50 protein-coding genes are annotated in these 57671 nt (G+C 43.2%); 33 read left to right on the forward strand and 17 right to left on the reverse strand.

Going from position 1 to position 57671, the window contains the following annotated elements:
* The 6 genes from FD12_RS14200 to FD12_RS06250 form a co-directional block, all read left to right on the forward strand.
* The coding region (locus FD12_RS14200; RefSeq protein WP_476737551.1) for an amino acid kinase family protein at positions 1 to 416 on the forward strand (416 nt) is incomplete at its 5' end.
* A gap of 90 nt (positions 417 to 506) precedes the next feature.
* The gene (gene arcD / locus FD12_RS06230) at positions 507 to 1949 is read left to right on the forward strand and encodes an arginine-ornithine antiporter (RefSeq protein ID WP_056982226.1); all 1443 of its coding nucleotides are present in this window, start codon (positions 507 to 509) and stop codon (positions 1947 to 1949) included.
* Between the two features lie 18 nt (positions 1950 to 1967).
* Positions 1968 to 3086, forward strand: coding sequence for an aminotransferase (locus tag FD12_RS06235; RefSeq protein ID WP_056982228.1), 1119 nt, complete (start codon positions 1968 to 1970; stop codon positions 3084 to 3086).
* 171 nt (positions 3087 to 3257) lie between these two features.
* On the forward strand, positions 3258 to 3953 hold the full coding sequence (locus FD12_RS06240) for a Crp/Fnr family transcriptional regulator (RefSeq protein ID WP_225427259.1): 696 nt from the start codon (positions 3258 to 3260) through the stop codon (positions 3951 to 3953).
* A gap of 15 nt (positions 3954 to 3968) precedes the next feature.
* Positions 3969 to 5396 carry an arginine-ornithine antiporter gene (arcD, locus tag FD12_RS06245; RefSeq protein WP_054748961.1) on the forward strand — a complete coding sequence of 476 codons (1428 nt, stop codon included), beginning with the start codon at positions 3969 to 3971 and terminating at the stop codon, positions 5394 to 5396.
* A gap of 549 nt (positions 5397 to 5945) precedes the next feature.
* Positions 5946 to 6602, forward strand: a complete 657-nt coding sequence (locus tag FD12_RS06250; protein WP_056982230.1) for an HAD hydrolase-like protein — start codon at positions 5946 to 5948, stop codon at positions 6600 to 6602.
* Here FD12_RS06250 and FD12_RS06255 read toward each other — a convergent pair.
* Positions 6599 to 6937, reverse strand: a complete 339-nt coding sequence (locus FD12_RS06255) for a DsrE family protein (RefSeq protein WP_056982232.1) — start codon at positions 6935 to 6937, stop codon at positions 6599 to 6601. The two genes, FD12_RS06250 and FD12_RS06255, sit on opposite strands and share 4 nt — an antisense overlap.
* Entirely contained in the window at positions 6930 to 8369 is a 1440-nt protein-coding gene (locus tag FD12_RS06260; protein ID WP_146985889.1) for a DUF2252 domain-containing protein, read from the reverse strand. Before FD12_RS06260 ends, FD12_RS06255 begins: the two co-directional genes overlap by 8 nt.
* A gap of 105 nt (positions 8370 to 8474) precedes the next feature.
* Here FD12_RS06260 and FD12_RS06265 point away from each other — a divergent pair, with 105 nt between their 5' ends.
* Positions 8475 to 9053 (forward strand): methylated-DNA--[protein]-cysteine S-methyltransferase, encoded by a 579-nt coding sequence (locus tag FD12_RS06265; RefSeq protein ID WP_056982233.1) that lies wholly within the window; start codon positions 8475 to 8477, stop codon positions 9051 to 9053.
* Here the strand turns inward: FD12_RS06265 and FD12_RS06270 are convergent.
* Complete coding sequence (locus tag FD12_RS06270; RefSeq protein WP_056982234.1) at positions 9025 to 9879, reverse strand: hypothetical protein; 855 nt, start codon at positions 9877 to 9879, stop codon at positions 9025 to 9027. The two genes, FD12_RS06265 and FD12_RS06270, sit on opposite strands and share 29 nt — an antisense overlap.
* 279 nt (positions 9880 to 10158) lie before the next feature.
* On the reverse strand, positions 10159 to 10578 hold the full coding sequence (locus FD12_RS06275; protein ID WP_054747363.1) for a helix-turn-helix domain-containing protein: 420 nt from the start codon (positions 10576 to 10578) through the stop codon (positions 10159 to 10161).
* A gap of 123 nt (positions 10579 to 10701) precedes the next feature.
* On the opposite strand from FD12_RS06275, the gene FD12_RS06280 reads away from it, so the two are divergent.
* The 5 genes from FD12_RS06280 (at position 10702) to FD12_RS06300 (ending at position 16093) form a co-directional block, all read left to right on the forward strand.
* Entirely contained in the window at positions 10702 to 11646 is a 945-nt protein-coding gene (locus tag FD12_RS06280; RefSeq protein ID WP_056982236.1) for an alpha/beta hydrolase, read from the forward strand.
* A 96-nt stretch (positions 11647 to 11742) separates the two neighbouring features.
* A complete protein-coding gene (rny, locus tag FD12_RS06285; protein ID WP_056982237.1) occupies positions 11743 to 13341 on the forward strand; it encodes a ribonuclease Y in 1599 nt (532 codons plus the stop codon).
* Between the two features lie 200 nt (positions 13342 to 13541).
* The gene (locus tag FD12_RS06290; RefSeq protein WP_186825940.1) at positions 13542 to 13880 is read left to right on the forward strand and encodes a cupredoxin domain-containing protein; all 339 of its coding nucleotides are present in this window, start codon (positions 13542 to 13544) and stop codon (positions 13878 to 13880) included.
* A gap of 15 nt (positions 13881 to 13895) precedes the next feature.
* Positions 13896 to 14168, forward strand: coding sequence for a cupredoxin domain-containing protein (locus FD12_RS06295; protein ID WP_054747295.1), 273 nt, complete (start codon positions 13896 to 13898; stop codon positions 14166 to 14168).
* Positions 14168 to 16093 (forward strand): copper-translocating P-type ATPase, encoded by a 1926-nt coding sequence (locus FD12_RS06300; RefSeq protein WP_056982240.1) that lies wholly within the window; start codon positions 14168 to 14170, stop codon positions 16091 to 16093. The genes FD12_RS06295 and FD12_RS06300 overlap by 1 nt, the downstream gene beginning before the upstream one ends.
* A gap of 171 nt (positions 16094 to 16264) precedes the next feature.
* Here FD12_RS06300 and FD12_RS06305 read toward each other — a convergent pair whose 3' ends face one another.
* Both FD12_RS06305 and FD12_RS06310 read right to left on the reverse strand, forming a co-directional pair.
* Positions 16265 to 17818: a bifunctional metallophosphatase/5'-nucleotidase gene (locus FD12_RS06305; protein WP_056982241.1), complete on the reverse strand. Its 1554-nt coding sequence runs from the start codon at positions 17816 to 17818 to the stop codon at positions 16265 to 16267.
* Positions 17819 to 17964: 146 nt separating this feature from the next.
* Positions 17965 to 19977, reverse strand: a complete 2013-nt coding sequence (locus FD12_RS06310) for a cation:proton antiporter (protein ID WP_056982242.1) — start codon at positions 19975 to 19977, stop codon at positions 17965 to 17967.
* A 197-nt stretch (positions 19978 to 20174) separates the two neighbouring features.
* Here FD12_RS06310 and spx point away from each other — a divergent pair, with 197 nt between their 5' ends.
* From spx to FD12_RS06335, 5 genes are all read left to right on the forward strand, one after another.
* Positions 20175 to 20570: a transcriptional regulator Spx gene (gene spx / locus FD12_RS06315; RefSeq protein ID WP_054747297.1), complete on the forward strand. Its 396-nt coding sequence runs from the start codon at positions 20175 to 20177 to the stop codon at positions 20568 to 20570.
* Between the two features lie 285 nt (positions 20571 to 20855).
* Entirely contained in the window at positions 20856 to 21665 is an 810-nt protein-coding gene (locus FD12_RS06320; protein WP_054747365.1) for a Cof-type HAD-IIB family hydrolase, read from the forward strand.
* Between the two features lie 169 nt (positions 21666 to 21834).
* Positions 21835 to 22674 (forward strand): hypothetical protein, encoded by an 840-nt coding sequence (locus tag FD12_RS06325; RefSeq protein WP_054747299.1) that lies wholly within the window; start codon positions 21835 to 21837, stop codon positions 22672 to 22674.
* 76 nt (positions 22675 to 22750) lie between these two features.
* Complete coding sequence (locus FD12_RS06330) at positions 22751 to 23584, forward strand: hypothetical protein (protein ID WP_054747301.1); 834 nt, start codon at positions 22751 to 22753, stop codon at positions 23582 to 23584.
* Between the two features lie 42 nt (positions 23585 to 23626).
* On the forward strand, positions 23627 to 24451 hold the full coding sequence (locus FD12_RS06335; protein WP_054747303.1) for a hypothetical protein: 825 nt from the start codon (positions 23627 to 23629) through the stop codon (positions 24449 to 24451).
* 311 nt (positions 24452 to 24762) lie between these two features.
* Here the strand turns inward: FD12_RS06335 and FD12_RS06340 are convergent, their stop codons facing one another.
* A complete protein-coding gene (locus tag FD12_RS06340) occupies positions 24763 to 25719 on the reverse strand; it encodes a nucleoside hydrolase (RefSeq protein WP_056982243.1) in 957 nt (318 codons plus the stop codon).
* A gap of 150 nt (positions 25720 to 25869) precedes the next feature.
* Between FD12_RS06340 and FD12_RS06345 the strand changes: the two genes are divergently transcribed.
* The 3 genes from FD12_RS06345 to FD12_RS06355 all read left to right on the forward strand — a co-directional run bounded on the left by FD12_RS06345 (position 25870) and on the right by FD12_RS06355 (position 30337).
* Entirely contained in the window at positions 25870 to 26940 is a 1071-nt protein-coding gene (locus FD12_RS06345) for a PrsW family intramembrane metalloprotease (RefSeq protein WP_056982244.1), read from the forward strand.
* Between the two features lie 10 nt (positions 26941 to 26950).
* Positions 26951 to 27961 carry an NAD(P)/FAD-dependent oxidoreductase gene (locus FD12_RS06350; RefSeq protein WP_054747305.1) on the forward strand — a complete coding sequence of 337 codons (1011 nt, stop codon included), beginning with the start codon at positions 26951 to 26953 and terminating at the stop codon, positions 27959 to 27961.
* A gap of 117 nt (positions 27962 to 28078) precedes the next feature.
* Positions 28079 to 30337: an ATP-binding cassette domain-containing protein gene (locus FD12_RS06355; protein WP_056982245.1), complete on the forward strand. Its 2259-nt coding sequence runs from the start codon at positions 28079 to 28081 to the stop codon at positions 30335 to 30337.
* Between the two features lie 192 nt (positions 30338 to 30529).
* Here FD12_RS06355 and FD12_RS06360 read toward each other — a convergent pair whose 3' ends face one another.
* Together FD12_RS06360 and FD12_RS06365 are read right to left on the reverse strand one after the other, a co-directional pair.
* Entirely contained in the window at positions 30530 to 31312 is a 783-nt protein-coding gene (locus tag FD12_RS06360; RefSeq protein ID WP_054747308.1) for a potassium channel family protein, read from the reverse strand.
* Positions 31313 to 31405: 93 nt separating this feature from the next.
* Entirely contained in the window at positions 31406 to 33550 is a 2145-nt protein-coding gene (locus tag FD12_RS06365) for an LTA synthase family protein (RefSeq protein WP_056982246.1), read from the reverse strand.
* Positions 33551 to 33709: 159 nt separating this feature from the next.
* Between FD12_RS06365 and FD12_RS06370 the strand changes: the two genes are divergently transcribed.
* A complete protein-coding gene (locus FD12_RS06370) occupies positions 33710 to 34366 on the forward strand; it encodes a histidine phosphatase family protein (protein WP_056982248.1) in 657 nt (218 codons plus the stop codon).
* Between the two features lie 173 nt (positions 34367 to 34539).
* A complete protein-coding gene (locus FD12_RS06375) occupies positions 34540 to 34992 on the forward strand; it encodes a GNAT family N-acetyltransferase (RefSeq protein WP_054747309.1) in 453 nt (150 codons plus the stop codon).
* Between the two features lie 33 nt (positions 34993 to 35025).
* Here FD12_RS06375 and FD12_RS06380 read toward each other — a convergent pair whose 3' ends face one another.
* From FD12_RS06380 to FD12_RS06390, 3 genes are all read right to left on the reverse strand, one after another.
* A complete protein-coding gene (locus FD12_RS06380) occupies positions 35026 to 36135 on the reverse strand; it encodes an acyltransferase family protein (RefSeq protein WP_056982249.1) in 1110 nt (369 codons plus the stop codon).
* 125 nt (positions 36136 to 36260) lie between these two features.
* Positions 36261 to 36728, reverse strand: a complete 468-nt coding sequence (locus FD12_RS06385) for a C40 family peptidase (protein ID WP_054747311.1) — start codon at positions 36726 to 36728, stop codon at positions 36261 to 36263.
* Between the two features lie 461 nt (positions 36729 to 37189).
* The gene (locus FD12_RS06390) at positions 37190 to 39901 is read right to left on the reverse strand and encodes an MMPL family transporter (protein WP_056982250.1); all 2712 of its coding nucleotides are present in this window, start codon (positions 39899 to 39901) and stop codon (positions 37190 to 37192) included.
* A 158-nt stretch (positions 39902 to 40059) separates the two neighbouring features.
* Here FD12_RS06390 and FD12_RS06395 point away from each other — a divergent pair, with 158 nt between their 5' ends.
* From FD12_RS06395 to trxA, 4 genes are all read left to right on the forward strand, one after another.
* Complete coding sequence (locus FD12_RS06395; RefSeq protein WP_056982251.1) at positions 40060 to 41037, forward strand: linear amide C-N hydrolase; 978 nt, start codon at positions 40060 to 40062, stop codon at positions 41035 to 41037.
* A gap of 40 nt (positions 41038 to 41077) precedes the next feature.
* Complete coding sequence (locus FD12_RS06400) at positions 41078 to 41695, forward strand: glycoside hydrolase family 73 protein (protein ID WP_054747314.1); 618 nt, start codon at positions 41078 to 41080, stop codon at positions 41693 to 41695.
* Between the two features lie 81 nt (positions 41696 to 41776).
* Positions 41777 to 42535 (forward strand): TerC family protein, encoded by a 759-nt coding sequence (locus FD12_RS06405; RefSeq protein WP_056982276.1) that lies wholly within the window; start codon positions 41777 to 41779, stop codon positions 42533 to 42535.
* Positions 42513 to 42842, forward strand: a complete 330-nt coding sequence (trxA, locus tag FD12_RS06410; protein WP_056982253.1) for a thioredoxin — start codon at positions 42513 to 42515, stop codon at positions 42840 to 42842. Before FD12_RS06405 ends, trxA begins: the two co-directional genes overlap by 23 nt.
* On the opposite strand, the gene FD12_RS06415 is transcribed toward trxA, so the two are convergent.
* Positions 42835 to 43224, reverse strand: a complete 390-nt coding sequence (locus FD12_RS06415; RefSeq protein ID WP_056982254.1) for a hypothetical protein — start codon at positions 43222 to 43224, stop codon at positions 42835 to 42837. The two genes, trxA and FD12_RS06415, sit on opposite strands and share 8 nt — an antisense overlap.
* A gap of 89 nt (positions 43225 to 43313) precedes the next feature.
* On the opposite strand from FD12_RS06415, the gene FD12_RS06420 reads away from it, so the two are divergent.
* From FD12_RS06420 to FD12_RS06435, 4 genes are all read left to right on the forward strand, one after another.
* Positions 43314 to 43868, forward strand: a complete 555-nt coding sequence (locus FD12_RS06420; protein WP_056982256.1) for a GNAT family N-acetyltransferase — start codon at positions 43314 to 43316, stop codon at positions 43866 to 43868.
* Positions 43869 to 44125: 257 nt separating this feature from the next.
* The gene (gene nhaC / locus FD12_RS06425; RefSeq protein WP_056982257.1) at positions 44126 to 45526 is read left to right on the forward strand and encodes a Na+/H+ antiporter NhaC; all 1401 of its coding nucleotides are present in this window, start codon (positions 44126 to 44128) and stop codon (positions 45524 to 45526) included.
* Positions 45527 to 45759: 233 nt separating this feature from the next.
* Positions 45760 to 46353: an aggregation-promoting factor gene (gene apf / locus FD12_RS06430; protein ID WP_054747319.1), complete on the forward strand. Its 594-nt coding sequence runs from the start codon at positions 45760 to 45762 to the stop codon at positions 46351 to 46353.
* Positions 46354 to 46760: 407 nt separating this feature from the next.
* The gene (locus FD12_RS06435) at positions 46761 to 49205 is read left to right on the forward strand and encodes a DUF5776 domain-containing protein (RefSeq protein WP_054747321.1); all 2445 of its coding nucleotides are present in this window, start codon (positions 46761 to 46763) and stop codon (positions 49203 to 49205) included.
* A gap of 62 nt (positions 49206 to 49267) precedes the next feature.
* Here FD12_RS06435 and FD12_RS06440 read toward each other — a convergent pair whose 3' ends face one another.
* Positions 49268 to 50239, reverse strand: coding sequence for a GMP reductase (locus FD12_RS06440; RefSeq protein WP_054747323.1), 972 nt, complete (start codon positions 50237 to 50239; stop codon positions 49268 to 49270).
* 189 nt (positions 50240 to 50428) lie between these two features.
* Positions 50429 to 51709, reverse strand: coding sequence for an adenylosuccinate synthase (locus FD12_RS06445; RefSeq protein WP_056982258.1), 1281 nt, complete (start codon positions 51707 to 51709; stop codon positions 50429 to 50431).
* Positions 51710 to 51937: 228 nt separating this feature from the next.
* Between FD12_RS06445 and purB the strand changes: the two genes are divergently transcribed.
* The gene (gene purB, locus FD12_RS06450) at positions 51938 to 53233 is read left to right on the forward strand and encodes an adenylosuccinate lyase (protein WP_054747325.1); all 1296 of its coding nucleotides are present in this window, start codon (positions 51938 to 51940) and stop codon (positions 53231 to 53233) included.
* Between the two features lie 409 nt (positions 53234 to 53642).
* On the opposite strand, the gene FD12_RS06455 is transcribed toward purB, so the two are convergent.
* On the reverse strand, positions 53643 to 53909 hold the full coding sequence (locus FD12_RS06455) for a type II toxin-antitoxin system RelE/ParE family toxin (RefSeq protein WP_054747328.1): 267 nt from the start codon (positions 53907 to 53909) through the stop codon (positions 53643 to 53645).
* A 1403-nt stretch (positions 53910 to 55312) separates the two neighbouring features.
* On the opposite strand from FD12_RS06455, the gene FD12_RS06460 reads away from it, so the two are divergent.
* Positions 55313 to 56167: an alpha/beta hydrolase gene (locus FD12_RS06460; protein WP_056982259.1), complete on the forward strand. Its 855-nt coding sequence runs from the start codon at positions 55313 to 55315 to the stop codon at positions 56165 to 56167.
* On the opposite strand, the gene FD12_RS06465 is transcribed toward FD12_RS06460, so the two are convergent.
* Entirely contained in the window at positions 56145 to 56801 is a 657-nt protein-coding gene (locus tag FD12_RS06465) for a DUF6198 family protein (protein ID WP_054747332.1), read from the reverse strand. The two genes, FD12_RS06460 and FD12_RS06465, sit on opposite strands and share 23 nt — an antisense overlap.
* 134 nt (positions 56802 to 56935) lie before the next feature.
* Between FD12_RS06465 and FD12_RS06470 the strand changes: the two genes are divergently transcribed.
* Positions 56936 to 57562, forward strand: coding sequence for a hypothetical protein (locus FD12_RS06470; protein ID WP_056982261.1), 627 nt, complete (start codon positions 56936 to 56938; stop codon positions 57560 to 57562).
* Positions 57563 to 57671: the final 109 nt, after the last annotated feature.

The raw sequence follows: 57671 nt of genomic DNA on the forward strand, positions 1-57671 counted from the left end.
TGGATGCTGGCATCGTGCCAATTTCAGTTGGTGGTGGTGGCATCCCGGTTGTAACTGACGGTAACCAGTTGATCGGAAAAGAAGCAGTAATCGATAAAGACTTTGCGAGCGAAAAATTGGCTGAGTTGGTGGGCGCTGACGCCTTGATCATTTTGACCGCCGTTAACAATATTTTTGTTAACTTTAACAAGCCAAATCAGAAAAAGCTTGAGGAAGTGACGGTTCCTGAACTTGAAAAGTTTATCGATGAAAAGCAATTTGCCCCAGGTAGCATGCTGCCAAAAGTCCAAGCTGCAATGGACTTTGTCAACGCAACCGGTAACGAAGCGGTTGTAACGGCGTTAGATAACATTGAGGGCTTCATCGATAATGGCAGTGGCACGATTATTAAGCCGGCAGCTTCAAATGTTCGATGATTTGCAGATGTAAGAAACCAACAAGAATTTCCGACGTACCCTGATTGAAATAACAATTTAATAACAAGTTTATTTGAGAGGTATACTATCATGGAAAAAGATACTAATTTGGCAAAGAATTCCAATGGTATTGGACTATCTGCCCTCACAGCAACCGTTGTTACGTCGTCGATTGGATCCGGAATTTTTGCTTTAACCTCTGACCTTGCCCACGCTGCTTCTCCCGGACCGGCGCTGATTGCATGGGTAATTGTTGGAATTGGAATCTTGATGTTGTCACTGTCCCTAAATAACCTGGTAATGAAGCGGCCGGATCTTGAAGGGGTTTTTGCTTATGCGGAAGCCGGATTTGGGCGGTACGCTGGTTTTATTAGTGGTTGGGGATATTGGTTGTCCTCCTGGCTTGGTAACGTGGCGTTTGCAACTGTCATGATGAGCTCGATTGGCTACTTTTTCCCGATATTCAAGTCGGGCCAAAATCTGGCATCCATTCTTGTCGCCAGTATTGTTTCATGGATATTAACGTATATTGTTAACCGTGGAGTGGAAAGTGCTGCGATCTTAAACGCTATCGTTACAATTTGTAAGTTAATTCCGTTATTTACGTTTATTGTATTTGCCATCATCCTTTTCAAGGGGAACTTATTTACCGCGATGTTCTGGAATAACGTTAGCGGACACTTTGATGGCGGACAAGGAATTGCGATGCAGATTAAAAATTGTATGATGGTTATGATGTGGGTTTTTGTTGGTATCGAAGGCGCCGCAATGATGTCCTCACGGGCCAAGAAAAAATCTGATGCTGGCCGGGCAACAATCCTGGGACTATTCTGCTTACTGTTGATTTATATTTTGGCATCTGTTTTGCCTTACGGTTACCTGACTCGTGGTCAGTTGGCTAACATTAATCAGCCAGCGATGGTGTACATCTTTAACGATATGGTTGGGAATTGGGGAGGCACTTTTATCAGTATTGGGTTGATTATTTCAATCCTGGGCTCTTGGCTGTCATGGACTATGTTACCAGCCGAAACCATGAGATTGATGACCAATCGAAAATTATTGCCGCCAATTTTTGGCCGGGAGAACAAGAAGAAAGCGCCGACCTTTTCTCTGGTATTAACAGGATTTCTGATCCAACTATTCCTATTTACCTTGCTATTCACGGAAAAGGCATATAATTTTGCTTATTCATTATGTACCGCAGCGATTGTGATTTCCTATATATTTGTTGCTGCCTATCAAATCAAGCTTTCTTGGACGCATATCCATGAAGAAGGGAATACAAAGCAGCTCATTATTGGAATTATTGCCATTGCTTTCCAAATTGTTGGAATCACTCTGGCTGGGCTTCAATATGTCCTGCTTTGCTTCATTGCTTATATCCCAGGGATATTTTTTTATGCCAAGGCGCGAAAAGATAATGGGGCTGCGCATGCACTCAGCAAATCAGAATGGCTGATTACTGTTATTATCACCGCCGGGGCTATTGTAGGAATCTTATTATTAGTCTTTGGAATGATCACGGTTTAATTTAGTGGAGGAAATAAAATGGAGATTGCAGGTTTTGGAGTTGAAGAATGGCTTAATGTTTGGGAAAAAAAGGCGACTTACGATATTGCCCAGAGTACGATTTCATCAATGACAATGCAGGAGATCTTGGACCTCGATGGCAAGAATGGCCAGACCTTTTATGAGTTACTAAATAAACAAAAAATGAATTATGGCTGGATTGAAGGGTCCCCAGAGTTTAAGCAGGAAGTAGCTAAGCTGTATGATCATATTGACCCGGAGAATGTCTTACAAACTAATGGAGCGACTGGTGCAAATCATTTGGCACTCTATGCTTTGGTTGAACCAGGCGACCATATAATCTCTGAGTATCCGTCATATCAGCAACTTTATGACATTCCAAAGTCTTTGGGAGCCGAGGTTGATTATTGGCATATTCATGAGGAAGATGATTGGTATCCAGACATTGCTGAGTTAAAAAAGTTGGTTCGTCCAGATACTAAATTGATTTGTCTAAATAACGCCAATAACCCAACTGGGACTATCTTAGATCGTAAGTTCTTGGAACAAGTTGTGGAAATTGCCAAGTCTGTGGATGCCTATGTTCTGGTCGATGAAGTGTATCTACCATTGGATGATCCTTCTAAATTTGTATCAATTGTAGATTTATATGATAAAGGCATTGCCACTAATTCCTTATCGAAGACTTACTCGGTTCCAGGAATTCGAGTTGGCTGGACGGCCACCAACAGCAAGCTGGCTGACCTATTCAGAAAATATCGAGATTATACAATGATTTGTTGCGGCGTCTTTAACGATATGCTCGCAACCTACATTTTACGGAATCGGGACAAGGTTCTTGATAGAAACAGGAAGTTAGTTCTCAACAATTTGGAAATATATCGAAAATGGATTGATTCTGAGCCACGGGCAAGCGTTGTGATGCCTCAAGCTGTTTCAACCTCGTTTCCAAAATTAGACGTGCCAGTGGATATTGAAGAATTTTGTATTAAACTGCTAAAGGAGCAGGGGGTCTTACTGGTTCCAGGAAACCGCTTTGATATGCCCGGGCATGTCCGCTTGGGCTACTGTGCCTCCGAAGCAACCTTGCGAGAAGGATTGAAACGACTTTCCCTTTTCATGAGACAATATGATTAATCTGCGATTCTATTAAAAGTAAGAGCCCCAGTATACGCCCAGCCTCATGGCGTTTACTGGGGCTCTTATTTAATCAGAGATTTATTTAATGTATTCAGCCGCTCGAATGCGTTACACTTTTACTGAGGAGACAACTATGTAATCGTTTTAATGAGGAGATTAATCATGATCATGAAAGATAAAAGTGCTTATCAGCGCTATGCGGATAATTTGCGAACCCATCCCGAGTTTGGCCCGCTGGATGATGCCGATATCCAAAAGGTGATTTCGGCGATGAAAATTAAAACATATCACCGCGGTCAAATCCTGTTTGATCAGGGTGATTCACGGGATAATTTCTACTATTTGATTGACGGTGTTGTTAAATCGTTTCACTGGGACGAAGATGGCGAGGAGCAACTGTATTTATACGTTCGCCAGAACAAAGCATTCCCGTATATCGGCTTATTTGACGATGCTGATTACGCTTACACAGTTGAGAGCATGACAGAAGTGAAATTGGCCGAGATCCCAATGAACTTGTACGAGGAAGTTTTACGCAACACGCCTGAGTTAATGGTGAACGCGATTCGCGAAATGAGCCGGATTATCAATATGGCCGAAACCCAGTTGCAGAAGATGGTCACGACGAGTGCCAAGTGCCGAGTTTGGAACGCAATCTGGTTTTTAGGTCAGCAGATAGGAGATGATCAAGAAGATGGTTCGATCTTGATCCCTTACCCAATGACATTGGTGGAATTATCCAAGGTGAGCGGAACGACCCGCGAAACCACCAGTGCGATGGTCCAACAGTTGGTTAAGGAAAACAAGGTTCGATACAATCGAAAATATTTCAAGATTTTAGTTAGAGACGAAACATCTACCTAAAAGGAGTGAATCAATATGAAAGAGAAAGACGGTAAGTTAGGCTTAATGGAACTCATTGGCCTCGTTGTCGGATCAATCATCGGTGGTGGTGTATTCAACTTAATGCACGATATGGCCGTCGGTGCTGGTCCTGGTGCGATCATTATCGGCTGGATCATTACCGCGATTGGAATGGTCATGTTGGCGATGACCTTCCAGAACTTGATCATGAAGCGGCCGGATTTGGATGCCGGGATTTATAGTTACGCGGAAGCCGGTTTTGGTAAGTACATGGGCTTTAACTCTGCCTGGGGTTATTGGCTGTCCGCATGGCTTGGCAACGTTGGTTACGCGACCCTACTGATGAGTGCGGTCGCTTACTTCCTACCAGTCTTTGGTGATGGACAAAACATTTGGTCGATCATTGCAGCGTCCTTTATCTTGTGGGCCTGTCACTTTATGATTCTTCGTGGGGTTGAGTCCGCATCATTTGTCAACGTTGTGATTACTGTTGCTAAATTGATTCCAATTTTCTTATTTATCATTATTGTTTTATTCGCATTCAAGCTGAACATGTTTACAGGCAATTTCTGGTTCACCCCATCTGGTAAATTCCAGTTTGCGGATGTCATGGCGCAAGCAAAGAGCACCATGCTGGTAACCGTATGGGTATTTATCGGAATTGAAGGCGCGGTTGTCTTTTCTGGCCGGGCTCGTAAACGTTCAGATGTTGGTAAAGCAACCGTTCTTGGAATTATTACTGTTATTCTGATTTATATGTTAATTACGTTGCTGTCATTTGGTGTTATGAGCCGAGCAGGCTTGTCACACTTGACTCAACCAGCAATGGCCGACTTGTTGGAAAGCATCGTTGGTAAATGGGGCTCAGCAGTTGTTAACCTGGGGTTGATTATCTCAGTTGTCGGTGCTTGGCTCTCATGGACCATGTTCGCTGGTCAATTGCCATATGAAGCCGCCAAAGAGGGATCCTTCCCGAAGATGTTCGCCAAGGAAAACAAGAATGGCGCACCAATTACCTCATTGACTGTCACAAATGTGTTGGTTGAATTGTTCATGTTTACGTATTTGATTACGGCGCAGGCTTATAACTTCTTCTATTCAATCGCCAGTGCCGCAATTCTGATTCCGTACGCATTCTCAGCATTCTATCAACTGAAGTACTCGGTCCAAAGTGATCATGGCAAGGGCCGAACCGGTAACATTATTATTGGAATTATCTCAAGTATTTACGCCTGCTGGTTGCTGTTCGCTGCAGGAGCCAATTTCTTATTGCTGATGTCATTATTGTTCGCTGCAGGGATTCCAGTATTTTGGATCTTACAGAAACGAGACAATCATGCTAAGAAAGTATTTGGCCCAATCGAAATGACGCTTGCAATCGTGATTGTGATCGCTGCCATCTATACAATTTATGGTTTGGTAGTGGGAAAGATTACATTTTAAGTGAGCGACGAGCAACGGTTTGACGTGGTTATATAAGGGACCTCGGGCTAAAATCCTGGTTTTGGATTTTGGCCCGAGATCCCTTATATATTGAGCGTCAGTTGCGTCGGAGCGGTCCTAAAAGAGTGAGTGGAGCAAAGCGGTTAATAACCGAAACATAAGTCGCCCTATTCAGAAATCCCGGGGTTTGGATTTTTGAATAGGGTGCTTATGTGCAGGTTATTGCTTTGCGGAGCGGTCCTCCGCTGAATGTAGAATCGAAGATTCCACAAAAGTAAATTGGAAGTCCTCAATCCAGGGTTTAGATTTTTGAATAAGGTGCTTATGTGCAGGTTGCGGAGCGGTCCTACTTCTATGTAGATTAGGACAGCTCCGCAAAGCATAAGCTTGCACCTAAGCCTCCACCACCAAAAATCCAAACCCAGGATTTCTGGTGGTGGAAACTTAGGCTCCAGCTTATAACCGCTTTGCGTCGCTCACTTGATTTTCTCCCCCAAACCAGTAATAATGAACCAATATTAATCATTTGAGAAAGTGGGAATCATATTCATGACAGATCTATTTTTTGATTTCGATGGGACGATTGCGGATTCTGAAATTGGCATTGTGAAATCAATCAAGTATTCCGTCAGCAAAATGGGCTTGCCTGAACTTTCAGCTGACCAATACCGCAAGTTCATCGGGCCTGCATTGATCACGAGCATCAAAAAATACTATCCACAATTATCAGCTGAGGATGTGACCCGGGCGCTGCAGTATTATCAAGAGTACTATCATAGTGAGGGTATCTTCCAGCTGACAATTTATCCCGGGATTTTGGCCGAATTGACAGCTCTCAATGATGCGGGCTATACGCTCCACATTGCTTCTGCTAAGCCGGAGCCAATGATCAACGAAATTTCCAAACATTTTGAGCTTGGCCAATATTTTGCGGGTGAATTCGGGGCTACTTCAGATGAACGCACCCGGGTGACTAAAACAGCTGTCTTAAAATACGCATTAGAAAAAGCGAACGCCAATCCACAACAAAGTGTCATGATTGGCGATCGCGATACCGATATGCTCGGCGGCTATCATAATCAAGTAAAAACATTAGGGGTAACTTATGGGTTCGGGGATGTCCCAGAACTCATTGGTGCCCATGCGTCAGAGATTGTGGACAAACCGGAACAAATTCAAGCTGGGGTCAGTCGATTAGTCGGCTAAGGCTTGATATACGAATAACCAGCTTCTTGAAGCTTCACCAGATCAGCGACGCCCGCGGGGACTACTTGAACCCCTGCTGGCAGCTGATCTTTTTTAATGGTATGACTATTCATAGCGTTTTGGCAGGCATGAAATTCAACCGATTTAGCGGTTAGCTGCGCAATTGAATCCTGTAAGCTGCCCACTAAGTAACCCAAGATGGCATCACCGTTTACTAAGACGACAATCTTGTAGGTTTCGCCCACCTGATCGCCAAACGTCAAGAGATTACGGATATTGCCAAGTGTGTGCTGCCACTTATCCATTTCGTCAACATGAAAAACAACTTTATGCATCATGGTCGGCCTCCTTAGCGAGCTGATGGTTGTCTAAAGCTTTCAAAAATTGGGCATAATCCTGATGAACCTGTTTGGCGTAGGCCACTGCCCAATCAACGAGGCTGTTGGCCAACTTTTTCTTTTTGCCGACATAGCCTCGAACGATGGCAGCAGTTGGGCTTTGCGCGTGCCCACGGGCTAACAGGAGCGCACAAATCTTGGTGTAAGTTTCAAAATCATCCTGATCCATTTTATTGAGGTCCATTGATTCCTTCATATCCCAAAATTGGCGGACGTAGTAGCTGCGGTTGGACGAGTCATTATGGTAGAAGCCCAATAGTGGATCGGATGCCCGTTGGAGAACTTGTTGACAAGTGACGATTCGTTCACCGTTATCTGGGCCACTCTGACTGTAAGGGGTCGTGACGTCAAATCCTTGGAACCGCCGAGTCTGCAATGCTTCCTTAATTTGGAGAACCAGATGGCTGCCATCGATGGCGGTCAGTAGAACAAGATAACAGCGAGTGCCAAAGCTGCCGACGCCGACACTGTGACGGACGATGTCACTGATATGAAATTGCGACAGCAATACAGTGACATCCGGGCTGACAGTTTGGTCGTACTTTTGCAGATGATCGCTGATTTCTTTAAACCGTTTATCGGAAACGTGAACGGTTCTGGGTGCATTCTCCTTAAAGACAAGGTGGCCGCGACTATCAATCGTGGTGAATTTTTTGACCACCCGTTCCGAATCTCTTGATGAGGCACTGGTCAAAATTTTGCGCCACAGCTTTGGCAATGGTTGATCATCAGCTTCGGACTTCAAGAAGGTTTCCACTTCAGTTGAAAAGTAGTAGCGCTCCATTGCGGAATGGTCGTCAAAACACTCACAGAGAATTTGTTGGTAAGTGGCCACCGCAGACTTCATAATTTCTTGGTTTTGATCATTGTCTAAGCCCAGCTGTTCGCCAGCGAGAAGAATGCTGACAAGCAAACGGCGGACGTCCCAATCCCAAGAGCCAATTGTCGACTCATCGAAGTCATTGAGATCGAATAATAGTTTGCGTTCAGGGGAGGCGTAGAAGCCAAAATTGCCAATGTGGGCATCTCCGGAAATCACAACCGGAATATTTGTCGAGACTTGTTTTGACAGGTCAAACGCCATTAGCTCGTCGGTGCCGCGGAAAAATGAAAATGCCGAGGCCGCCAACCGTTTGTGCCGCAAGGGCAACAGTTCCTGAATTAGTTTTCGCTCAACGTGTTGGATTCCTTGGACGATATCTCGATCAACGGCTTTGTACTGAGCCAATTTTTCAAAGGGGATCTTATCCCGGTCAGCTTTTCCCATTTGGACCAATTCACTGACAGATTTATTGATTCTAATTTTGCTTAAATCGTACCGCAAATTATCAGTGGCCTGCTTTAATCCTAGTACTTGCTTGGTTGGCATGATAGACGCTCCTTTTAGTTTTAATTCCATTGTGGTCATGGGTGTGGAGAGAGTCAAGGTAAACGTGCTACAATGAGATTAACGAGTATGATGGAGATTTTATATATGAAAAAAATTTATTGGGAAAGTATCGAAATTGATGACAGCAAGTTTTTCTTCACCGTTACCAATAAGGGCTTGAACTTTGTTTCCAGTCCGGGGCGGTTCTTGTCGGAAATTTTCGATTTCTATCCAGAAAACCGTTATCAATATCAATTTATGTATGACGAGTCGGTCACCGGTGTTTATCTTGATGAATTAACGGATTATTTTAATAAAAAACGGACCAGTTTTGATTTGCCATTGGACTTTGGTAATCTTGGAACGCCATTACAGCGAAAAGTGTGGGCTGAAATTCAGCAGATCCCCTATGGTGAGACGATCACATATAAGCAGTTAGCTGAGAACGTGGGCAAGCCCAAAGCAATTCGGGCGGTTGCCAGTGCAGTGGCCCAAAATCCACTGCTAATTGTGGTGCCTTGTCATCGGGTCATCAAAACCAGTGGTGACATCGGCGAATATCGGGGTGGTAAGGACATCAAAAAATTCCTTCTCCAATTCGAGAAGGAAGCAGCCCCCAAGCGAACGCTCATTAAGAAATTACCATTGCCTAAGATCAGTCAATTAGGTAGACCTGGTCTTTAATCAAATCAAATGATTGGTGGTGCTGATTCAAACGGTGACTGGTTTCTGGCTTGATGTAATGAGCCTCTGACCAGAACTGTTTTGAATTTGTGGCACCATTTTTTTCGCCGATCACAATTAATTCGAGTTGATCATTTTTTGAATTCCTGATGGCGTTTAAGACTTCGACGTCAATCGGACTTTTATCTGGGGACCAGCTCATGATGACATATTTAACTCGGTCTTGGTATTGATTAATGGCGGCTAGTGCATCTAATTTTTCGACCGGAATGACTTGATGCTTGCCGGTCTGGTTTTCATTAACCCACTCGAGGCTATCGGTTGGATAAATATTGACCCCTAAGTCTTTTAATCCCTTTGAAATGTAGCCATTGCCGGCCATGATTTCTAATGCAGCGTCCTGACCAATATACTCAGCCAGATCTTTGATGAACGGGGCAGAAATATACGCCCACATTCCATATTGTGCTTCCAAGTAATCTCGATAAGAACGCAGCAATTTGTCTAGTTTTGGTAATGCGTCAGTTAGCTGATTCCAGAGGCGGTCACCTGCGGGATCATCTTTTGCAAAGGTTTGGTTGATGTGCTGAAAAATTTGGTCCTGACTATCATCTGGGAGTAAGAGCTCTGGTAAGTCTTGGGGCAATAGTCCAGACTTAATTAAGTGGTCGCTTTCGATGACGTTATTAATCAGGAATTTGATTTGTGGATAATCTGAAAACATCTCTCGATAGTTCAGCATTTGCGTGATATAGCTGGTCTCGGGGGATGTCTTATGGCCGGATTTGTGTTTGAGTAGTTTCTTTTTTTGTTTATTGGTTAGCATGTGAACTCCTAAATGACGATTTGTTGGAAAGCGTGGTTATGATGGTTACCGGAATATTGCTGTTGATCTTGTTGGGGCTAATTGCCTGGTTAACCAGGGCGATTGTTCAGAAAAATAAAGTACAAATTATTTGGAGCAGCGTCGCGATTGTAAGCTTTGTGCTAGTGAGCTGCTGGGGATTATTGGTGATGCTTGGAGAAATAAGTGAGTGATGCTGGCTAAGGACATAGCTTTCACCGGATCTCCAGTTGATCACTTCACCAAACCGACGTCAACCCGTTATTGCCCCAGATCCAGCTCCTCTTGGTGTAATTGTGTGCCAGGCTTTTCCGGTCGGCTGTTCATTCCGTGGACATAGCCGGAAATCAGTTGGTAGATTTCATAGCGGTCTTTTGAATTGAGCTGTTCGCCATTAAATAACAAACTTTTGTCTGATATAAATAATTTTGCCAGATCATACGTATTGTTTTCAGCCAAACCGGTCAGATAATCCATCGTGACGTCGAAAAACTTGGCTAATTTTTGAACTTCTACATAAGAAGGCGTTCTGACCCCTCGTTCCCAGTTACCAATCTGGGATGGGGTGTTCATGTCGTGGGTTTCTTTGGTTTGATGGAACTCCTCATTTAAATCCTCTGCCAAATCTGACAAAGTAAGGTGTTGACCCTTCCTTAATGCGCGTAATCGTTCTGGAAACATGTAATCACCGTCCTGTTCGTTAATTTCATTATACTTCATTTTAGTGGTTGACAAAATGCACGGGCTTCATTTGTTAAATATGTTAATATGGTGGACAGTGAACTTAGACAGGTGGGTGAATTCATGAAAAAACGAACGAAAATCATTATTGCTTGTACCTCTGTTGTGGCGCTGGTGACGCTTGGCTTATTTGGCGCCGGTCTCTATTTCTATCAAGTAGCCGTTGTGCCGGCTCCCAAGTCGTTTTTAAGCAAGTCGCATCGAATTAGTCGCAACAATCCCCAATACTCAGCCCACCAGTGGTACCAGCATGTCACTAAAAAGCGCTGGTACGAGGTGTCGGCTACGCGTCATTTGATTTTGGATGCCAATTATATTTCCGCTGCCAAGCCAACCCAGAAGACTGTATTGATTGCGCATGGGTTCATGGGGAATAAGGACAAGATGTTTGCTTATGCCTACATGTTCCATCGGCTTGGGTATAATGTCCTGTTACCAGATGCCCGGGGTCACGGCGATAGCCAAGGAAATTACATCGGTTACGGTTGGCCGGATCGTTTGGACTATGTTAAATGGATCAAGAAGGTCATTGCCACAAATGGGTCGAATTCGCAAATTGTCATGTTCGGCACCAGTATGGGTGGAGCCGCAACTATGATGGTGAGTGGGGTTAGTGACCTTCCCAAACAGGTAAAAGCCTTTGTAGAAGACTGCGGCTATACCGATGTTTATGATGAGGTTGCTTATCAAGCCAAGGAATTGTATCACCTGCCAAAATTTCCGCTGGTCGGGATCGTCAGCTTGATTAACCACGCGAAGAACGGGTATTCCTTTAAACAGGCCAGTGCATTGAATCAGGTCAAGAAAAATCAGCGGCCAATGCTATTTATTCATGGCGCCAAGGATCACTTTGTCCCCACTAAGATGGTGTATCCACTGTATCGGGCTGATAAAGGTCCAAAGCAACTGCTGATTGTGCCTGGGGCCAGCCATGCTGATTCTTACCAGAAGCATCCGACATTGTATCGGGACACGGTGAAACAGTTTTTGGCAAAATATGTCAAGTAGCTGAGGTAGGCTAAAACTGTCGCTGTTTTTTGCCGCGTCAACGGTTTGAATATGTTAAAATAATTTTAGGACTGTTTTTCGAAAGGAGGTCTGCACTTGATTTACGTCATACTTGGGGTGATTGCCTGCATTGCTGGGGCCATCGTCGGAGTTCAGGCACAGAAACGCCGACATCAAACAGAAATTAATAATGCCAAGGCAACTGCTGAACAATTAATTAAAAAAGCAAATTTAGAAGCAAAAGAAAAATCCGAAAAAATCATTGCTGATGGTGAAAAACAAACGCAAGAATACAAGGATTCTATTGAAGAAGAACTTGATAGCTATCAAACGGACAATGTAACCCGTCAAAGTCGGATTGATCAACGCCAAAACGGGTTAACTCAGACCTCGGAGCGCTTGGATGAGCTCCACAAAAAGTTGGCTGAGCGCCAAACTGATTTAAATGATCTAAAAACCGCCATTGAGAAGTTGGATCAACAAGCGGCTGGCCTAGCTAAGCAACGGATTGCTACCTTGCAAGAACGGGGCAATCTTTCAATTGACCAAGCTAAACAACAAGTTTTGGACCAACTTAAAATTGCGTTGGATCGCGAAAAAGACGTCGAACTAAAATATCAAGACGATGAAGCTCAAGTGAATGCCCCGAAGATGGCCAAAATCATGGCCGTTGACGCCATTCAACGGGCACCATTGGATATTCCCCGGGAACATATTGAACATTCAATCCAAATTTCTGATGTGAATACGAAGCAAAAATTGGTTGGCCGGGAGTCTCAGAACATTCGTTATATTGAGACCCTGACTGGGGTAGATTTGGTGTTTGATCCAGATGATCCATGCCTATTGCACGTCGTCACGCAAGATCCATTGCGGCGAGAAGTTGCGAAGACGACCATTTCAAATCTGCTGGTGACCAAGCAAATTAATACGCAATCGATTGAACATCAAGTTGACATTGCCCAGCAGGATTTGGGTAATGAATTGCGGCGAACCGGTGAAAAGGTCGTTGGTTCGCTTCATATTGGCTGGATGCATCCAGACTTGCTCAAGATTGTTGGTCGCTTGAAATATCGAACCAGTTATGGTCAAAACGTCCTGAATCATTCCGTGGAAGTTGCCGATATTTCTGGTTTGCTGGCTGCCGAGCTTGGCCTTGACGTGAAAATCGCCAAGCGCGCCGGCTTACTCCATGATATTGGGAAGGCCATTGATCGTGAAGTTGATGGTACCCACGTTGAACTTGGGGTTAAGATTGCCGAAGCTTACAACGAGGATCCACAAGTTGTTAACTCCATTGCTTCTCACCATGGGGATGTCGATGTGACAACGCCAATCGCCCATCTGGTTGCTGCCGGGGACTCAATTTCTGGTGGTCGTCCGGGGGCTCGTAGTGAATCTGTTGAAGAGTATGTGAACCGCCTGAAGAACTTGGAACGCATTGCCAGCGAAAAGAAGGGCGTTAAGGAAAGTTATGCCATTCAGGCTGGCCGGGAAATTCGGATTGTGGTTGATCCAAAGCAGTTGGATGATCAGCAAAATCAGAAGCTGGCTGAACAAGTCAAAGATCAGATTGAGGATGAATTAACTTATCCAGGTAAAATTAAAGTCACCTCTATTCGTGATTTTAAAGCAATTGCGTATGTCGGAGCTGAAAAAAAGAAGAAATTAAAAAAAGCAGGTCGGGGCGCCTAATCACTGGCCTAATCCAAAAACTGAGGTTGTATTTCCAAATGATGGAAATAGTAACCTCATTTTTTTGGCTATTTTTTTAAACTTGAGTTGACAAGTGTAACTTTCAAGAATATGATAGACACAATCAAAGTTTACACATGTAAATTTAAAAGGGAAACGGAGATGGGAACTTGAAGATAATTGTATTAGTGCTTGGACTTATGGTGATTGCGTTTATTGGTTGGTGGTTCTTTGGGAAGCATGATGTTGCCAAAGTAGATGCGAAAGTGAACGATGACCGCCAGATTGTTGATGTTGAAGTGAAGGGTGGCTATTCACCGGAAGTTGTGGTTTTAAAAAAGGGCATTCCCGCAACATTGAACTTTACCCGGAAAGATTCGTCGTCCTGTTTGGATCGGGTTGTTTTTTCGGACTTTGGAATTAACCAAGCCCTGCCGCAAAATCAGAAGCAGGCAATTAACGTTGATACGAGTAACGCTGGCGAATTTCAGTGGGCGTGTGGGATGGATATGTTCCACGGTAAATTAGTTATTAAATAAATGGAGGAATCAATGATGAATGAGAATAAACAGACAATGAACGTGACAGTTGCCGGTGGCTACGAGCCTTCAGTGATCAAATTTAAACAGGGGGTGCCGGCAGAGATCAACTTTACCCGAACAAATGACCAAGGCTGTTTGGATGTGGTTCATTCCAAGGCACTTAACTTTTCAGAAGAGCTGCCAATTAATGTGACCAAAACCGTTCAAGTGCCAACCGATAAGGCTGGTGAATTCAGCTTCAGTTGTGGAATGGATATGTTCAGTGGGAAAGTTGAGGTGGGTTAATGACCATTACGAAACGTTTTTGGATTTCACTCGTATTTTCGTTGCCAATGCTGGTGGAAATGATCCTCAAACCGTTTGGATGGATGATGCCAGGCGGCGAATGGACGATGCTGGCATTGACAACGGTTGTCATGATGGTTGCTGCCGGACCGTTTCTCCAAAGTGCTTGGGCATCGTTTAAAAAGCATCATTCGAACATGGATACCTTGGTTGCCGTTGGTACAACAACCGCTTACGTATACAGTATTTACGCAATGGCGACCAACCAGCCGGTTTTCTTTGAGAGTGCGGCCTTTGTGACGACCTTTGTGTTACTTGGGCAAGTTTTCGAAGAACGAATGCGTAACAATGCCTCAAATGCCGTTGAAAAGTTAGTCAACCTTCAGGCTAAGGATGCCGAGGTTGTACGTGACGGTAAGGTGATCAAGTTGCCATTATCCGAAATTGTGGTCGGTGACATCATCAAAGTCCGTCCCGGCGAAAAGATCGCTGTTGATGGTCAAATTGTGAGCGGCTCGTCAACAATTGATGAATCGATGATTACCGGTGAAAGTATGCCGGTTGAGAAAAAAGTTGGTGACTCAGTTGTTGGGGCAACTGTTAATGGAACGGGGACCTTTACTTTTAGAGCTGGCAAAGTCGGTCAAAATACCATGTTGGCTCAGATTGTTGAGTTAGTTAAAAAAGCCCAAAATAGTCACGCACCCATTCAAGGGTTAACCGATAAAGTGTCGGGAATCTTTGTCCCGCTTGTGCTGATGATTGCGATTCTCACCTTTTTGGTATGGTACGTCCTCATCGGTGCCAGTGTTGCCAGTTCATTGATCTTTGCCGTATCAGTCGTTGTGATTGCCTGCCCATGTGCGCTTGGACTTGCAACGCCAACGGCACTGATGGTTGGAACCGGCCGCAGTGCTCGAATGGGAATCCTCATTAAAAATGGTGAGGTGCTCGAAGCCGTCAACGATGTCAAAACGGTTGTCTTCGATAAAACCGGAACGATTACGGTTGGCAAGCCGCAAGTCACGGATGTGATTGGGGATGCGGATAAAGTGTTGCAGCTCGCGGCCAGCTTAGAGCAATCCTCAGAGCATCCCCTGGCAACAGCAATTATCAAGAAAGCCAAGCAGTCAGGCGTTCCGATGAGTCCTGCCCAGCATTTTCAAGCAATTGAGGGTAAGGGCGTGCGAGCCAATATTGATGGTGAAAGCGCGTTTGTTGGCAACGATAAATTACTGGCTGATGTGACGGTTAGTGATGCCCTTAAATCAAAAATGATCGCATTGCAGCAACAAGCTAAAACGGTCGTCTTTGTTGGTCAAGGCACTCAAATTGTTGGGTTGATTGCGATTCAAGATGCTCCCAAGTCAACTTCTAAGGAAGCCATTTCCGCTCTTAAGTCTCAAGGACTCAAAACAGTGATGTTAACTGGGGATAACTCGGCGGTTTCCAAAGCCATTGCGGATCAAGTTGGCATTGATGAAGTGGTTGCCAACGTGTTACCTGCAGACAAAGCCAACCAAGTTAAGAATTTCCAACAGTCCGGCAAAGTGGCCTTCGTTGGTGATGGCATTAACGATGCGCCTGCCTTAAGTACTGCCGATGTTGGGATTGCCATGGGATCCGGAACTGACATTGCGATTGAATCCGGTGGGATTGTCCTCGTTAAGAATGATCTGCGAGACGTATACAAAGCCCTGGAGCTGAGTAAGAAGACATTTAATCGGATTAAACTCAATCTGTTTTGGGCGTTCGTCTACAATGTTTTGGGCATTCCAGTTGCCGCTGGGGTGTTCTACTTCATTGGGATGACGCTGAGCCCTGAATTAGCAGGGCTGGCAATGGCACTTAGCTCGTTGTCAGTGGTCACCAGTTCAGTCCTGTTAAATCGAACAAAGATTGCCGAGGTTCCAGTGCCTTCTTAGTATGGCGCAAGATTAAGCCGAACAGCAATTTGATCTCAAAAATTAAATGAAAAAAGCCGTGCATTCAGATTGTTTGGAATGCGCGGCTTTGAATTTCGGGATCAAGACATCGTCTGGCTCAATTGCCCTAAATTCATGTCTATTCTTGTTTTTTAAAAATAAATGCTCGAATTACTTGGGAATAATTTTAAAATTATGATTATTGGTTGCTTCAACCACCGGATGCTTTTGGAGGTATTCCAGAATCACTTGACTAATTGTTGTATCGCTGCCAGCGACAATTTTGTCTCGGGTAAACATCGGATAGTGGCCACCACCACTTGCCCGATAACGGTTTAAGGCAATATAGAATATTTGATCATCACTGACATCTTCGCCATGATATTTTAATTCCGTCACGCGATTGCCGACTGGTCTAGAAATATTTAAGGTGTAATCGATGCCTTCGTACATGTCGTAGTTATAGAAACGTTCCTTTGGAAACATGAACTGCTCATTGACTACCACTTGGCCGTGTTTGACATCAAAGTACTTTGCACTGACTTCCAGAGCAGCCCGTAAATCAGCACCGGTGATCCGTGATTTGACGAGGGTGTTCGGATAGACGTAGTTGGTGATGATATTGCGCATTGTGATTGGATCTTCAAAGCCGTGTGCTTCGTTATTATAAAGAGCGGTTGCGGAGATGTCGGTCCCCATTTTATCCATTTGGATTTTTTGAATAAATTCAATAAATGCTGTTTCGTTGATGCGGGCTTTGAATGGGTCGTCGAATGTGAGGCTCCCCTTGATCTTAGATAATGGTTCATCAAGCCAGTGCTGCAGGTGTTCGGATAACGCAGAAATGGTTTCACCGATTTTTTCGTCAGGATCGCTGTCACTGACACTAATCAGTTCGGAGTTGGTTCGGTTGATTTGATGATCCTTATTGGAGACATTGAAGGAGATTTTGCCAACAAATTCACCGCGGGATCCTGGCTGGATAATTGGCACGTTAAATAACCGGCTGGCTATTTTCCGGTGTTGATGGCCGGAAATGAAGGCGTCAATGCCGTCAATATGTTGGAGAATATCATAGCCGCGGTTTTCGCCTGGGTTAATATCGTTCCAGTTGCCGGTATGATCACGTTCAAAACCACCGTGATAAACGACAACCACGATATCTGCTTTTTTTCTGAGTTCTGGCACGTATCGTTTGCACGCGTCAAGCTCTGAAATTAAGTTGAAGTCGTTGAGGTCGTTCACGTTTTTCCATTTTTTCGTACTGGTGGTCGTTAATCCCAAAAAGCCGACCTTCACATTGGCGACGTCGATAATTGTATACGGATCTGCCAATAATGGTTCATTATGATTATCCACAATGTTGGCACACACGAAATGCCGATTTGAGTGCTGCATCATGAAGTTCAGATAATTTAGCCCGTAATCGAATTCGTGATTGCCGATCGTGCCAATTTGATAACCGACTTGGTTGTATGCCGAAATGAAAGATTCTTGATCCTGTTGGTCAGCCTTCTTGGCGACATAATATGCCATAGGCGACCCCTCAAGGAAGTCGCCATTGTCGATTAAGATGATTTTTTCATCGGGATGTTTTTGAATATATGTGTTGATGGCCGTGCAATCTCGTTGTAATCCAAATGGCTTATCCGAGCCGGAATCCACGTAATTGGTTGGCTCGATAAACCCATGGGTATCACTGGTCGCAAGTAGTGTTATTTTCATTTTTTCACCTACAAAAACAATTATAGTGTCAAGTATAGTCAATTGGGGTGGGGATGTAAACGTCAGAGTGTGAAGCTAAGCGGTTAATAATCGGAGTGTCAGCATGTTTTTTGGTTACAGAGACTTATATGTCGGTTTCTAATTACTTAGCTCTGCCCATTATCCTGCATAAAGACCATCTGATCCGTCGAAATACTTTGATTCAACTGGTCTGAAATATTTCGCGAAATTTTCTCCGTTCTGAAGGCATCTGCCACATACGTGTACTCATATTGGAAAGCTTGAATTAGCAGGCTTTCTCGCCGGCCATTGGCTTCATCTGAGTTGTCGAAGCGCAGGTGGCGGAAATTATACCCGTTCCTGACAAAATTGACTGAAGCCGTGTTATGAGCCGTTTCAATGCTATCCAGATAATCATTCACCTTTTCGAACGCCATTTCTTCGATCAGCAAGCTCATCTGACGGATTTGTTTCCCCTTTTCGACCAGCTGGTTAAACTTTTCGGATCCGCGGCCTTCCTGACTTTGGGCGTTAGATTGTCGGCCTCGACGTTTGACTTCTTTTTTGGTAACTTTTCGCTTCTTGAACCGGTGGGTTTGTAAGCGGATCAGATATTTGATCCTTGTCCAAAAGCCGGAACCCCGGCTGGACGCAGAAACCATTCTTCTCGAAAAAATATTTGCAAACTGTTGGGAGATCTTGCCTTCATTCAATGCATCGACAACGACTTGGGCTTCAATTTCTCTGGCATGGGTCATGATATCCCGAATTTCGGTCCGATTGGTTGCCCGGTTGTTCTTTTGACTGTTGAGCATATCGATGATGTAATTGCGGTCAACCAGTGAGATAGTGCCATCTGATTTAACTTTGGAGATCGCATAAGCCACCATTTCACCTTGATATTTTTTGAAGGTTCCCTGATCTTGATCTTTCTTTTGAGGCAGCAAAGCCGGCAAGATAATTGTTGGAACCAGCAGGCTGAGTAAAATCACAATCGTGGCCACAAAGATCAACTGACTTCGATAAGGAAAGGACTTACCAAACGCCGTAAATGGCAGGGATAACGCCATTGACAAGGTTATCGTGCCATGGACGCCACCGATTGCTGTCAATAAGGCCTCTTTTAAAGTGGCGTCTTGGTGATGGTGGGTTTGAACCAGATTGAATTTGACCCATAGAAACCGAATGATGACCATTAACAGATAAATCCCAGCACCAAATAAGCCAAGTTCTAAGATGAGGATGTCAGAATAGGGCATGATTTGGGCAATAACTGTTGGTAAGGTAACGCCCAGCAAAACGAAGACGATGCCGTTTAATAGGTTAGCAGCAATTTGCCAGGTGGCATTGGTGACTAGCCGAACATTGGTGGAAGTCAGTTTTAACTGGCTCTGGTTGATACCATGCATGATGCCGGCGGAAACCACCGCTAAAATACCCGAACAGCCGAGAATTTCAGAGATCAAATAAATGGCAAATGGCGTCATTAAGCTGAAAGGCACAATTACACTGGTGGTGTCCATGGATTGATTCACCAGAAACGTCCGTAATTTGACGAAAAGTAGGCCAGCAAATAGCCCGACTAGGATGCCGCCAAAAAAGCTGATCACAAATTTCGTGAGGCCCTCAGTGAATGAAAAATCACCGGTTAGAAAAGCTGCGACGGCCAAATTGAAAATCACGATTCCAGACGCATCGTTAAATAGGGATTCGCTTTCCAGAATACCGTGGACGTTACTTGGAACCTCAACGTTTTGGGTAATGGACTTAAGGGCAACAGAATCAGTTGGGGTGACAATCGCCGCCAGTGCAAAACACAACGCCAATGGAATCGTTGGCATCAAGAAATGGGCGGCCCCTCCGATGACAACCGCGGTGATCACTGCTAAATACACGGCCATTGAAAAAATATGACCAATGGACTGCCGAAACTGATTGGAATCGGTATTTTGCCCATCATTAAACATCAGTGGCGCAATGATACCCAGCATGAAGATCTCTGGAAAAAGGGAGAAATCGTGAAAGATCGGAAGTAACGACAGAATTAACCCACAGCCAATTTGATAAAAAGTGAGTGGGATTTTTGGAAAAATCGGGTAAATCATATTTGAGATAATGGCGGATACAATTAGCAGTGCAACCGAGTAGAAGGCTTCCAAATTAACACCTCAATATAGAAATTTATGATGATAAACATATTATAATGTAATGGGGATAAAAAAGGGGCAAAAAAATTTCACAAAATACTAACGAAAAGTAAGTAACGGTGTTGACAAAAGGTGTCGATATGTTAATATAGTCATTGAAGGATGTTGTTTCAGTTTCAAGGTTTCTGTATAGAACGGGGGGATTTGTAATGCTCAATTTATATGTTGCACAAAGTAGCGCTTCAAGTCGGAAGGCTCGGGCATGGTTGAAGAGCCATAACATCGACTTTAAGGAAAGAAATATCAATTCTAACCCTCTGAATGCCGATGAGGTCAAGCAAATCTTGCGTTTAACCGAGAATGGCAGCGAAGACATTATCTCTACTAGATCTAACATTTACAAGAAGTTGAACCTGGATATCGATAATTTAACCGTTTCTCAATTGGTTGATTTAGTTGTTAAGTATCCAGACCTCATTAAGCGACCAATTATTTTTGATGATCATCGTCTTGAAGTTGGTTTTAATGAAGAAGAAATCAGACGATTCTTGCCACGAAGTGTTCGAGAAGCAGAACTTCGTAAGTTGGAATCACAAATCAGTTAGTTAATTTAATTACTAAACAGTTATACGTATAAATAATCTGGTTCGAGCAAAAAGTTGCTCGAACCTCTTTTTTTGCTTGTGAAAATGGCCGGACCCGTTCAGATGGTTGAGTGGATGCCCTTACGGATAATTTTAGCGATAATAACATTTATCCGTAACAATTTCAAAGGAAAACCAATCAATATTCAATCCTTTTAAAGTGCCGACTAATAGCGGTTGTATTCTATCAATAACTTGCGTAAAATTAATTTCGTTAATGAAAGGGAGAGAATTCAATTGATTAAAATGGTAGCGCTCGATCTGGACGGCACGTTGCTGACCAGTGATAAAACAATTTCTAAAACGAATGAACTGGCTTTAAAGAAGATTCATGATGCGGGCATCAAAGTGGTTCTTTGTACCGGCCGGCCAATTAACGCAATCTGGCGATTTATTGAACAACTTGGCTTAACCGAGGCTGGGGACTACACGATCACCTTTAATGGGGCGTTAGTTGTTCACAATAACGACAAAGCGGAATTAGCAAAAAGTGGGATGCAAAAGCAATCTTTGCAGCCACTTCACGATTTTGTGCAAGCTCAGCATGCGCCACTCGATATTTTGGACTTCGAGCAGGTTTATCAGTTAACCGATTTGAAGCCTTCTATGTACAAACAGCAATTTAAGGGCGGCATTGATTTTGTTCCTAGCTCCTTTGATAAGTTATCGACGGCTGACTTGTATTCTAAGGCAATCGTCTGTGATGAGCCGGAATGGTTGGATCATTATCAGGCAAACATCGACGATCAATTGCGCAGCCAGTATCACATTGTCCGCTCGCAACCCCAAATTATGGAGTTCCTGGCACCAGAGATGGATAAAGTTGTTGGCTTAAAGGCATTGTTGGATCATTTTGACATGGACTTTACGAATTTGATGGCCTTTGGGGATGCCGAAAATGACCTGGGGATGATTTCTCACGCCAACATTGGTGTCGTGATGCAGAATGGTCAAGATAAGGTTAAGCAAGCCGGTGACGTTGTGACGGGCGATAATGATGATGACGGGGTTGCCCAATACGTTGAACAATACTTCGGTAAAAATGCCAAAGCTTAAACTAGTTGTTTCTGGCTTCATTAAGTACAATTGGGTTAGAACAACTTTTCCAAGTAGAAGTCTCAATGTATGCATCTCTGAGAGAAATCCCAAGCCCAGGAATTTTTTTGAGGTGTTTACACGTTGACTTCTAACCACTTGGATCCATTCATTAGGGGGGAATTAATCAATGAAAAAATTAATTGCAATTTTAACGGCGACTGCAGCCGCCAGTATCTTAGCATTTGCAGGACAAAGTACCACGGCTCAAGCTTCATGGTCGACTGGAACTAAAACATTGTGGACCTTATTTGAGCCAAATGGTGATCCAGATTGGGCCCGGCTATTTTCGACCGCAGATAGTGTGAAGGCGGGTAAAAATGGTTATGTCTGGAACTATAGTCACACCAAGCGGATTCACAACTTAAAGAACTATCCGAATACAACTTGGTATGCAGTTCGGGGGATTGCTAAGAATAAGCACGTCTATTATCGAATTTCTAATCCTAATTCAACTGTTAAGGGATTGGTTTGGAGTGGCTATGTCAAGCCGTATGCAACTAAGACAGCCAAGGACTTTAAGACGGCTGACCAGTTTAATAATTATCTTCAAACTGAACCATCTCAAAAGCTCACTCGGGCAGTGTTACGACAGTTACCGAACATTCCGGTTAGTTTTGAATTATCGAAGTATGCGGCCTATCGATTTGCCCAATTTCCAAAGCAAATTACTAATTTCACTGACATTACGCCAATTAGTACGTTGACGCTGCCAAAAACAGACTTTGCTTCAATCAAAAACTTTCAAACGGATTTAAATTCTCCCGGGGATGCTCAATTGGGAACCTACTGGGCATTAACGTACGGGCAACCCGTTAATTCACGGGCTGAGAAAATCATTGAAGCCCTTAATGATCACCAGATTGATTTATCACAATTTGATACCACTAATGGTAACTGGCGAATTGGCGTTAATATGAATGATGGTCAGTGGCCAATGACGTTGATTATTGCTAAAGAAACGGATTAATTTTGGCTTCAAGTAAAGCATTACTAAAGCTGATTCAATACTTGGAAATGAATTCATAATACGAGGAGTTTTGATGATGAAAAAATTAATTGGTATTCTAATCACCACAGTTGGCCTAGGTCTGCTTGGCCTTTCGGGAGCTGGCACGACTGCTCACGCATCTTGGCTTACTGGAACAAAAACGCTGTGGACAATGACGGCAGCCGATGGCGAGACCAATTTGGCACAGGTTTATTCAACCAACGCGCCGTCTTCTAAGAAGGCCTACATGTGGAACTATAGCCATACGAAGCGAATTCATAATTTGAAAAATTATCCCAACACCACATGGTATGCGATTCGGGGGATTTCTAAGAATAAACACGTTTATTATCGGATTTCCAATTACAACCAAACCATTAAGGGGCTTGTTTGGAGTGGTTATGTCAAGAAGTTCGCAAACAAGACGGCTGAGGATTTTAAAACAACTGATCAATTCCTAAACTACATCAAAACTGAACCTTCTCAGAAATTGGCCCGGGCCGTTTTGAAACGATTGCCTAATCTACCTGTGAACCTGCAGTTATCGAAATATGCGGCTGGCAGATTTGATTTATTCCCTCAAACAATTTCAGGCTTTACTGACTTAACACCGCTTACGACCCTGACCTTACCTAAATCAGATTTCAGTACGATCAAGGGCTTTGATAGTGGCATGACCCCAACCGCTAGTCAGCAATTAGGCTGGTATTGGGGCTTAACATATGGCCAACCGGTTGCCCCGCGGGCCGATAAGCTGACTGAAGCGATTAAGGCGCATAATTTAGATATGTCTCAGTTTGATTCCACCAAGGGCAATTGGCAGATCGGGATTAATTTGAATGATAATCCGTCGATGGGAACTGTGATTATTGCTAAGGAAACGGATTAATTTTGGCTACAAATTAAATTATTGATAAAAAAGGGTGGTTATATGAAAAAGTTTTGGGGAATGGTAATGATTGCGGTCACAGCTGGATTTTTATATTCAGCGGCAAATTCACCTGCCCAGGCGTCATGGATTAGTGGCACCCAAAAGTGGTTTACGACGATTGGAAAGTATCCGGATGCCAATGAGTTTTTATATGCGGTGAAGAATCCCAACAAGAATGCTTACATGTGGAACTATAACCATACGAAGCGCGTTCATAATCTAAAGAATTACAAAAATACCACTTGGTACGTTACCCACGGTATTAAAAAGGGTAAATCGGTGTATTATCGCATCACTAATTACAATTCCACGGTTAAAGGATTAGTTTGGAGTGGCTATCTCCAACACTTGAAAACATGGGGCGCGAGTGCTTTTAAAACGTCGGCTGAATTCAAGCAGTATGTCAAAACGTCTCCTTCAGCAAAATTGACTCGGGCAATTATGAAACAATTACCGAATATACCATTGGATTATCAACTTTCACGGTACGCTGATGGCCGATACGGGGATTTTCCGAAGACTATTCCGGGCTATTCTGATATCACATCTTTGGGAACGCTCAATTTACCGAAGAAGGATTTTGCAACAATCAAGAACTTTCCAAATAACTACGATCCGGATCAAGCCAACTATGAACAGCAGTTGAATTGGTACTGGGCATTGACATTTGGCCAACCGGTAGCGCCAAGAGCTGCTAAGTTAAAAGAAGCCCTCAAAGTTAACAATATCAATTTGAACGATTATAAATCCGGTGACTGGGTCGTTGGTATTAGTGTATTTGAAGGTATTGCAAATGGAACGGTGATTATTGCAAGGAAGAGTTAGAGTGCGGAGTAAAGCAGAGCGTGGAACAAAGCGATTAGAAATCGGAGCGTAAGTCGCCGTAACAGTAAATTCCTGGGCTTGGAATTTGCTGTTACGGTGCTTACGTGCAGATTTCTGCTTTGTGGAGCGCATTTTTTCCGGGTAATGGTAAACCAAAATTTCGTAGGTCTGGGAATTCCTGATAAAGGTGCTTACATGCAGGTTGCTGCCTGATGTAGCACATTTTCTCCAAGTAATGATAAAAAAATATCCGACGACACTCAGAATACTCTGATTATCGTCGGATATTTTTTATCCCTTTATTGAATGCTTCAGTTCTTCTTAAATAAGTTAGTCAAATGATCCATAAATGCCTTCAAATAAGCATCCACATCCGCATTCACAGCGACTTTAACATTTGTATTTGGATCATCCAAACGAGCAGGGTCACCTGTTGTCCGGCCATAATACTTTTCGTCAGTCGTGACATACATGTTCAATCCGATTGTTTGAACAAAGTTTGGGTTGATCGCAACTCCGACCGCAAATGGATCATGCAGGGCACAACCATGGAGGTCTGGGCTGGTTACTTCATAAGCCTTGATATAGTAATCAACAATGTCGGCAAATGCTTCACCTGATTTGGTATGCAAGTCACGCCATTGTTGCGTTTCTTTTTTAGTCAACAAAGTTCTCAAGGTGACATCCAAGCCAACCTGGGTGAGGGGAACCTTGCGGAAAACATTGTTAGCGGCTGAAGCATCTTGTTGGATATTAGCTTCAGCGACGTTGGTCACATTTCCCGGAACGGTCACAGCGCCGCCCATGATGGTGACGTTACCGATTTGGGTTGCAATTTCTGGGGCCTTCTTAATAGCAGCGTCCAAGTTTGTTAATGGACCAGTTGGAACTAAGATGAGGTCTTTACCATATTGCTTAACGGCATTGATGAAGAAATCAATTGCGTCGCCCTTTTCTGGTTTACGGGTTGGGTCTGGCAGCTGAACTTCACCGATTCCATTTTCACCATGAATTTGAGCACTGACGGGCATTCTGTCGAAGTGATCAGATTCTGATGAGTGTGACAAGCCTTGGTAAACCGGGACGTCGGTGACACCGAGCAGTTCCAAAATCTTAAGTGAATTTTGAACACCGTCTTCAACGTAAACATTCCCATAAGAACCAATAATACCAATCAAGTCAACGTCTGGATCAGCGACTGCGTAGGCAATTGCCATTGCGTCATCGATACCAGTATCAAGGTCAAGAATCATTTTTTTCTGGGCCATTAATTAACTACCTCCGTTCGTGTATTAGCAAGGATGAAAACCCTTTACCTAATCATACTCGAAATTGAATCAGAACTCAATTGCTGAACAAATCTTGAAACCATTTTATTTGTAAGTTACGCTAGATGGTATCAACCATAGGAGTGAATTATGAAAAAAATTGGGAATAACTTTTTTTCGCTGGTTTGGACAGGTGTCCGGCGGAATTACGACAATTTGGATGATAATATTGCCAAACATTTGGGCGAGACTGACGCGAACAGTCCGGTTGAAATTCATTTATCACGGATGTTTTCTGATGTCTTTAAGCGCCATTCAAAGGATGAAGCCGACCGGCTGTTTATTGTGGGGACCCGTACCACAACGCCAAGTCTTCGAAAAGTTTCCAGTCGGCCAGTGAAACCGTGGTTTTTTTCACGGGTATTCGCGGTTTTGGCAGCGAGCTTTGTCATGCTGATTCTGCTATTATTTTTATTTAAGAGTAACAAGGCAATCCCCGGACTCATTTTTATTGGGTCGTTAGCCGTCCCGTTTTCGTTGATGATGATGTTTTTTGAAATTAATGTCTACCAAAATATTTCGGTATTGGAGCTGCTCACGACTTTTTTGGTGGGGGGCATCCTATCATTACTGGTAACGATGACCTTCTATATGCTATTGCCGATTCGAACTGAAGTCAGCATCGAATCTGCGTTAATTGTGGGAATTACCGAAGAACTGGCCAAATGTATCGTGATCATTATTTTTATCAATATGTACAAATTGAACTATATTTTTAACGGTGTCTTGATTGGGGCGGCAATCGGTGCTGGTTTCTCAGTATTTGAAAGTTCCGGTTACGTCAGTGAATATGGCCTAGCAACGATTTTCACCCGCAGTTTTCAGGCAATTGGGACGCACACAATTTGGGCAGCGATCATTGGCGGCGCAATTATTCTGGGAAAACAACGAAAGCATCAATTTACGATGAAGGATTTTTTCACCAAACCCAGATTTCTTATCTTCTTCATAATCGCGATTTGTCTTCATACATTCTGGGATTGGGATATTCCTAACACCGGAATTGATATTTCATTGTTGCAGGAATTGATTGATGTTATTATTGGTTGGTTTTTAATTTTTGTGATGATCGATGCTGGCCTGCGAGAGGTCAAAACTCTGCAAGGCCAACAAATCGTGATTCATCGGACAAAGAAGAAACAGCTTGTAAAAAAGCGCTAGGAGGATTCTCATGGCAACGGAAGATTCAATTTATGATATTACAATAATTGGCGGTGGACCCGCTGGAATGTTTGCCGGATTTTATGCCGGGTTAAGGGACGCAAAGACCCAAATTATTGAAAGCTTGTCCGAATTGGGTGGTCAGGTGAGTGCATTGTACCCGGAAAAGACAATTTTGGACGTCGGCGGCTATCCAAACATCAAAGCCAGGAATTTGGTCGAGGAATTGGAAAAGCAGCTTAAACAGGCTGATACAGACGTTAAGCTGAATCAAACGGTGACGGATGTCGATAAAATCGATGAAGGGTACCAGATCACCACTAATAGAGGAACGAGTAAAACTAAAGCGATTATCATTGCGACCGGAGTGGGCGCCTTTAATCCGCGTAAATTAGCAGTGGATAACGGTGAACAGTTCGAAGGCAAGAGCTTGTTTTATAGTGTGAAAAACTTGGCGCATTTCCGTGATCACGAAGTCTTGGTTGCCGGAGGCGGGGATGCGGCGATTGATGAAGCTTTGCTGCTGAATTCAGTTGCCAAGAAGGTTTATTTATTGCATCGTCGCGACAAGTTCAGGGCAATGGAACACAGTGTAACTCAACTGGTGCAGTCGTCAATTGAACTGGTAACCCCTTATTTGATTCAAAAGCTCACTCAGCAAGATGATGGCCGGGTGAAAGTTTCTGCTAAGAAGATGAAAACTGAAGAAATGAAAGATCTCGTGGTGGATGACTTGGTTGTCAACTATGGCTTCATCGCTCAAGACGATGCGCTAAATGGTTGGACAGTTCACCCAGAAACGGATCATGGAACCGTTAAAGTGGCAACCAATACGCTGACGGATCAGGATAACATTTATGCGATCGGGGATGTTTCAAAGTATGACGGCAAGCAACCATTGATCGCCACCGCCCTAGGAGAAGCGCCCATTGCAGTCAATGCCGCAATGAAGCACATTTATCCGGACAGACGGGGACCAGTTCACAGTACCTCAATCAGTGAGCACGCCAAGCGGCATTAAGCTAGGTAACCATAGAACGGGGCCAAAGAGAATTGAGAGTTCTCATTCTCGGATGAAAAAGCGTACCCAATATGCTCAAAATCACATTAACCAAAATAGTCAAAAGGAGGACCCCACATGTTTGAACGCGGCGCCATCGAAGTTCATGATGCCTATCAGAATAATTTAAAACACGTTAATTTAAAAATTCCAAAGTATAAAATTACCGTTTTCGCCGGCCTGTCTGGATCTGGGAAGTCCTCACTCGTTTTTGACACGATTGCGGCCGCGTCTCGGCGAGAATTGAATGAAACTTTTCCCAGTTTTACCCAACAGTATCTACCTAAATATGGTCAGCCTCACGTTAAGCGGATCGACCACCTGCCCGTGGCAATTGTGATTGAACAAAAGCGAATTGGGAAGAATGCCCGGTCGACGCTCTCAACCTACACCGGGATTTATTCGCTGCTGCGGTTGCTATTTTCTCGGGCAGGACAACCATTTGTGGGATACTCTGATACATTTTCATTCAATTTACCCCAAGGGATGTGCCAAACTTGTCAGGGGTTGGGCTACGTCGACGATATCGATTCCAAGGCACTCATTGACCCCAACAAATCCTTGAATCAAGGCGCGATCACCTTCGTCAGCTTTGGGCCGAACACCTGGCGTTGGCGCCGGTACGTGAATAGCGGCCTGTTTGATAATGATAAGCCAATCAAAGACTATACCGATCACGAAATGGACATGCTGATGAATGCCCCCCAGCAGCAATTAAAGGGGGCTCCTGCCAAATGGCCGCGGACAGCCTTGTATGAAGGGGTGATCCCCAGAATTCGGCGGTCAATTATTGGCAAAAAAGAAGCGCAGCATCATAAGGAGGCATTGGCCAAGATTGTGACCCGGCGGCCTTGTCCTGATTGTCATGGGACCAGATTGCGGCCGGAAGTGTTGACATGTAAGATTAATGGCCTCAATATTGCCGACGTCTTATCGATGGATCTTGTTCATGCACTGAAATTTCTGCATGACATTGATGTGCCGTTAGTAACTGACGTGATCCGTGAAGTCGGCACGAAAATCCAATCGCTAATCGATATTGGCTTGGGTTACCTGACACTGGATCGAAGTACCGAAACGCTGTCAGGTGGAGAAACGCAACGGATCAAAATCGCCAAATTCCTGACCAGTGACTTGGTTGACATGGCTTATATTCTTGATGAACCCAGTGTTGGCCTGCATCCCCATGATATTCAACTCATTAAAAATGCCTTGATTAATTTAAAGAACAAAGGCAACACCATTCTAGTTGTCGAGCATAATCCCGAACTGATTCCGATCGCCGATTACGTGGTTGAAATTGGTCCCAAAGCCGGTAAGGGTGGCGGCCAAGTCACCTTCACGGGAACTTACGAGGAATTACTTAATTCAAATACGATGACGGGCGATTACCTCAAACGACCCCTCACTTATCGAACACCGCGCCAATTTGACGAAAAGATTTCATTACAGCACGTCCAGACGCATAATTTAAAAGATGTCAGCGTGGCGATTCCACTTGGCGTTGAAACAGTTATTTCCGGCGTTGCTGGTTCAGGTAAGAGTTCGTTAGTTGACGCGTTAAGACCAAAGTTAAAGGAACCCTTTATTGATTTGGCTCAAGGGGCGATTGGCACCAACATACGCTCAACACCAGTGACTTATTTGGATATTTTGGACGATATCCGCAAAGAATTTGCCAAGGCAAGTGGCGCGTCGACCAGTTTATTTAGTTACAATGGCAAAGGTGCCTGTCCGCGCTGTAAGGGCAAAGGAGTGACAATTACCAACATGGCGTTCATGGATCCAGTGGTTCAGGAATGTGAAATGTGTCATGGAAAACGTTACAATGACGAAGCCTTAAGCCATCTGTATCACGGTAAAAATATCAGCGAAGTCCTCAACCTGCCGATTACAACGGCAATTGATTTCTTTAAGGATACTGAAGAAATCGATCATAAGTTAGTGAATATGCAAAAAGTTGGTTTGGACTATCTGACGTTGGGCCAGCCACTGACGACACTGTCTGGTGGTGAACTGCAACGACTTAAGTTAGCGGTTCAACTGAACAAAACCGGCACGATTTATTTGTTGGATGAGCCAACTGCCGGCCTGCATATGAAAGATGTTGCCAAGTTGATCAAACTGTTTGACGAACTGGTGGCGGCCGGAAATACGCTCATTATTGTTGAACACAACTTGGAGGTTATCAGCAAAGCAGACTGGTTGATTGACGTCGGCCCAGATGCCGGAATTTATGGTGGGGAGATTTTATATGCCGGAATTCCTGAGAAAGCCCAGACTGAAGCAACATCACGAACTGGTCAAGCATTGAAGGCCTACAATCAGCAGCGTTAGTTAAATTAAGATAAATCAATCAGATGTTGAGACATTAGTGCGACTTGGCTTAACTACTGTATATTGATAAAACTCGCACAAACGGCTGATTCTGGCCATTTAAGCGAAAAGCGGCAATGCATTCCCAGAAACAGAATGTATTGCCGTTTTTACGTAGATTTTGGAATCGAATTGGTTTTCATCCCAATCCAACTATTTTTGCTTATGCTTTTTAGTGGCGTGGTGTTCCGGTTGCCCCGCTTTCTCAGCCTTTAAGTGTTTCTCCAGCTGATCCACTTGCTTGGAAAGCCGGGCAACTTGCCGGGAGAGTTGCTTTAGAGTCTGCGTCTGTTCATCTTGTTTGTCCTCGTTCGTGAAGAAATCAGTAATCGTTGAGGTTAATAAACCAAGAAAGCCAATCCCACCAAGCATGAGGACAGCAGCGACAATTTTGCCACCGTCGGTCTTGGGGGTTACGTCACCGTAACCGACGGTCGTCGCTGTGGTAATTGCCCACCAAAGCGAATTTTGGAGCGAATCGTGCTCAAATGACGCGAAAATCAGTGAGCTAAAGATGAGAATAACCAAACTGATTGACAATAGGTAGATAAAGCCGGTGTCGTACAAAAAGCGGTGCAGGGCCCGGGTAAACTTTCCAGACAGGCCAAATTTCCAAAGCAGGTTGTAATACCTCACGATTGAATAGAGGCGCGCAATCCGGAAAAATACGAAGATCGGATGTGATGGGATTAACGCAATCAAGTCGAACAAATTTGAAATCAAAAAGTCCTTTTTGGATTTGGCTCGGAAAAAGCGGATAACATAATCCATTAGAAAGAACAGCCAAATCAGCATGAAGGTGATGCGATATGGCCCGTTATGCAGCGTAATCGTGCCGTTAAGAGCGAAGATGGCCATCGCAAAGGATACCAATGCCAAGGCTGCAACCAGCACATTATAGAGCAGAATATCCAGTTTTTGAATGCCGCGTTTCATATTGCCAACTCCCCCTAAAAGTGAACAATTCACCGCACTTAATCCTCGATAAGCCAGCTAGATGCATTTTATCCCCAGACTTCAGCCGACTTACTAACGGCTGCTGTCGTTGTTGGTTGCATCCGGATTGGTAATCTTAATCCGGTTGGTATCGCTTGATTTATGATGAATCTCAGGCGCATCGGTAAAGTATTCATGGATCGTTGACTTATTACCGTTTTCAGAATACAAGCTCGTTGATTTCTTGCCACGTTTCTCTTCAATCTTCTTCTCTTTTTGATAGCCATCAGCGTAATTATATTTCCGGGGGTCGATACTTTCGAAGCCCTTTGGATGGTAGAAGCGCAGCAGGTTCTTTTCGTTGAGCGAATCGGAAAGGGACAATTCGGTTTGGACCCGCTTCTTGTTTTTCTTCACTTGTGCTGCCTGTTGCTTGGTCAGTTTCAGCAATTGGCCAGTCTTGTTTGAGTAAACGTCGCCGCCAATTGAAGTGAAGGTTGGGCTGACCCAGTCCTGATTTCTGAATGCTACGACTTGATCATGCTGCTTTGAGAAAATGTCGGTGCCAAATTGAACGTACCGCTTGGTACTGACCCCGAGTAAATGCATCAATGTTGGCAGAACGTCAATTTCCCCGGCATACTTATTAGAAACGTACCCGTCTTTTCGGCCAGGGATGTTGATGATGAGTGGAACCCGCTGAAGTTGAGCGTTGTCAAAGTCGTCCCAATCGTCAGCGTTCCGGTGGATTGCCTTGGCGAGGTTCTGGTTCTCAGAATCGGAAATTCCGTAGTGGTCCCCGTAAAGCACAATGACGGAATGTTTCAGTAAGCCACTCTTACGCAGGTAATTATAAAATTCATGGACGGCTTGATCCAGATAGTGGGCGGTTAGGAAGTAGTTATCGACCACGTCATCGCCAGTGTTGGTGGTCTTGAAGTTAGTATCTTCCTTATCAAGGTCGAATGGGAAGTGATTGGTAACCGTGAGGTATTTGACATAGAAGGGCTGTTGGAGATTTTGCAAGTATTGCACGGAATCCCTGAATAACAGCTTATCTTTCAAGCCATATCCCAACGAGCGGTCGCCAGACGTATCATAGTAACTGGCATCAAAGAAGTATTGGTAACCCATGTTCTTATAAACATTGTTTCGATTCCAAAAACTGGCAATGTTCCCGTGGAAAACAGCACTCGTGTAACCCCGACGCTGCTTCAGAATTGCCGGAGCGGCTTGGAAGGTGTTGTCACTACCCAGTTGGGCAAAGAGAGACCCCTGGGGCAGGCCATAAGTGCTGGTTTCCAGCATATTTTCAGCATCGGACGTTTTTCCTTGACCAACTTGATGGAAAAAGTTCTTGAACGCATATGAAGAGTGACTCCGATATAATTTATTTAAAAATGGCGTGACTTCCTTGCCATTGATCTTTTGGCCAATTAAGAATTGCTGGAAACTTTCCAAATGAATGTAAATGACGTTCTTTCCCTTGGCAATCCCATAATATTTTTTGTTCGGCTTTGCATAGTGAGCGCGGGTAAATTTGAGGACGTCGTCTAGTTCGGACTTGGTGGCGGTAGCCCGCAGATCGTTATTGTGCTGTGACTTCATGCCATCATAAACCGTGAACGCATCTAACCCCAGGTATTTGACGATGTAGGTCCGGTCAAATGTCCGAGTGAGCAACTGCGGTCGATCCATTTCTGCCAGTGAAAGGTTAATCGTAAAAAAGAGCATGCAAAAAGACGTCACTGCCAATCCGATTCGGCGGTTAAGTGGCCGTTGGTCGATCTTGATTTTTTTGAAGACCAGCAGTAAGACGATAACGACAATATCAATCCAGTAGAAAATATCGTGAATGTTAGTGAGCGCCCATGAACTGCCGCTGAGTCCTTGATTGACTTTGGAGTAGCCGGTCATGGTGCTGACGGTCATGAAATCGGTAAATTCTCGGAAATAAATGACGTTTAAGTAGAGTAAAACTGTGTCGAGAATTGAAATTAATAGGGCAATCGGATAAAAGAACCGAGCCCGTTTGAAGTAAAGGGCAATGCCAATCAGTAAACCAGTCGTGGCTAAGGGGTTAATCAAGACGATCAAGAATTGAAAGGGATTACCGATCCCCAATTTAAAGTCAGCGAAATAAGCCAACATTGTCTTGAGCCAGAAACAAACGACTAGTAGAATGAGGAATCCTTTACGGGTGCTACTTTTCTCAAGAATCTTATTAACGAATTTCAAACCTTCTGCTCCTTAATATTATTGCTTGTTTTATCTTATCAAATATTTTTCCAAAATTAAGGAAATAATCGGGATTTTGCCTAAATCTTAAAATGATTTGTTGTAACTGTATGAAAAAATTCTTATACTTGAGGCATCAAGCGTAAAGGAAGTGTCAGGATGAGTAAGTTTACGTTGTATATGGTTCGTCATGGGCAAACCTATTTCAATATTTATAATAAGTTACAGGGGTGGAGTAATTCGCCACTGACCGATAAAGGGATGCAAAATGCGGTTGATACCGGTGAGAAGCTTAAAAATACAAAATTTGCGGCGGCATACTGCAGTGATACCACTCGAGCCGAGGAGACTGCAAGGGTCATTTTGGAAAAAAATCAGGTTTCCGATGTCAAGCAACCAACGACGTCGATGTTTTTCCGGGAGGAGTTTTACGGTTATTTTGAAGGAAATGACATGGATCAATCTTGGTATCTGGCAGGAGCGCCTCATGGCCTGCCCACGTTTAAAGATATCGTGGAGAAATATTCGATCGGCCAAGCTAAAGATTATTTGAAGGCGGCAGACCCCTTCCATCAAGCTGAAAATAACGATGAATACTGGCAACGGTTGAATCAGGGATTTGATCTCATTAAGAATAATCCAACGATCAAAGATGGCGATAATATCTTGTTGATCAGCCACGGCAATACCTTATTGAGTGTCGTCGAGCGTTATGGTGAAGGCAAATATGACATTACCAAGCGGCCAGCTAATGGAAGTTTAACGAAGTTGGCATTTGATGGTGATAACGTGAAGGTTACGGCGTATAATGAATAGTGTACGAGAAAGCAGGCTGTAATTTGTGTCATTAATGCATTCGTTTTTCTCGTGGCAGTTTTACGATGTGAGTTTAACATCCAGAATCACCCTTGATTTTGATTGCCGCCCAGCCCGTTCACCACACATATTTTATAAGTATTTGCAAAACTAATTCACTAGGTAGGTACATTTTGAAATTTAAAGAAACAGATCAACTTGATGACATATATCACGATGCCCGAACCATTCGCCACCATGTATTTGTAGGTGAGCAGGGCATCGATGAACATGATGAATTCGATGGTACCGATTCGCAGGCGGTGCACTTTGTTGCTTATGTAGATGGTCAACCGGTGGCAACCGCACGAACGACGGTAACTGATGAGGGTGTCCATATCCAACGGGTGGCAACCGAAAAAGAGTTCCGGCATAAGGGTTATGCCAAACAATTATTACAGTACATCTTGAATGATAAGCGATTCGCGCAAGTCTCCCGTTTCTATCTTGGAGCCCAGGAAACTGCAGTTGGTTTCTATCAGACGTTGGGCTTTCACACATACGGCGAGCCATTTGTGGAAGTCGGCATTAAGCATCGACAAATGGAAAAGCTTGACCGCCATCATTCAAATCTTCATATCAGTTGACACACTTGAGAAATCGAGTGTGTTTTTTTGTTTTTAGCGTGGAATACCAATCTTTTTAATCCAAGTGAGGAGTCGCTGCCATCCAAAATGAATGCCAATCGCCGAAGCAAATGACAGTATCCAAGTGCCGATGTAAATCACAATTATTCCCAAAATTGGATTTCTAGTGACCAACGCTTTGCCAAAACTGAGCCAAAGAATTTGCTGCCAAAAAACATTGGAGAGAAATGCCTTATAGGCAAAGCCTGCCAGATAGTGAACGATCCGAGTGATTGCCATGTGTTGCCTAATTTGATAAAGGGCAATTGCCGAGATTAGCAAAATAATCGCCAAGTCATAGATGGCCATTGAAGGCTTGTAATAAATGGCGTTGGTTAATTTTACGGGCAGACCAAACTGAAGCAGTTCGATGTTGATCCAGTAGAAGCTGCCACAAGCCAACACTACTAACAGGAACCAGTAACGCTGTAAAAATTTGGCAACGATAGGGTGATAGTGCCATGCCAGGGCGCCACCGACCCCATAAATGATAAAGCTCGGAAAGAAGCGATCCAGCAAGTACCAGCGAGTCATGTAGGGGCCATGAAAGACCAGTTGATCGTACAGCCATAACCAACCAAAATAAACGAAGGTGGTCACTGACAGGGCAATGAGGCCCCGATATGGATTTGTTTGACACCACTTCACCAGTTGCCAAAATAATGGCATCAGCACAATGAACTGTAACATCATCGTATTGTACCAGAGGTGGGGAGCTGCATTACCATTAATGAACTGCCAGATAAATTGATCGAGGGTTTGATAATGGTTGACCTGCTGTACCCAAGGCATTATCAGCAGATAGATGTTTGTCCACCAAATGGTCGGGATCAATAACGCGTGCCACTGGGTATTTAGGTAGGCACGATAGTTAGGGCTGGCTGAACTTGTCCGAATGGTGGTGTACAAAATTCCAAAGATAAATGCTGGGGCAGTGAATTTAACCAGATTGTACGCGACCCCAATGCCGACCTGGACTTGGTGACTTGGATGGGTGGTCAAGGCAAATGCAAGAATAGTTTGCAGCATGACAGCCGTGCAGGCGAAGAGCTTGAGGTAATCACCAACGTCTGTCATATTTGAATTGGATTGTGACTCTGGCATAGGACCAGTCCTTACTGTAATGATTATGATTTTGGTCAAAGAAAAAAGAACTGGAAGTTATTCCCAGTCCCTTGAAATTTTATGTGGTTGATAGTTATTGAATTGTTGGATGTAACAAATGAAGATTAATCGAAATCAGTTACGTGAGCTGATCCAACGTAGTTCCACCATGGTGCCTTAACCGCTTCAGTAATCACACCGCGGTTTTGAGCATCGATCATTTTACCATTACCGACATACAAACCAACGTGAGAAATTGCTGATGCGTTCCAGCCGAAGAATACCAAATCACCTTTTTGAAGGTTCTTGTATGAAACTTTCTGACCGGCATTGTATTGTGCTTGGGCGGTACGAGGAAGGGTAACATTAGCGCCCTTCTTGTAAACATAGCTGGTGAATCCTGAGCAATCAAATGATGAAGGACCAGTAGCACCGTATGAATATGGTTTACCAAGGTTTTGCTTTGCAACTTGGTAAAGTTGTGAGTAAGAAGCATCTGTATCAGCCTTTGATGCTGATGCAGTGCCAAAACCTGCTGTTAATAGTGCAAAGAATGCAACTAAACTTAAAATAATTTGTTTATGTAATTTCATTTTTCTTCAACAACTCCTATCAATGTACAGTGAATACTTTAACAAGAGATTGTTGCAATCGTGTAACAAACAATTTGCAATGCAGTTAAAAGAAACTTAAGGAATGAAACATTCATTGTGATATTGCGGATTGAACGCTCTCAAACGTTACTGTGACGGCAATAATCAGTTTCAATTAATATGACAAACTAGCCGACTGGTCGCCACAATCTTAACTGGATTTCGGGTGGATTAATGTAAAATAACCCATTTTGCGCTGGAATGAGCAAATAAATAACAGACGCTTGGACCAATCAAGCTAAATTTTCAACGGGTTGGAAACGATGGCCAGCGTTAATATGAACGATGTTGAGGATCCGATTGGTTCAGATTTAAGTAATTCTGTAATTTAAAAACAATAAAAAAGAAGCCGATGCAAACGGTGAATTTGCTTTTGGCTTCCTTGGGAAGGGCAACATTGATTATTTATTTTTCAACATATTCTTCTTACTTGGTAGGGTGACCGATAATTTACCAAGGGATGAAACGATCAACGGTAAGACGAGGTAATAAACACAGACCGTGTAAATCACAATCAAGGCAATTTCGATCAGGGCAAACGAGGCACCAAAGGTCAAGGCAATTGCCAAACCAACGGCGACTAAGATGATGTATCTGACAATTTTGCCATAACTGGCCATGGTTGGCCGAATCCAGTCGAGCATTGATAACTCTGTATATCTAAACGACAATCCCAAAGCAATGATCTGCCAGGCTGCGATCGCCGTTAGAATTGAAACGGAAATTAATGGCACTTGCCAATCGAATTGATCGACGTTGGCAACGAAGCGCATCGTGATGTAGGCCAGCTGGAAGCCAGTGACGGCCGACATCAGGAAAGCAATGATCCAGTAGAACGGTTGAAGAATGGCGCGGCTAACGATAAAGACCGCCGCCATCACCCCAATGATGACAATTGCCAACAATGACATGAAGTGATGACTCAATTTAGATTGATTGATTGCTTGAGAGACGGGTTCACCAGTCATGGCAACTTGGTCATGTGCGAGTGGGGTTCCTCGAAGCTGCAAGTTGACCTGGTTCTGTAATCGCTGTACTTGCTTAATGTTGGACTCACTCGATGGCGCATTCTTCATGACCACTTGGAGTGTGGTAATCTTTTTGTTTTCACTGGTGTAATTCAACATGGTTTGTAAGAAATCGGTATCCGTTAATTGTGCTTTGGTAATGTAGTAAACGTTAGCGGCACCAGATTGTTGCAGGCCATTCAAGTAATCGTAAATATCATTTAGTTGAGAAGTGGACGAATGAACTTGCCCACTGACCTTCTTTAACTGCTTTTGGACTTGATCGATCTGTTGACTGTAATTCTGTAGATTGTTGTAACTATTTTGACCATAGTTTTGAATCACTTGACCTTCAGCACTTAATTGACTAAGTCCTGATGAAACGGCTTGCAGTGATTGATTTAACTCATTAATTTTTGCCTGGTAGGCCCGAACTCGCCGAGACGCACTTTGGCGGCCGGCAACTCCGGAATTAGCAGCCGCTTGGCTTACTTGGGAGGCAAGGTTACTGCTATCGCTGATGATTTGATTACTCTTCTTCACCAGCTTGGACATGTCTTTGACTTGTTGCTTCAAGGCTGACAGGTTGAGGTTGCTGTCACTGTTTTGAATCCCGCTGGAAGCTTGGGATAATTGCCCGGTAGCCTGTTTGGCATTGAGGCCAATTGACTGGAGCTGACTTGAAACGTAGTACTTTTCAATTGGCATGCCACCTGGTTGGGTCAATGAATAGACAGCACTGACGCCTTGCGTGTGTTGTAATTTACTGGTTAAAGCATCAATATGCTGGAGATATTTTTCGTTGTCCAATGGCTTATCGTTCTTCAAATAAATCGTGATCGGGGTTGCTTTACCTGCCGAGAAATGAGCTTGGAGAAGTTGAGCTCCTTTGACGGCTTGGTTTGTTTGGGTCAGGTTGGTCATTGGGGAGAAGTTTAAACTATTATGATAGAAATAAATAAATGGCAGGGTAATGTAGAGAACTACCAGAAAACTGGCCAACGGCTGCCAGAGCGAAAATTCGGTTGCGCGGGACCAGAAATGAGATTTCATCGCCGTGAGTGGCGCGTTTGATGGCCAGAAGAGACTTTCACCCAGTGCAGCGGTGAAAACGGCGTTTAAAGTAATGGTTGCCAGAATTAGAACTAAGTAAGTGATTCCAAGGGTCCACAGCGATTGGATTTGGTCGTAGTTCACGAAGCCACAGGCGAAGAAAATAATGGCGAGGGCCCCACCGACCACCGTAATTGGAAATCTGAGCGCAGCAATTGTCTGGGTAGTGGCATAACCACCTTCCCGCTGGAGCGCTAAGACACTGCGGAATTTACGATAAATGTAAATATTCCAAATCGTGCCGATTGTTAAAGTTGCGATGCCAATTTCCAGTGGCACATATTGTGAATATGGCAAATTAAATAGCCTCGACAGGTGCAGTGACACACTATATGAGGTCACAAACGCCGAGAACAGAGTGATAAATGAAATCAGTGGTGCAAAAACCGACCTGAAATAGATGCCAACGATCAGCATTGACACGATGAATAGCGCGATCAAAACTAATTGAGTGACTTGCGAGTTCTTTTGGTTGTTAACATCACGGATGATTTCAGGGCTGGTAACGTAAGACTTTAGCCCGTGAACTTTGACTTGGCTGATAAGTTCGTTCGTCAAAACGCGGAGGGTATTGCCCTTGGCGTTGAGGTCCAAACTAACCATTTGAGTGGAGCCGTCCTTTGAGAGCATTTGGTTTTTGCCGGCAACGTTTGTGCTTGGCGTGACAATCTTCTTAATGCTGTAATAGGATTTGTGCTGTTTGAGCTGATTAATTGTCTTGTCGATTTTGGCTTGTTGCGAATTGGTAATCTTGCCCGTTGAATTCTGATAGACAATATTAACCGAGGTGGTTCCCCCAAGTTGATAACCCCATTGTTGGCGAAGCTGGTTGGCTTTTGCCGGCTGAGAGTTGGCACCATAGCTCGGCTGACTGTATGATTGCAAGGCATCTGTTATGTTTGGTGCGGAAATAATTGCAATAAAAACAATAATCAGCCATACTAACAGCGTGAATAACCGATTTCTGTGTAATTTAATCATTGTGTCTTTCATTAAGTCGTCCCCTAATATGTATGTATGAAAAGGCTCATATACTAAGAGTTTACCATTTTATAACGGGTAACGCGACAGGTTTCCGGTAGATTTGGGCCGGAAAATGGCAATAATCGCAAAGAATTTTGGTTCAAATGAAGTTGAGAGGGGTGAAGCGATTGTGTACGAGTGTTTTTCAAATTGGGCAAACTGACGGTACTCACGTTTTGGCACGGACGATGGATTGGCCACGATTAGGTGCCCGACCACTGTTTTGCCCCAGAAATTTTGTCTGGAATTCGATTTATGATGACCAGCAGTATACGACCAAGTACGCGTTGATCGGGTCCGGTGGTGCTCATGATCGGGAAATTGACGTCTCAGATGGCGTTAATGAATGTGGGTTGGCGGTTCAAAAGCTGACTTTTACTAATGGAAGTGAATTAGTCACAGAACCTGGAGCAGGTAAAGTTCATTTGGCGCCATTTGAACTATCTTTTTATTTACTGGCCAATTACCGCTCCGTCCAAGACATCGTTGATCACATCGAAGAAATTGAATTGATGGCCGATAAACACAGTTTGAAAAAATATGGCCATTCTGAATTGCATTTTGCAGCCTGTGATTCCACAGGCAGAAATATTGTGATTGAACCGGTGACTTCACCGATTGAAATCATTGAGAATCCGCTGGGAATTTTGACAAACAGTAATCATTTTGATCGACAAATTGAGCGGTTGGGAAAATATCTGGATTTTACGCCGGCATTTTTGAATCACGCCGTGCCGTTGAATGCGCCAAGAGTAACCACTGGCAATGTTTCTGGGAAGTCGATTCCCCCTGGATCGTATTCACCCGGATCACGGTTCATTCGGGCAGCCTATCTCAAAGAAAGAATTGATTTGCCGCAAACTGAAAACGAGGCGGTTGATAATTGTTGGCATATTTTGGATTCAGTTAACGTTCCCAAAAGCCAAGAACACCAGCCGACATATTCGGTGTACCGGGCAGCGGTGTGTTGTGAGAGCTTGAATTATTACTATCAGCCTTACCATGCCAAATCAGTGGTCAGAATCCAGTTGACCCCAGAATTAATGGCAAGCAATCAGCTCAAGTTTTTTGACGTTAAAGATAGGATTCAATTTGTCGACATTTAATGTATAATTGGAAAAGATGATTTGAACAGGGGAAATTGAGTTGCAGAAAAAGAGCTGGCACGTTATTTTAATAATACTCGCTACGGTCTTAGTCATCGTGGGCGGATTGGTGGTTAGAAACAACTTGTCTCAGCAAAGCCAGCCAACCCGGAATATTCCAACTTTGACAAAAAAGCCGACTCAACATTTCTCCAAGCAGCAAAAGGAAAGCTTCATTGACCAGATCGGCACACCAGCGATGGCATTGTATAGAAGAAACCGGCAAATTTTACCCAGCGTGGTGATCTCGCAGGCAATTCTGGAATCGCAGTTTGGCACGTCGCTGTTGTATAAGACGGCCAACAACCCATTTGGGGTGAAAGGCACTTACAATGGCCGATCGGTGACGTTCTATACGAGAGAAGTTGAACATGGTAAGTCGATCAAAGTGTTGGCTCAATTCAGAAAATATCCGACTTTAAGCGCAGCGTTGATGGACCACAATCGTTTGGTTGCTAAAAAGTTCATTAAGCATAAAAATATCATGAGCTATCGCACGTCAACGAATTTGTTACAACAAAATGGTTATGCAACCGATCCACATTACGCTAACAAATTGAATCATATTATTGTAAAATATCAGCTGTACAAATATGATCTGAAAGCGATAAATGAGTGAGGTTAAGCGAAAACAATCGATAAATTCACTGCAAGGAACCAGTAACCACACAGACACATACTTCGGAGGGATGCTAAATTGTTGGATTGGGTTTCGAATCTGTACGGCCCGTTTTTTGATACACATAATTGGTCGACCGTGATCACAAGCGGCGACGATTGGTTAATTATTTTGTCACTGGTCACAATCGAATGTTTGCTATCAGTCGATAATGCCGTCGTCCTTGCTGCGCAGACGCAAGCGCTTCCAACGAAAGTTCAACGAGAAAAGTCATTGTTTTACGGGTTATGGGGGGCTTACCTCTTTCGTTTCCTAATCATCGGGGTCGGAACGTATATGATCCATTTTTGGGAAATCAAAGTCATTGGCTCCCTGTACCTTTTTTATCTTGTCTACACTTTCTTCCGAAAGACGCGAGTTGTCAGGACCCACAAGCTGGCCGGCAAATCTAAATCCGGCTTGTCATTATTCTGGTCAGTTGTTCTCCAGATTGAATTCATGGACGTGGTGTTCTCCATCGATTCAGTGCTGGCATCATTGGCCATTTCGCCTAACCCGGTTATTGTGTTGATTGGTGGGATGATTGGTATTTTGGCAATGCGGGGAGTTGCGGAGGTCATCATGAAACTCATGGTAATTATTCCGGAATTACAGCCAATGGCCTATATTTTGATTGGCATTATTGCCTTGAAATTGTTTCTCTCAATTCCATTAATTGATATCGAAATTCCAGCATCTGTATTTGGCCTGATCGTCATTGGGGCGGTCATCATTACCCTTATTATTCACTATGTACGGAAAGGACGGCAAAACCAACATGAGCGTTCAGATAACTCCTGAAAATTTAGAAACCCAAGTTGCCAATAAGCTCACCGTCATCGATTTTTGGGCACCCTGGTGCGGTCCATGTAAAATTCTGGATCCAATCCTGGCTGACCTTGAAAAGACGTATGGCGACAGAATTAAGTTTGCAAAAATGAACGTGGACGGCAATCAAGCCATCGCCGAAAAATATCACGTGATGAGTGTTCCCAGCTTGGTCATCTTTAAAAATGGCAAGGCTGCTGAAAAAGTCACGGGGGTTTACCCTAAAGAGAAGCTTGCCAAATATTTTGACAAGAAGCTCCAAGAAGTTGACGTTATTTAAAGGGCTTGATGCCTTGTTCTGTGGCCTGTTTGGATAATTTGGTATTCAAAATATCGAGACCCTGCAGCGGGAAGTTGAACAATGGGGCAATGAGGTTGGTTTTATTGGGATCCGGAACGACTTGGCTCTCCTTTAAGTTCGGCAGCATTTTTGCCAAATCGGTTTGGGTTAACTTTAACTGGCGGGCATAATAGATCACTTTTTGGAACACCAAATTTTTGAACCAGAGATAGTATACGATGCCAGCTGCTGCGATATACCAAAAGACGGTCCACGTGATGCCAATTTTGGCTGGCGATAAGAAGCCGAGAAAAATTGCCAAGAATACAAAGATACAATATGTTAGAATGCTAATAAGCGTTAATTTGAATTTAGTGGACATGATTTGCCAACTTTCTAATTGGAATTTGGAACATCGTTCAGCTACAATTATAACAATAACCATAAAAAGATAGATAGTGAGATGAAATTTTGAAATTTTCAGTAGAAACAATTAGGCCAGATGATTATGTGGCTGTTCGTGGGATTATTGCGGATAGTTACAAGAATGACATGCCGAACACTGATGGTGACGAGGTGGACATGGTTGACCGTTTGCGATCATACTCTGAGTATCGGGATAACTTCGAAGTCGTTGCCAAGGATCAAGATCATCAGGTGATTGGTCACGCATTGATGATTCCAATTCAGGTGAGCTCACCATGGCATTCATTTGATATCGTTTCGATCGTTGAAATCAGCGTTGGCAGCGATTATCAAGATCAAGGAATTGGCCAAGCAATGGTGACTGAGCTTGAAACCAGAGCACAGTTAGCGGGCTATCCTGCTGTGAGTGCAATTGATAATTCTGACTTTTTCTTCAAGAATAATTATGTGCCAGCTGATAATTTTGACATCTATTCATCATTATCAGTTGACCTCAACGCCAATATGATCAAACCATTATTTGACGGGAGCCTCTTTAACAAGGGTGGCAAGGTTTATTACCCTGAAGAGTTCTTTGGCGTTCGTAATACTGAAGCTTAATTTTGAATCATGATTTCATATTAATTAGTAGTAAGGATATCTGGGTGTCAGGAAGTCGGTGGGTGCTGCGAATCGATCAGGGTATCATTATGAACTACGTGAAGTTGAATTCCGGATAATAACTAGAACCGATATCATCTAGTGAGGAGCCTTTTTGGGCTTGAATTTGGGTGGTACAACGGTCGCGCGTCCCTGTCACATGTTATGTGTGATGGGGATTTTTTTGTGCTTAAAAAATGAATTGAGGAGAACTAAAAATGCAGACAAAACACCAAACCAACAGAATTGGATTGATTGAAGGCATTATCGTCCTGTTGGTCATGCTCATTATCATGGGAATTAGTGTGATTAAGTTTCAAATTTCACCAGAAATCCCCATTTTATTTGTGATCTTATTACTCATTGTTTGGGCAAAAGCCCGGGGATTTTCGTGGGATTCTGTCAATCAAGGGATTATCAATGGGATTACAACCGGAATTATTCCGATGTTTATTTTTATTTTAATCGGCGCCTTAATCAGTTCGTGGATCGCTGCGGGGGTGATCCCGTCACTGATGGTGTTTGGCTTCCATATGATTAGTGCCGAATGGTTTTTACCCTCGGTATTCCTAGTCTGTACAATTGTGGGAACGGCGATTGGAAGTGCGTTTACCGTTGTATCGACGATTGGGATTGCCTTTCTTGGAATGGGGCTGACGCTCGGCATCAATCCGGCGATGATCGCTGGGGCAGTTATTTCTGGGGCAATCTTTGGCGATAAGACCTCACCATTGTCTGATTCAACCAATTTGGCATCGGCAGTTGTTGGGGCTGATCTTTTTAGCCATATTCGTAATTTGATGTGGTCAACAATCCCCGCACTTCTGACCTCGCTAATTGTTTTCTTCATTATTGGGCGTTCAAATGCGCAATTGGACGAACGCGTGATTAATCACACCGTTAATGTCTTAAGCACCAATTTTAATATCACGGCTTGGGCGTTTCTTCCTATACTATTGATGTTTTTATGTGCCTGGGGAAAAATTCCGGCAATCCCGACACTGTTTATGAACATTGTCGTGGCGGTTGGGATGATTTACGTGGATAAGCCCGGTACTAAGATCCAATCGATCGTTGATATTTTAACCAATGGGTTTGTTTCCCATACCGGTAACAAAAGCGTGGACAGCTTACTGACACGGGGCGGCATCATGAGCATGATGGCGACAATTGCCTTGATTATTTCGGCGTTGGCCTTGGGTGGTCTGTTGATGCAGTTTGGCGTCATTGATGCAGTGATGCAGCCATTATCAAAGCGATTGAGTTCAAATGGCTCACTCATTTTAGCGGTTATTTTAAGCGGAATTGGGGTTAATTTGTTTGTCGGCGAGCAGTACTTGTCAGTAATTTTGCCCGGAAATGCGTTTAAATCAACCTTCACCAAAGCTGGCCTTGCTCCCGTTGCGCTGAGTCGGGCGCTTGAAGATGGCGGAACGGTAATTAATTATCTGGTGCCATGGGGAGTTGCGGCCGTTTTTGCAGCCAATACTTTGGGCGTTTCAACGATTCATTACCTGCCATTTGCGATTTTTAGCCTTGCGTCGCCAGTATTTTCGATTCTGAGTGGCTTCACAGGTATTGGTTTGAAACATTTGAATAAAACCGAAAAAGCTGCATAAAGTTGACCCAATCGCATTGAAAACGCTTTGGAAAAGCCCGCTATATTGGGTTCTTTGACAAACGTTACCTAACCATTACATTAATTACACACGGGCCTTTTTTCTTAACACTGTCGATATTGCATAGTAACACCGTAACTATACACTATGTATTGTTGATCGATGAGGTCGACAAAAAATCTAGACACAGAACACAGATATAGGAGTGTGTAATTTTGAAAAAAGTACTATCTATGATTCTCGCAACTTCAGCCGCAGCTATTGGTTTATTCTTCGCAGGTTCCGCTTATGCTTCAGCATCCACAATAGTTACAGTTAAGTCCGGCGATACAGTTTGGGGTATTTCACAACAATACAATACCTCCGTCGATGCAATCGAAAACGCCAACAGCCTTTCGGATGCAAATGTTATTACAGTTGGTCAACAGTTGACTATTCCAGGTGCAAATGATTCAGCAGCCGCAACAACATCCACTACGAACCAAGCTGCTTCAACCACTCAGGCACAAACTTCATACAGCCAACCACAAACATCAACAACTACTCAAGCATCAAGTAATTATGCAAGTAACAACAATACTTCAAATTACTCATCAGCTGCTTCAACAGGCGGCAGTGCTAAAGCTTGGATTGCCAACAAAGAATCAGGCGGTTCATATTCAGCACGTAACGGTCAATATGTAGGTAAGTACCAATTATCAGCTTCATACCTTCATGGTGACTATTCAGCAGCAAACCAGGAAAAGGTCGCTAACCAATACGTAGCAAGTCGTTACGGTTCATGGTCAGCAGCTCAATCATTCTGGCAAGCAAATGGCTGGTACTAAAAAATAGAGTGCTCTTCAAGCCGGTTAGCTTTTGAGCATTAATGGAATAACGGTTGACAACGCGTTTCTTGCGTTGTTAACCGTTATTTTATTAAGCGGAGAAAGTTGGCTTGAATAGTACGTTTTTGCTAGGTAGTGGAGAAAGGGCTAGATCACTGTTCGGTTATACAAGGGATAAGGGGAAAACGTTATTTTGTTAAATGAAGAAAGCGGGTCAACAGTGTGAAGCAATCCATAAATGGTTCTTACAGAGTAGATGAATATCGGCAGTTTGTTATTAAATGGATAATAAATAACATGGAAAATAGCTATTGGGAATGCTAATATAAGTGAGTACATATTTTATGTGGGGGGATTTCAACAATGTTGCGGTTCCTTTTTGCATTATGAGGGGAGTTTTAGATTTAATGTTTTTGAAAAATAGAAAGGTTGTTCTGGCTTGTTCAGTTGCACTAACTGGTATTTTTATTAGTACGTCGGTTAGATCGTCTGCGAATACAAACAACATTCAGGTTCCAAATAACTTAAGTTCACTGAAGAGCTTGTCTTCAACAGACTTATCTGGTGATACTGAGCCGAATTCTGGTGAATATATCGATTCAGAAGTACCAACTTACCACTTCAAATGGAGTATCAATGATGGCGTCTTAACAATTTTGAGCGGTCATCTTGGGATACCCGCTGGCGGTGAGGATAGTCAGTTTGACAAGCATTCAATTTCTCAAATCAATAATAATGAGTTTAGCCAGGCAGGGAATGATTCTTTAAAAGAAGTGGTGTTTGGTAAGGGGGTCACTCTTGATCAATCGCTTGATGGACTTTTTGCTAACTTAAATGTAGACACCATTGACCTGTCAAACTTGGATACAAGTAATGTCACAGACATGGCCTGGATGTTTTATCAAACCCATGCAACTGTTGTTGGCTTAGATAAATTAGACTATAGCCATGTAACAAGTATGGAGGGAATGTTTTCAAATTGGGAGCCTAATACTAACTATATAGCATCGGACGCCAATTTGCTTAAAATGGCGAAAACGTTGAATGATATGCTTGCTCAAATTGACGTTTCACATGTTAAAAACTTTTCCGATATGTTAGCAACGGATCAATATTATATTGATATTTCTAACTGGAATATGGCAGGTGTCACAGATCCCGCGGATTCTACTACAAAAGATTTGTTTGGCCATACTTTATGGGACAATGCCAACAATTATCCCGATGTTGTTAAACTTGGCCCGAATAATCGATTTAATTCTTCCGAAACATTTATTCATGTGAATGCTGGATCGGGAGGTGATATTCAGTTGGCAGATGATCATGGTTATCGTGTTGACGGACTTGAGCAACCTCAATTAAAGACTACTACCCCAGATGATGGCGTTACGCCGCTTCAATATGAGCGAGTCGGGAATGGGAACGTATTTAATCCAGAAGACAGACAATCTTTAGATTTGGCAACGTTATACGGAGTGTCATCTTCATCGATTCCAAGCCAATCGGAAACTTATGTAATTGCACACAAACCATTCAAAGGCATTTTAATTGTAACCCCAACTGAAGTGACGCTGAACTATGGTGAAAGATTTGATCCGGAAAAGTATTTGTATGGAGACTATACACTTTACCATTCCATTGATGATAATGGCCATTGGCTAACTGGTAAAGACGTAAAAGTAACGCCAACAGTTGATACATCAAAACCAGGAACTTATAATGTCACTTACTCATTTGAAGGTCAGGACGCTAAGCAAACTGTAATTGTTAAGCCTAATCCATATACATGGCAGTTAAAAGATCTGACCTTGAAGGTGGGGGACAAGTATACGCCCGAAGATTCATTTACTTCATTCACAATGACCGGGACAGATGTTAGCGGAAATCCAACGACTGATGTTTTCGATAAAACGAAGTTTGATGAATTAATTAAAGAAGGTGGGTTGACTGTTACAGAAATACCAAAGATTGATACCTCTAAACCCGGTGTGTATGAAGTGACGTATGCAATCCCCTCACTAAATACCAGTCAGACTGCTAAGGTAACAGTTCTTGCTAAGAACAATCCGACGCCAAATAATAGCGGTGGAACGGATACGCAGCCTGTATCCTCAGAAAACACTCCCAAATCAGATTCGAGTTCGCAACCGGCAGCAACTCCCACAACTCCAGCTGAGAATTCCGAGTCTGGAGCAGCAGTCGTAAGTTCAAATAATCATTTTGATGTGTATGGGAAGAAAACACTGTATAGATACCGAACTGCCAATTTTACAAAGAGCCAAAGAATTAAGAGATATCGACAACGAGTAAGAATCTATGCACCAATTTTCCATGTCGTAAATACTCAAAAATCCGCTAACGGAAAACTCAGGTATGTTTTGAAGGATGGTAGTTTTATTACAGCTAAGGATTCTTATGCTGCTCCACTATATTGGCAAAGTCGGCATGTCAATCTTTACGTTATTAATCCAAAAGGGACGTATGAGTATAAGACTGCTAAATTTTATCGAAAGAATCGGGTTGTCCACGTTAAACAGGGGACCGTATTAAAAGTAAAGAAGATCGTTCATTCTGGATTAACGACGCGGTTTGAGTTGACAAATGGTCATTATGTTTCCGGTAACAAGCAGTGGACGTCAATTAATGATCCAAAAATGCCAAAGAAAATTATGACGAAACGACAAATTCATGTATATAAAGATATCAACTTTCAACATAAAAATTCTTGGGTGAAGAGAAACCACATGTTTGCGATTCAAAAATGGGATTATTCGACGAACAACGTATTGAGATATAAAATAGCCAGTGGTTACATTACCGCCAATGCCAAATATGTAAAACCAGTTAAATAATTATTCATCAAAAAAGTCTCGACAACCATACGGTCACCGAGACTTTTTTAATACATATTGAGTTAATCACCATTAAAAATTGAATTCTTGAGAATAACATAATCAACCTTGGTAATGTCATTCAACTTGCGGCCACCAGCGTATGAAATGGATGACTGCAAATCTTGTTGCATTTCGTTCAAGGTGTCGGCAATGTGTCCACGGTATGGGACCAGCATTTGCCGGCCTTCAACGTTACGATAAGCACCTTTTTGGCGTTCAGAAGCTGAACCCCAGTATTGCTTGTACTTCTTGCCATCAATACTGATGAGGTTACCTGGTGTTTCTTCGTGACCAGCCAAAAGTGAGCCGATCATTACCATTGAAGCCCCGAAACGGATTGATTTGGCGATATCGCCATTGTAACGAATACCACCATCAGCGATCATTGGCTTTCGTGCGGCCTTTGAGCACAAACGCAGGGCGGCTAATTGCCAGCCGCCAGTACCGAAACCGGTCTTAAGCTTAGTGATACATGCTTTACCAGGGCCGATACCAATCTTGGTGGCGTCAGCTCCCGCGTTTTCAATTTCCCGAACAGCTTCTGGTGTGCCAAGATTTCCGGCAATCAAGAAACTATCTGGAAGTTGTTCCTTAATATAATGAATCATCTGAATGACGTAATCAGAGTGGCCGTGGGCAACATCAATCGTGATGTACTCAGGCTTTTGGTTGTCAGCAACCAGCTGATCGATAAATTCATATTCCGCAGGCTTAATACCAACGCTAATTGAGGCGTAAAGTTTCAGTGAATGCATTTTCTTAATAAATGGTTCACGTTTTTCAGGTTGGAAACGATGCATCACGTAGAAGTAGTCGTTTTGAGCCAACCAGATTGCAAGGTCGTCATTAATAACGGTCTCCATATTTGCAGGAACAACGGGGATCTTGAATGTCTTAGGGCCAAACTTAACTGATGTGTCAGCCTCACTTCTGCTCTTAATGATATTCTTGTTAGGGATAAGTTGAATGTCTTCGTAATCAAATACTTCCATGATTTACCTCCGAGGTTTTAGGACAGCTCTACAAAGCAGGGGTCTGCGTATAAGCACTGAGTTACATAGATTAATGGGGCTCCGCAAAGCAGTAATCTGCGCGTAAGCACCTTCTCCAAAAATCCCAGAACCGGGGATTTCCGGAGAAGGAGACTTACACTCCGATTACTAACCGCTTTGCTACGCACACTACCACACTTTTTCCACAACATTCGTCTGCTCTCTGTCAGGGCCGACCGAGAAAGTTGCGTAAGGAACACCGACTGCTTTTTGGACATGGTTCAAATAATTCTGAGCATTGGCTGGTAATTCATCAAATATGTGACACTTGGTGATGTCTTCGTCCCAGCCAGGGAGTTCTTCATAAACGGGTTTGCAATTGTCGAGTTCCCGTAAAGTAGCGGGATAATGATCAATCTTTTGACCGTTTAATTCATAAGCAACACAGATTTTTAAAGTTTTAATGCCAGTCAAAATATCTAAACAGTTCAGAGCTAAATGGGTATAACCACTGACTCTGGCAGAATGTCTGAGAACCACACTGTCAAACCAGCCGATTCGACGTGGCCGTTTCGTCACAACGCCGTATTCGTGGCCGACTTCTCGGATGTGGTCGCCAGTTGCGTCCTTTAGTTCAGTTGGGAAGGGACCTTCGCCAACTCGGGAGGTGTAAGCTTTGCAGACGCCGATGACATTTTTGATCCGGTTAGGACCAATGCCAGTTCCGACAGCTGCGCCACCTGCACTTGGGTTCGAAGAAGTGACAAATGGATAAGTGCCGTGGTCGACATCTAACATGACACCCTGAGCACCTTCAAACAGCACGTTTTTATCATCATCTAATGCGTTGTTAATTACATAGGAAGCATCAATGACGTATGGGCGAATCCGATCGGCGTATTCATTGTATTCATTAAAGATCGTATCGAAGTCCAACGGCTTAGTATCATAGATTTTTTCTAGCAATTCATTTTTGATCTTGAGATTGCTGCGAAGTTTTTCTTCAAATGATTTTTTGTCAATTAAATCAGCAATTCGAATTCCGATTCGTTCGTATTTATCCATGTAGGCTGGGCCGATTCCCTTATTGGTTGTTCCAATCTTGGAATCTTTCTTTTGTTCCTGCAGGCCGTCGAATAGAATATGGTAGGGCATGATCACCTGTGCCCGGTTGGAAATCCGGAGGTTCTCAGTACTGATACCATCTTTCTTCAAATTGTCCATTTCGTTGATCAAAGATTTGGGATTAACCACCACGCCGTTACCAATGACGCTGTACTTTTCCTGGTCAAAAATGCCTGACGGGATCAGTTGCAAGTGGTAACTATGGCCGTTAAATACAATGGTGTGGCCGGCATTATCGCCGCCTTGATAGCGAGCGATAATATCTGCACTTTGGCCGAAGAAATCGGTGATTTTACCCTTTCCTTCGTCGCCCCATTGACTTCCAACAATCACAATAGATGACATATGAACACCTCTATATTTTATTGCCAGGTCTGTACCCAGCATTTTTAATTCTACCAACATGACAGTCATTAATCAACAAAAACGTTAATAATTTTAGGAGTTAAAACGGTTAAAGTTCGACTTTAAATCCGGATACGAACATAATGTGAAGATTCCTTCTATAATATGGTCAAAACATGAACTATATGCTATCATTATGATGTTAATATTTAGTGGAAAGGAAACGACATGATAGATAGATATTCTTTACCAGAAATGAGCAAAATTTGGTCCCTGCATAATCAATATGACTCATGGCTTAAAGTAGAAATTGCGATTGATGAGGCTTGGGCTAAGCTAGGTAAGATCCCCGCTGAAGACGTTGAAAAGATTAAAAAGAATGCGAAGTTTGATGTCGATGGCATCGCTGAAATTGAGGCGGTCACCCATCACGATATTGTTGCCTTTACTCGGGATGTTTCAAAGTCACTTGGTCCGGAAAAGAAATGGGTCCATTATGGTGTCACCAGCACAGATGTTGTGGACACAGCTTATGGCGTTCGGATTAAGCAAGCCAACAAGATTATTAAGGAAGATATTGATCATTTTATCGATGTAATCGCTAAGCAAGCGAAGAAGTATAAGGATACGGTTATGATTGGCCGGACCCATGGTGTTCAAGCTGAGCCAACAACTTTTGGACTGAAATTAGCCCGTTGGTATTCAGAAATGAATCGGAATAAGCGCCGATTTGCGATTGCATCAAAAGAATTGGAAGCTGGCCAAATTTCTGGGGCCGTTGGAACTTTTGCCAACGTGCCACCGTTTGTTGAACAGTATGTATGTGATTCGCTCGGATTGCATGCCCAAGAAATTACCAGCCAGATCCTGCCACGGGATTTGCATGCCGATTACATTTCAACCCTGGCATTAATTGCCACCAGCTTGGAAGAGTTTGCGACTGAAATCCGTGGTCTACAACGTTCTGAAATTCATGAAGTTGAAGAGCATTTTGATGCTGGTCAAAAGGGCTCTTCCGCAATGCCTCATAAGAAGAACCCAATTGGCTCAGAGAATATCTGCGGGTTGGCAAGGGTGGTTCGTGGTCATATGATTACCGCCTATGAAGATGTCCCATTGTGGCATGAGCGGGATATTTCGCATTCTTCCGCAGAACGAATCATCATTCCAGATACATTGATCTTATTAGACTACATGCTCCATCGCTTCTCCCGAATTTTGGAACGATTGACCGTCTTCCCAGAACGAATGAAGAAAAACATGGGCTTAACGTATGGCTTGATCTATAGCCAACGCGTCATGTTAAAATTGATTGATTCAGGCATGACCCGAGAACAGGCATATGATTTAGTTCAACCACTGACCAAAAAATCATGGGATGAAGGTGTTCAATTCCGTGACTTGGTCGAAGCCGATAAAAAAATTACTGACGCCTTGAGCGAAGACCAAATTGCTGACGCCTTTGATTATCATTATCACATTCGTCATGTGGATGAGATATTTGCCCGAGTGGGATTGGAATAGTCAAGTGAGCGGATCCAGGCGGTTAGAAGTCGGAGTGTAAGTCTCCTTTGAGAGAAATTCCGGGTTTGGGAATTTTTCTCAAAGGTGCTTACATGTAGACTTCTGCTTGGAGGAGCTGTCCTACTAAGTGACCGGAGTAAAGCGGTTTAGAAACTGGAGCCTAAGTCGCCTTTTGTGGAAATCCCCGGTTTTGGGATTTTTGCAGAAGGTGCTTAGGTGGAAGTTTCTGCTTTACGCAGCTGTCCTAAAACAAGTGAGTAGAGCCCTGCTTGGAGGAGCTGTCCTCAGACCCAGTCCAGTTTCTTCCCAATCAAAATAAAAAATATAAGTTCCACAAGCCATACTTTAAGCAATTGTTGGCTTGTGGAACTTTTTTTAAATGTTTGTGTGGTTGTTTATTAATGTCTATCTAAATTTCGCCATGTCTTCCAGTATCCAAAAAGCGAACCGTATCGCCAGTAATTTCATAGATAAGCAGCCAGCTTCCTTTAATGAAGAGGGCCCGCTGAGGCTTGCGGCTTTTGATGACGTGGTCGTCATATTTTTCGTCGACCGGCTGACCGTTGAGGAGCTGTTGCTCGATTTTACTAAAATCAGCCTTTGAATAGCGATTCGCACGGATCATATTCTGGTAATGTTTTTTGAAACGTGACTGATATTTGGGCTTGTATTTCATTGCTTTTCCTTCTCAAAAATGATTTGATGATGGTGAAATTGAACCTTATTTTGCGATGGCCAACCCTTCGAGATAGGTGAGTCATTGACTGGTTGACTATTACGGAAGTCCCTCATGTTATTTTATCCCTTATGATTATGGATTGGCAATCAATTTTGGCAGTGGGGAGACGTGATTGGGGCTGGACGGTTTCAAAATTCCTGTTGATATATAGATTAGGACTGTTCCGCAAAGCAGAAAGCTACACATAAGCACTCTAAGCGGAATGGTGTTCATGAAGCCAAAAGATAGACTTCGTGTTCTACATAGCAAAATAGTGCTTCGCAAAACAGGAACTTGCGCATAAGCACCTTCCTTATAAACCCTCAAACCCGGGATTGGAGTTTTTAGGCGGATATACAGATTATAGGACTGCCTCGCCAAGCAATAACCTGCGCATAAGCACTCCAAGCAAAAATCCCCAAGACCAGGATTTCTACTTGGAGCAACTTATGCTCCGGTTACTCCCGCTTGGCTCCGCACACTTACTTTTGCACACAACAAAAAAGATAAGGCGGGGGAGGCCTTATCTTTAGTATCAATATTCTGAGGGGAATATGAATATGAAAAGCAACAAATTAATGGGGTGATTAATTTATCACTCATTATTGGGGGGTGAGAAGAAATAAACATTGTTTATCTCTTTCCATACTTTTAATATACAGGACAAATATTACTAAAAAATGGAGAAAATATGATTTTTTTGTGAACTCACAAAAAGGAAGTGGAAAAACTTGCTGTGTCACGATATGTATTTTAGAAGAAAAAAGAACTGTGGCAAATAAAAGTCATTTTGTCGCAGTTCGCTGAATATGTTGTTCTTTTTACTTTTGTCTATTGGGGGAGAGACAAAATCAGTTCTTGAAGAAAAAAGGATAAGACACGGGGATGCCTTATCTCAAAATACCTATATTCTAGGGGAAGAATATGAATACTACAGTAACAAACTAAAGGGGGATTCAATTTGCTACCGATATGAAGCAATTTGCTCGCTTCATAATTTGTACTTTCAGTATATCTGGAGATTGTTGCTAAAGATTGAATAAATTGTGAAGAAAGTGTGAACTTTTGAATTTAAGGAAGAAAAAAGATAAGGCACGGGGATGCCTTATCTCAAGATACCTATATTCTAGGGGAAGAATATGAATACAAAAGTAATAAATTAAAGGGGGATTTAATCTATTGCTAACGTGAGTTATTAGTAAACTCACATTTCAAATATAACTATAATCGAAGAATATGGTCAAAGATTGAACAAATTGTGAAGAAAGTGTGAACTTTGACAAAAAACGCAAAAAATAGCCATCTTTTTGTCGGTTGTAGTACAGTGAGGGGTAAAAGAACGAAAGGAGGGAGGGGATTCCATGAGTTTTGCGGCAAGACGGTTAATGAAACAATTTCGAGTGCAAAATTATAAAAAGAATATTGCCCACAGTTTCTTACATCCAAATCAGAAGTATAATTTGTTTAACAAACCGCCAGCTGGAGCCATCATTGATCAATTTGCCCACGGTCAGTTGGTGACTCTTGATGTAGTCCCAGATTTGGCTAGTCAACTTTTATATTTCCATGGCGGCGCATTTCGAGTGCCAATGAATGAAGACCAGTTGACAATGATTCGCTCGATTGCAGAATTGTCGGGTAGTCGACTGCAGATTGCGGATTTTCCTTTATTGCCAACGCATTCTGCGGCAGATATTTTGAAATTTGCAGCCACAGCTTTGCAGAAGGTGGCTGCCAACGGGGTGCCCGTATTTTTGATTGCTGATTCGGCCGGCGCTGCAATCGCCGTTCAACTGCTGTTTCAACACGCCGATCAGATTGCTGGGACCGTCCTGATCTCCCCATGGCTGGATTTGGATTTGAATGATTCGGAATTTGCTGACAGGGCAACTGAAGATGTCATGCTGGATTTCGACGTCCTCAAACAAATTGCGACAGAGTTCAAATCAGGCATCGGGGATCTGCATTGGGCTGACCCTTATTTACCGAGTGAGTCATTGACTGGTTCCCTGCAAATCTTTTACGGCGACAATGAATTGTTGGTTCCGAGCGATAAAAAATTTGCCGCTGCTTTAGGAGCAACGACAAATATAAAAGTCACTGTGATGAACTTTCGGGACGGCTTTCACGACTATGTACTATGGGAGAACCTTCCTGAAACGAAGAAAACGAAAAAACAAATTAGTTCCTTCATTAGAGATCAACGTGATGCTTGAGCTTTGGAAAGGCGTGGGTATCCGACCACTTCATCATTGCCCCTTGAAAAATCAAGGCAAACGCGGTTCCAAAGCCGATGGCGTAAATTTTGCCAGTTGAGAAATAGGAAATTGTGATGATAATGACTGGTGGAATATAGCTGAGCCATTGTGACAAAATGGCGCTGCCGTGGATAAACTTGAAGCGGATGATGTACGCCAAGTCGTCGTTTGGATGCATGATGAGGTTCGCTCGCGAATACATTGAAACGGCCACGGCGACCCCAAATAAGCCAATGATGTCTAGAATGATTCGGGCCCAGAAGTCCAAGCTGGGAACGCCGATTGAATCAAAAATAAATTGGGCGAACTGGACTAAATAACTGAACGGTAATGTAAATAGCAGGTTTGAAACGAACCGTCGACGGTCAAATGAGCCAATGAGCAATTGATTGGCAAGGGTTACAATGATTCCGTAGATGAATAAAGTATTACCAAGTGGGATGTTAACCCATTTGGATAAATTCACTGCAGATCCGGTCCAGACTGCACTCCCGAGGTTACTCGAGATGGCTAGGGCGTTGCCGGCGGCGTTTATAATTATTGATAGGCAGAGATAATAGAAGCGTTGGTGGAAGTCCTGTAATTTAGCCATTATGTATCTGTTCTCCTTAAATGAACAATGAACTTTATTGTATAATATTTCATTGACTTTGAAAATGCTCAAGGTCAAATTCATTCTTAAAAATCGTCAAGCGTGTTAATATCTTAGTTAGAGGGGGCGGTCTTGTGCAACAACGAACAGCTTATTCGGAAGTCGAATTTGAGAAACACGTTGAAAATAATCGTCTATGGTTTAATCGCTTTCGGACGACCCGCTCATTTCAAAAATTAAATAAGCCAGAAAAAGCAGCTGCCTTTTATATTACTCAGGCATTCGTCGGTTTGGCTTATAAATATCAACTACGGAGTCCGAGGCGGTATACTGCAAAGTCTGTTACAGAAGTAGTCTCAGAATTATTTCCCCAAAAAATTGCGGCAACCAATGTTTTCTTCACGTCGGTCATCCCGGTGCTGAAGCGCTACATTGTCTTCTTAGGTGCCCAGCATAAAATCAGTAATACGAGTACCTTAGTGAGAGCTCTGGAGGCAATTGACGTCGGTGATCTGCTGGATGGTCATAAGAATGTATCAAAGTGGGATCCCCACAAGCGAGTGGGGATGAAATACTTGATGGGTTACACGAGAGAAATCGACCCAAAGCGAGTGAAAGCCTACGAAGAAGATTATAACATGGGAGTCCCGTTGAGGTTCTGCTTTGATTTAAGTGTCAACAGAGTCCCAAAGAATATTATTATGCTAACTGAGAGTTTGAGGGAGAAGTTTGAACAGATATTGTATGAGAAAAACAAGTAAGCGTGCGGAGAAAAACGCTTTGGTGCGGTCATATAAGGGCTCCTGAATTAAAATCCTGGTTTTGGATTTTGATTCAGGAGCCCTTATATGTTTAGCACCAGTTTTTCGG

This window comes from Lentilactobacillus rapi DSM 19907 = JCM 15042, from assembly GCF_001436255.1.
Taxonomy (GTDB): domain Bacteria; phylum Bacillota; class Bacilli; order Lactobacillales; family Lactobacillaceae; genus Lentilactobacillus; species Lentilactobacillus rapi.

Bases quoted from the DNA above. Each gene is read 5' to 3' on its own strand.
- arcD (WP_056982226.1), top strand. From the start codon at position 507: ATGGAAAAAGATACTAATTTGGCAAAGAATTCCAATGGTATTGGACTA.
- FD12_RS06235 (WP_056982228.1), top strand. From the start codon at position 1,968: ATGGAGATTGCAGGTTTTGGAGTTGAAGAATGGCTTAATGTTTGGGAA.
- FD12_RS06240 (WP_225427259.1), top strand. From the start codon at position 3,258: ATGAAAGATAAAAGTGCTTATCAGCGCTATGCGGATAATTTGCGAACC.
- arcD (WP_054748961.1), top strand. From the start codon at position 3,969: ATGAAAGAGAAAGACGGTAAGTTAGGCTTAATGGAACTCATTGGCCTC.
- FD12_RS06250 (WP_056982230.1), top strand. From the start codon at position 5,946: ATGACAGATCTATTTTTTGATTTCGATGGGACGATTGCGGATTCTGAA.
- FD12_RS06255 (WP_056982232.1), bottom strand. From the start codon at position 6,937: ATGCATAAAGTTGTTTTTCATGTTGACGAAATGGATAAGTGGCAGCAC.
- FD12_RS06260 (WP_146985889.1), bottom strand. From the start codon at position 8,369: ATGCCAACCAAGCAAGTACTAGGATTAAAGCAGGCCACTGATAATTTG.
- FD12_RS06265 (WP_056982233.1), top strand. From the start codon at position 8,475: ATGAAAAAAATTTATTGGGAAAGTATCGAAATTGATGACAGCAAGTTT.
- FD12_RS06270 (WP_056982234.1), bottom strand. From the start codon at position 9,879: ATGCTAACCAATAAACAAAAAAAGAAACTACTCAAACACAAATCCGGC.
- FD12_RS06275 (WP_054747363.1), bottom strand. From the start codon at position 10,578: ATGTTTCCAGAACGATTACGCGCATTAAGGAAGGGTCAACACCTTACT.
- FD12_RS06280 (WP_056982236.1), top strand. From the start codon at position 10,702: ATGAAAAAACGAACGAAAATCATTATTGCTTGTACCTCTGTTGTGGCG.
- FD12_RS06290 (WP_186825940.1), top strand. From the start codon at position 13,542: ATGGTGATTGCGTTTATTGGTTGGTGGTTCTTTGGGAAGCATGATGTT.
- FD12_RS06295 (WP_054747295.1), top strand. From the start codon at position 13,896: ATGAATGAGAATAAACAGACAATGAACGTGACAGTTGCCGGTGGCTAC.
- FD12_RS06300 (WP_056982240.1), top strand. From the start codon at position 14,168: ATGACCATTACGAAACGTTTTTGGATTTCACTCGTATTTTCGTTGCCA.
- FD12_RS06305 (WP_056982241.1), bottom strand. From the start codon at position 17,818: ATGAAAATAACACTACTTGCGACCAGTGATACCCATGGGTTTATCGAG.
- spx (WP_054747297.1), top strand. From the start codon at position 20,175: ATGCTCAATTTATATGTTGCACAAAGTAGCGCTTCAAGTCGGAAGGCT.
- FD12_RS06320 (WP_054747365.1), top strand. From the start codon at position 20,856: ATGGTAGCGCTCGATCTGGACGGCACGTTGCTGACCAGTGATAAAACA.
- FD12_RS06325 (WP_054747299.1), top strand. From the start codon at position 21,835: ATGAAAAAATTAATTGCAATTTTAACGGCGACTGCAGCCGCCAGTATC.
- FD12_RS06330 (WP_054747301.1), top strand. From the start codon at position 22,751: ATGAAAAAATTAATTGGTATTCTAATCACCACAGTTGGCCTAGGTCTG.
- FD12_RS06335 (WP_054747303.1), top strand. From the start codon at position 23,627: ATGAAAAAGTTTTGGGGAATGGTAATGATTGCGGTCACAGCTGGATTT.
- FD12_RS06340 (WP_056982243.1), bottom strand. From the start codon at position 25,719: ATGGCCCAGAAAAAAATGATTCTTGACCTTGATACTGGTATCGATGAC.
- FD12_RS06345 (WP_056982244.1), top strand. From the start codon at position 25,870: ATGAAAAAAATTGGGAATAACTTTTTTTCGCTGGTTTGGACAGGTGTC.
- FD12_RS06350 (WP_054747305.1), top strand. From the start codon at position 26,951: ATGGCAACGGAAGATTCAATTTATGATATTACAATAATTGGCGGTGGA.
- FD12_RS06355 (WP_056982245.1), top strand. From the start codon at position 28,079: ATGTTTGAACGCGGCGCCATCGAAGTTCATGATGCCTATCAGAATAAT.
- FD12_RS06360 (WP_054747308.1), bottom strand. From the start codon at position 31,312: ATGAAACGCGGCATTCAAAAACTGGATATTCTGCTCTATAATGTGCTG.
- FD12_RS06370 (WP_056982248.1), top strand. From the start codon at position 33,710: ATGAGTAAGTTTACGTTGTATATGGTTCGTCATGGGCAAACCTATTTC.
- FD12_RS06380 (WP_056982249.1), bottom strand. From the start codon at position 36,135: ATGCCAGAGTCACAATCCAATTCAAATATGACAGACGTTGGTGATTAC.
- FD12_RS06385 (WP_054747311.1), bottom strand. From the start codon at position 36,728: ATGAAATTACATAAACAAATTATTTTAAGTTTAGTTGCATTCTTTGCA.
- FD12_RS06390 (WP_056982250.1), bottom strand. From the start codon at position 39,901: ATGAAAGACACAATGATTAAATTACACAGAAATCGGTTATTCACGCTG.
- trxA (WP_056982253.1), top strand. From the start codon at position 42,513: ATGAGCGTTCAGATAACTCCTGAAAATTTAGAAACCCAAGTTGCCAAT.
- FD12_RS06415 (WP_056982254.1), bottom strand. From the start codon at position 43,224: ATGTCCACTAAATTCAAATTAACGCTTATTAGCATTCTAACATATTGT.
- nhaC (WP_056982257.1), top strand. From the start codon at position 44,126: ATGCAGACAAAACACCAAACCAACAGAATTGGATTGATTGAAGGCATT.
- apf (WP_054747319.1), top strand. From the start codon at position 45,760: ATGATTCTCGCAACTTCAGCCGCAGCTATTGGTTTATTCTTCGCAGGT.
- FD12_RS06435 (WP_054747321.1), top strand. From the start codon at position 46,761: ATGTTTTTGAAAAATAGAAAGGTTGTTCTGGCTTGTTCAGTTGCACTA.
- FD12_RS06440 (WP_054747323.1), bottom strand. From the start codon at position 50,239: ATGGAAGTATTTGATTACGAAGACATTCAACTTATCCCTAACAAGAAT.
- FD12_RS06445 (WP_056982258.1), bottom strand. From the start codon at position 51,709: ATGTCATCTATTGTGATTGTTGGAAGTCAATGGGGCGACGAAGGAAAG.
- purB (WP_054747325.1), top strand. From the start codon at position 51,938: ATGATAGATAGATATTCTTTACCAGAAATGAGCAAAATTTGGTCCCTG.
- FD12_RS06455 (WP_054747328.1), bottom strand. From the start codon at position 53,909: ATGAAATACAAGCCCAAATATCAGTCACGTTTCAAAAAACATTACCAG.
- FD12_RS06460 (WP_056982259.1), top strand. From the start codon at position 55,313: ATGAGTTTTGCGGCAAGACGGTTAATGAAACAATTTCGAGTGCAAAAT.
- FD12_RS06465 (WP_054747332.1), bottom strand. From the start codon at position 56,801: ATGGCTAAATTACAGGACTTCCACCAACGCTTCTATTATCTCTGCCTA.